Raw genomic sequence first — 57,671 nt, forward strand, 5'->3', positions numbered from 1 at the left:
ACGCCCACACCGCCGCCAAGCCCACCATCACCGCGAAGCTGGCGGGCTGCACCACATCCACCCGCTCCAGGAATGCGGGTTCCACATCACCCCGGAGCACATCAACCAACGACCAGTCGACCCACCGATCCAACGCAGCAGCGCACTCCGCGATCCGCTCGGCAAAGACCGGCGAGGAGTCCAGCAACTCCCGGCCCATCCCCACCCACTGCGAACCCTGCCCCGGGAACACCCACACCACCTTGCCCGGGGCACCCGAGCCGAACGCGCTACCAGCCACCACACCAGACGCGGTCTCACCACGCGCCAGCGCCCGCAACCCAGCCAGCGCCTCCTCACGCGAGCCGACCACGACAACAGCGCGCTCGCTCAACACCGCACGCTTCGACACCAACGCCCCTGCAACGCCCGCCAACGGCACTTCACCGGCGCCCTCGACGAATGCCGCAAGCCGACCGGCCTGACCCGCCAGTGAACCGGCACTCCGCGCCGACACCACCAACGGCACCACCCCACCCGGCACCGGCGACTGCCGCACCACTTCCAGATCGACGGCGGGCGCTTCCTCCAGGATCAGATGAGCGTTCGTCCCACTCACCCCGAACGACGACACCCCGGCCCGACGGGGACGGCCGTTGCGCGGCCACTCCCGCGCCTCGGTCAACAACTCCACCGCACCCGCCGACCAGTCCACCTGAGTCGTAGGCGCGTCCACATGCAGGGTCGACGGCAGCACACCGTGCCGCAGCGCCTGCACCATCTTGATCACGCCCGCCACACCCGCAGCCGCCTGCGTATGACCGACATTCGACTTCAACGACCCCAACCACAACGGGCGCTCCGGGTCCCGGTCCCGCCCGTAGGTGGCCAACAGCGCCTGCGCCTCGATCGGATCGCCCAGAGCCGTCCCGGTCCCGTGCCCCTCCACCACATCCACTTCGGACGAGGAGAGTCCCGCATTCGCCAGCGCCTTGCGGATCACCCGCTGCTGCGACAGACCGTTCGGCGCCGTCAAGCCGTTCGAGGCACCGTCCTGGTTGATCGCACTGCCCCGCAGCACCGCCAGCACCCGGTGCCCACGCTCCCGCGCCACCGACAACCGCTCCAGCACCACCACACCCACACCCTCGGCCCAACCGGTACCGTCGGCCGCCGAGGCGAACGCCTTGCAGCGCCCGTCGGGGGCCAGTGCCCGTTTGCGCGAGAACTCCACGAACGTGCCGGGCGTCGCCATCACCGTCGCGCCGCCGGCCAACGCCATCGAGCACTCACCCTGCCGCAGCGCCTGCGCGGCCAGATGCATCGCCACCAACGACGACGAACACGCCGTGTCCACCGACACCGCCGGCCCCTCGAGACCGAGCACATACGAGACCCGGCCCGACGCCACGCTTCCCGCGGACCCCGTGCTCGCGAAGCCCTCCACCTCCGGCGCGACGGCACCGGCACCGGCCCCGTAGCCCTGGCCGAACACCCCGGAGAACACCCCGACATCGGTGCCCTTCAACGACAACGGGTCGACACCGGCACCCTCCAACGCCTCCCAGGAGGTCTCCAACAGCAACCGCTGCTGCGGATCCATCGCCAACGCCTCACGCGGCGAAATCCCGAAGAACCCCGCATCGAAAAGCCCCGCCCCGCGCAGGAAGCCACCCTGACTGGTGTACGAAGTACCCGCACGATCGGGATCCGGGTCGAACAAACCCTCCAGATCCCAACCTCGATCGTCCGGAAACGACGACACCGCATCCCGACCCTCAACCACCAACCGCCACAGATCCGCCGGCCCTGCCACCCCACCCGGCAGCCGACACGCCATACCGACGATCGCGAGCGGTTCACCGAGGTCAGCCGCCATGACCGGCTCGATCACCGGGCCGGTGATTCCCAGAACCTCGTCCCGTAGGTGGGCGGCCAGCGCTGCCGGGGTGGGGTGGTCGAAGACGACGGTGGTGGGCAGCCGCAGGCCGGTCGCCTCCGTCAGCCGATCGCGCAGCTCGACGATGGCCATCGAGGTGAAGCCCAGGTCTCGGAAGGCCCGGTCGGCCGGGATCGGCTCCGATCCCGGCTGTTGCAGCACGGCGGCGGCCCGCTCACGGACCAGGTCTTCGAGCAGCGCCAGTTGCTCGCGCTCCTCCAGGCCGGACAGCCCGTCACGCAGGGCCGCGGTGACGGCCTCGTCGGGCCGGGACTGCCGGGTCTGCTTCTCCTCCGTCAAAGCTCGCAGCATCGGGGGGACCCGGGTGCCCTCGGCCGGTGTGCCCGGCCTCAGGGCCAGCAGCGACGCAGGGTTCGTCGTGATAGCGAGGTCGAACGCGGAGAGGAGCAGGTTGCGCAGTCGGCCGGTGTCCTCGTCCGCCGCCGAGCCGTGGTCGCGCGGCCGTCCGCCCCACGCGAGGAAGGAGCCGGGCAGGTTCCGCAGCCGACGGTTGCGTACCACCGCGTCGGACAGGACCCCGTTGACGGCCCTGTCCGGGTTGTCGGGCGCGCCCAGCAGCCCCGCGCTGTCGGACACCACGAGGAAGGCCGAGAGATCGTCCTCGGCGGTCATGTCGTCCAGTCGCAGGGCCAGTTCGGGATCATCGGCGGCGTGCACCACCGCGGTCACCGGGCGCCGCAGGTCGGTCAGCGCGGCCCGCAGTGGCTCCGGATCAGCTCCGTCAGCGGTCACCCGGATGATGCTTGTCCCGGCGCAGGCCAGTTCCTCATCGGCTGCGGTGCCGGTGCCGCCCGGGGCACTGACGAGCAGCAGGTTCTCCGCCTTGTGGACGGTGGCCAGGCGGCGTGTCATCGCCGCGCCGTGCGCCGTGTCCGCTCCGGTGACGACCACTGTGCCGGTCGCTCCGGGCCAGGGCGCCGCCTGCGGGCCGGCGACGACGGGGAGGCGGGTCAGCCGGGGAACCAACAGCGCGCCCGACCGCACCGCGACCTGCGGCTCCTCGGACGCGATCGCGGACAGCAGGCTACTCACGCACATGCCTGAGCCTGCGCTTGCGCCTGGGTCCGTGTCTGCTTCTGTGTCCGTGTCTGCTTCTGTGTCCGTGTCTGCTTCTGTGTCCGTGTCGAGATCAAGGACGGTGAGTGCTGCCGGGCGGTCCTCCTGGAGGGACCGGGCGACGGCCCAGATCGGCGATTCGGCCAGGTTCTGGGCGCTGTCCTGCGCGGTGGCCGCGACCGCGCCGCGAGTGAGGATCACCAACCGTGAAGCCGCCGACTCCTGTGGCGCCGACCAGGCCCGCACGTGTTCCGCCAGGAGCCGGGCGTTGTCGCGTCCCGCGGTGATCGGATCCCGCGCGTCCGTGGGCCCCACCGGTGGGACGAGGACCGTCACATCGGGAACCGTCTCGCCGTCGGCCACCGCGGTACGTGCCGCTGCCAGGTCCGGATAGCGCCGTACCTCGGTGCCGACCGCTTCCAGGGCGGCGGCAAGTCCTGTCGCGGCAGGGCCCACCACCGCCCAACTTCCCTTTGAAGAAGATGAGTTGGCCGGTGCTGTCACAGGAACCCAGTTCACGGTCAGCAGCGCGTCATGGTGTCCGCTTGCCGCGTACCGCAGCCGGCTCGGCCGGTCGGCCAGGAGGCGCCGCTTGGTCTTGCCGGACGCGGTCCGGGGGATGCAGGCGACTTCGTGGACCTGTTCCGGCACCTTGTAGGCGGAGAGCCGCTCGCGGCACCGGTCGAGCAGCGTCGCGGTGTCGAACCCGGAGGGGCCGGGGACCACGTAGGCGACCGGTATCTCCCCGAGCGTGTCGTGTGGTGCGCCGGCGACCGCCACGTCGGCGACGCCCTCGACGGTGCGCAGGACCGCCTCGACCTCCTCGGGGTGGATGTTCTCCCCTCCCCGGATGACGAGTTCCTTGATCCGGCCGCAGATGGTGAAGTAGCCGGCGTCGTCACGCCGGGCCAGGTCACCGGTCCGGTACCAGCCGTCCCGCATCGCCTCGGCGGTCGTCTCCGGGCTGTTGTGGTAGCCGACCATGACGTTCGGTCCGCTGACCCACACCTCCCCCTCCTGTCCGACGGGTACGTCGAGCCCGGTGGTGGGATGGACGACGCGGACTCCGACGCCGGGCACGGGCAGGCCGCAGGATCCGTCGACCCGGGGGCCGTCCGGCGGGTTCATGGTGATGGCCCCGCAGGTCTCGGTGCTGCCGTAGGCATCGACCAACGGGACCCCGAAGATCTCCTCGAAGTCCCGGCGCAGCCCGGACCCGGTGACCGCTCCACCGACCAGACCGATCCGCAGGGCGGGCGCGGAGAATCCGTTCTGCCGAGCGGCCGTCACCAGGTGGTGGTATGTGGTGGGAACACCTGCCAGAAAGGTCGAACCCTCCTCGCGGAGTGTCCTGATCACGTCCTCCGCGGAACTGCCGTCCATGATCCGGGCGGTGGCGCCGACCACGGTGACGGAGAGCACACACGCGATGTGCGAGAGGCTGTGGAACAGCGGGAGCGGCCAGAGCACCCGGTCCTGGTCCGTCAGTCCCGGAATCGGCACGTAGGAGGAGGCGACGGACCAGAGGCAGTTGCGCTGTGTCGACAGGACACCCTTGGGCCGACCGGTCGTCCCCGACGTGTAGAACATCCAGGCGACATCGTCGAGACCGAGGTCGTCCCTGGCGGGACCGGCCGGCTCGGTCACGGCGAGCTCGTCGTACGAGTGGGCTCCCGCAGGCACGGGGAGGTCGCCCGTCACCAGCAGTGTGGTGTCGGGCGCCATGGCCGATGAGCGCCGGAGCCGCTCCGCCTGCGCGGGGTCGGTGATGACGACCGCGGCGCCGCTGTCGGCCAGCAGGTACCGCAACTCAGCGGGCGACGAGGCGAGGTTGAGCGGCACGCCGATGGCTGCCGCGCGGACGATCGCCAGGTAACTCTCCACCGTCGACACCGTGTTGCCGAGGCAGATGGCCACTCGGTCGCCGCGCCGAACGCCGAGGTCCGCCAGCTGTCCGGCCAGCCTGCGCGTCCGTGCCGCCAGGTCTCCGTAGGTGACCGCCCGCCGGTCGTCCTCGAAAGCCACCTTGTCGGGAAAGCGGTTGGCGTTCTCCAGGAGTGCGACGGGAAGTGGCTTGATGAGGTCGGTGCGCACGGTGCCGCAAATCCTTTCGGGGAGGGGGAATCTCACCAGGAGACGGGCAGGCTTTTCACCGCGAAGACGGACCCTTTGAGCCGCAGCGGTACCTCGTCGGTCGGGACGGCCAGCCGAAGGTCGGGAAAGGCCCGGAGGAGAGCCGAGAGGCCGGCCCGCAGTTCGACGCGCGCCAGGTTTTGGCCCAGGCACTGATGGATACCGAAACCGAATGCCACATGACCCGAGGTGTCGCGATCGATGTTCAGCTCCGCCGGACATTCGAATTTCGCCGGGTCGCGATTGGCCGCGGGCAGGGACACGGTGACGGTGTCCCCCTTCTTCACCGTCTCACCGTGCAGTTCGATGTCCTCCGACGCGGTGCGGTACGTGTGGTACTGGTTGACGGTGAGATAGCGGAGGAGTTCCTCGACCGCGCTGTCGATTTTCGACGGGTCCGCGCGGATCGCCGCCCATTGATCCGCATGGTGCAGCAGCGCGAAAACACCGACGGACAAGGCGCTCTCCGTGGTCTCGTAACCCGCGAACAGCAGAAGAGTGACGATGTTGCACAGCTCTTCGGTGGTCAGCTCTCCATCGGCGACGAGGCGACCGAGAAGGTCGTCTCCGGGATCCTTCCGCTTTCTTTCGACGACCTCGACGAAGAAGGAACTCGCCCGTTCGTAGGCGGCCGCGACCTCGTCCGGCTTCGCGTCCGGGTCGTGCAGGAGGGTCGGCGCGTGGGCGTACTCGTCACGTTCCTCGTAGGGCAGACCGACCAGCTCGGACAGCATCCTCAGGACCAACGGTCCGGCGAAGTGCCGCACCAGATCCGCAGGTGCCCCGTGCTCACGCATGACGTCGATCTGCTCGGCGGCGACGACCTCGACACGCGAGGCCAGCCGGCTCGCCCGGCGGGCGGTGAACTCGGCCATCAGCCGACGCCGGTACCGGGTGTGATCGGGCGGGTCCATATGAATGAACATCCCCGGTATCTGCGGATGGTTCGGTACGAGTTCCCCTTGATGCGTCACGGGAAAGTGACCGATTTCCGTGCTGTGGCTGAATCTCGGGTCGCCGAGGACCTTACGCACCATCTCGTGGCTGGTGGCGATCCAGCCGACATGTCCGTCCGGGTAAGTCATTTTCGCGAGCGGGCGTTCCTCGCGCAGAGAATCGAATATCGCAGGAGGATCGAATTGATGGGTCCGCGCCCATGGCACCTCGAAAGGAATTGCGTCACTCATGAAATCCTCCCACTCTCTGGAGTCAGGCTAGACGAGCCATGACGGCACGGAATCCCTCAACCTGGTAGGCCTGGCCACAACGTGAGCCAGCGAAGCGACGTTGCCCCTGACCACGGCCCCGGACCGGCAACTCCGCTTACGGATCCGGCCCTACCAGGCCGAGGGATGTCGCATGGTTGTGGCTCGTCCTAGCCTGACGGGACCTCGCACACACACGGGGAGGGCGATTCATGACAACAGCCGGAATGTGGCGCGCGCTGACACCCACCGAGAAAATCTACGCCGACAAGGAGATCTACGCGGGGTACATGGTGCACGCCGCCGGCCGACTGGATCCTGATGCCCTGAGGACTGCCTATGAGGCGGTGTGCCGCGCCTACCCCCAGCTCGCGGGCCGACTGGAAACCGGCGACGAGGGACTTCTCGTCGTGGAATCCGACACCCGACCCGAAGTCCGATTCTGCGACGGTGACCTGGAACACCCGTTGACCGGCGTGGAGTTAGACCAGCGTCAGGCACTGAGCATGCTCAACGTGGTGCGTGACGGCGACGTGGCGAGCGTGACACTGCTGACCCATCACAGCATCGCCGACGGCCACCACTCCATGAGCGTGCTCGCGGCACTGTGGTCCTGCTACACCGACGTGGTCCAGGGCGTGCCCGTCGACCTGCCCCGGCAGCCGTTCCCCAGGTCGCTGGAGGACCTGTTGGCCGAGCGCGGCTTCCGGAGCGTCGGCCCCGCCGAGGCGGGGGCATCGGGGACGCCGGCTGTGACGGACATCCCCGCGCCCGGGTTGGTCCCACTCGTCCGGCACGTGGCCCAATGCCGCTTCGCCCCGGCCGAGACAACCGCGCTGACGGAACTCTGCCGCCGCGAACACGTCACGGTGAGCGGCTTGTTGTCGGGTGCTCTCCTGCTCGTCGAGGCCGAGTTCCGCGACGTACCGGTGACCGACCTGGTGCTGAGGTTCCCGGTGGACCTCCGCCAACGCCTCACTCCTCAGATCAGGCCGACCGAGGGTGCGAACGTGGTGGGCGAGGTGCGGTTCCGGGTCACCGACGGCATCGAACCCCATGCCGTCGCGATCGGTCGCGCGTTCGGTGAGCAGCTGCGGGCGGGGCTGGCCGACGGATCCATCCAGCGGAGCCTCCCGGACATCGTGGACATGATCAACCGGCACACGATCGGCGCCACGCCACAGGAGACGCGGCAGAAGACCCGGCAGGAAGCGCCGCGGGATGCGGGCCCTGCCGTGATCAGCATGACGAACTTGGGGCTGGTGCCACCCATGCGGACGCCGGACGATCTGCGGCTGACGAACTTCAACATGGTTTCCCGCATCAGGGAAGCGCCGGCACAGTTCGTGGCCGCCCGGGGCTATGTGGTGAGCACCTTCGCCGGACAGCTGAGCATCGCTCTGGCCTGGCCCGAGAAGGATGCGGAGCAGTCGAAGCGCCTGGACTGCCTGCGTGAACTGCTGAGCCGCATGACGCTGGAGCCGTGATCGCCGGTGCTGGTGGGGTGAGCTCCTGCTCGGCGCGTGGCCGCGGCCACGCGCCGACTTTGTTCACGGCCCCCCGGACCCCCCGTCGACGCCCCGGACTCCCTGTCGATGTCGACTCCTCGTGCGCGACGAAGCCGGCGCCGGACGCGACCATGAACGGCCGTGTCTCGACGTCGGCTTCGCCGTGGCGCGGGTCGTCCGGGTTGTCGGCTATGGGGTGGCGTCCCAGGCCACGGGCAAGCTGTGCACGCCGTAGATGACCATCATGTCGCGCAGCGGGACCTGGTCGGCCGGGATCGTGAGGCGCAGCCCGGGCAGCCGCCGCAGCAGTTCGGTGAACCCGATGGTCAACTCGGCCCGGACCAACTGGGAGCCGATGCACTGGTGGATGCCCTGCCCGAAGGCGAGATGGGTCTGCCGGGAGCGGCTGACGTCGAACGCGGCCGGGGTGTCGTAGTGGCGCGGGTCCCGGTTCGCCTCGGACACCGAGATGATGACCAGCGCTCCTGCCGGGATGACCTGCCCCGCGATCTCGACGTCTTCGGTCGTGTGGCGCAGCAGGCCATGCTGCACGATGGACAGATAGCGCATCAGTTCGTCGATCGCCCCGTCGATCAGCTCGGGGTGTTCGCGCAGCTTGGCGAGCTGGTCGGGGTGTTCCAGCAGGGCGAAGGTGCCCAGTGACAGCATGTTCGCGGTGGTGTCGTGCCCGCCGACGAGCAGCGGGACCGCCATGCCGACGATCTCGTCGTCAGTGAACGCCGGCTCGATGTCGGCCTGGACGAGCCCGGACAGCAGGTCGTCGGCGGGAGCCTCGCGTTTCCGCCCCACCTGCCTGCGGATGTACTCCCGCAGCTCGTCGAGATCGGACAGCTGTTCCTCGTAGGAGACTTCCAGGTCGAGCATTTTGTTGGCCCGTTTCTGGAACTCTTCGCGCTCGTCGTAGGCGATCCCGAGGAGCTCACAGATCACCAGGGACGGCACCGACAGGGCGAATGCGGGCACGAGGTCGGCGCTGGTGCCGTTGGCGAGCATCGCGTCGAGGCGCCCGGTGACGATCTCGAGGATCCGCGGTTCCAGCTGCCGTATCCGCCGCGGGGTGAACTCTTTGTTCAGGTACTGGCGGTAGCGCGTGTGCTCGGGGGCGTCCATGGCGATGAAATTGCCCGCGCGGGCTTTTTCGTTCAGGAGTTTCTCGCGCAGTTCCGGCGGCAGTGTCGCGATCCGTGGGTTGCGCATCCGGTTCGCGCTGAGCCGGGGGTCGTTGAGCAGGCTGCGCGCCTCGTCGTATCCGGTGACGAGCCAGCCGATTTCGCCGTCGGTCAGTTCGAGCGGCTGGACCTCGGCCCGCTCGCGGTACTCGGCGAGCATGGTGGGCGGATCGAACGGGCAGCTGCCGCGGTCGGTGAAGCCCGGTGGGTAGGGCAGCAGGTATACCGAACGGGTCTTGCCGGCCGGTGGGGTGGGCTCCGTGCCGGGCACTGCGGACGAGCTGCTCATCGATGGTCCTGTTCTCGGCGGGACTCGGGTCCCGGCCGCCGTCAGTGGGTGTGTCCCGAGGATGTGGGGCGCGGAGGGTCGGTACCGGCCGCGACTACGCGGTGGTGTCCCAGGCCACGGGCAGGCTGTGCAGGCCGTAGTGGGCGGCCTGGTCGCGCAGCGGGACCTGGTCGGCCGGGATCGTGAGGCGCAGGCCGGGCAGCCTCCGCAGCAGTTCAGTGAACCCAACGGTCATCTCGGCCCGGGACAGCTGCTGGCCGACGCACTGGTGGATACCGTGCCCGAAGGCCAGGTGCGTCTGCCGCGGCCGGCTCACGTCGAACGCGGCCGGGCCGTCGTAGCGGCGCGGGTCCCGGTTGGCCGCGGGCACCGAGATGATGACCGTCGACCGCGCCGGGATGATCCGGCCCGCGATCTCCACCTCCTCGATCGTGAAGCGCAGCAGGCCGAGGGGCACGATGGACAGATAGCGCAGCAGTTCCTCGACCGCTCCGTCGATCAGCTCGGGGTGCTCGCGCAGCTTGGCGAGCTGGTCGGGGTGCTCCAGGAGGGCGAAGGTGCCCAGTGACAGCATGTTCGCGGTCGTCTCGTGCCCGCCGACGAGCAGCAGAAGTGCCATGCCTACGATCTCGTTCTCGGTGAACGCCGGTTCGATGTCGGCGTGGACGAGCCCGGACAGCAGGTCGTCGGCGGGTGCGGTGCGCTTTTGCCGTACGAGTTCGTGCATGCTCTGCCGCAGTGCGTCGAGGCCGGCCATCTGCTCCTCGAAGGAGACGTCCGACTCGAGCAGTTTGTTGGTGCGCGCCTGGAAGTCCTCGCGGTCCTCCTGGGCGACCCCGAGCAGTTCACAGATGACCAGGGACGGCACCGGCAGGGCGAAATCCCGTACGAGGTCGGCGCTGTTGCCCTTGGCGAGCATCCCGTCGAGCCGAGCGGTGACGATCTCGAAGATCCGCGGTTCCAGCTGCTGCATCCGCCGCGGGGTGAACTGCCTGTTCAGCAGCTGGCGGTAGCGGGTGTGCTCGGGCGCGTCCATGGCGAGGAAGTCGCCGGCGCGTGTCGTGTCGTCCATGAGCTTCGCGCGCAGTGTCGGCGGCAGTTTCGCGACCCGCGGGTTGCGCTGCCGGTCGGTGCTGAGCCGGGGGTCGTTGAGCAGGCTGCGGCAGTCGTCGTACCCGGTGACCAGCCAGCCGGTCTCGCCGTCCGCCAGATCGATCCGCTGTACGTCGGCCCGCTCGCGGTACTCGTCCAGCAGGGCGGGCAGATCGAACGGGCAGCTGCCGCGATCGGTGAACCCCGTGGGGAAGTACAGCCGGAACATCGACGGGGTTCTGCCGGCCGGCGGCGTGGGCTCCGTGGCGGGCACCGCGGACGAACTGCTCATCAATGGTCCTGTTCCCGGCGGGGCTCACGCCCCGGCCGCCGTTGACGGGGTTGCCCTCGAGGACCCGGGTTCTCGCCCTACCGGTCCGTCGCGGGGGTGCTGAGCGCGCGGCGATCAGCTGTGTGTCGCGTCCAGCAACCAGATCGGCACCAGTGTGGCGCCGGTGTCGTCGGTGTCGAGTTTGCCGCCCTGGTAGTCCTGGCGGAGCGGCTCCGACAGGACGGTCGTCGTGAGGTGGTCGGCGCGCAGTGTGTTGATCGTCCAGCCCGGTCCACTGAAGGCGGCACGGATGGTCTCCTCGGTGATGGGCTCCGGGCCGGCCGCGTTGCCACGGGAACACCACTGGAGCAGCCGCGCTCCGGGCCGCATCACTCGCGCCAGGGCGTCCGCGTACTCGCGGCGCTGCGTCAGGCCGAAGCAGTGGAACACCAGGCTGCTGATCACCGTGTCGAACTGGTTCCGGTAGCCGTCCAGCTTTGTCGCGTTGCCGACGGCGAACGTCACCGCGGCGTCCTGTTCGGCGGCCCTGGCCCGTGCCTTCTCCACGGCGGTGGGGGCGATGTCCAGACCGGTCACGCGATAGCCGCACGTGGCCAGATGAATCGCGTTGTCACCGAGGCCGGAACCGATGTCGAGAACATCGCCGGAAACCAGGCCCGCCTTTTCCAGTTCCACCAGCACCGGCTGCGCTCGGCCGATGTCCCATGGCATACGCTCCAGCACCACCCCTTCGAACAGGGCGCCGGTCTGATATGCGCGTTCGTAGTCCGCGGTCGTCGCGTCGAAGTTCTGGTATGCGTCGATTTCAGCCATCGAATCCGTCCCTGTCGCCGACGATTGCCTGTTCGCGTCTCCCAGGATGGAGCAGACATGGTCGACTGAGCATCCCTCGACCTGGTAGCTCTTCATCCTCGACACGTTTCGAAAGGCAGAACAAAAGCCTTCGGTAACTCTCCGTTTTCCCGTATTTCCGGCGAATTCCAGCGTGCCGGAATTCGGCCGCGACAGAATTCCGCAGCTCGGGCGAATGGGCCGACGACAGGCTACGGACTACGGGGTGGCGTCCCAGGTCACGGGCAGGCTGTGCACGCCGTAGATGGCCATGTTGTCGCGCAGCGGGACCTGGTCGGCCGGGATCGTGAGGCGCAGCCCGGGCAGCCGCCGCAGCAGTTCGGTGAACCCGATGGTCATCTCGGCCCGGGACAGCTGCGAGCCGATGCACTGGTGGATGCCGTGCCCAAAGGCGAGATGCGCCCGTCGCGGGCGGCCCACGTCGAATTCGGCCGGCCTGTCGTAGCGGCGCGGATCCCGGTTGGCCGCGGACACCGAGACGAGGACCATCGCCCCGGCCGGGATGACCTGCTCCACGATCTCCACTTCCTCGGTCGTGGTGCGCAGGATGCCGAGGTGATGGATGGTCAGGTAGCGCAGCAGTTCCTCGACGGCGCCGTCGATCAGTTCGGGGTGCTCGCGCAGCTTCGCGAGCTGGTCGGGGTGTTCCAGCAGGGCGAAGGTGCCCAGCGCCAGCATGTTCACGGTCGTCTCGTGCCCGCCGACGAGTAGCGGGATCGCCATGCCGACGACCTCGTCGTCGGTGAGTGCCGGTTCGGTGTCGGCATGGACGAGCCCGGACAGAATGTCGTCGGCGGGAGCGATGCGTTTCCGCCGCACCTGGCCGCGCATGTACGCGCGCAGATCGTCGAGGTCGGCCAGTTGCTCCTCGAAGGAGACGTCCAGGTCGAGTGTTTTGTTCGCCCGCGCCTGGAGCTCTTCGCGGTCCTCGGGGGCGACTCCGAGCAGTTCACAGATCACCAGGGACGTCACCGGCAGGGCGAAGTCCCGCACGAGATCGGCGCCGGTGCCGTCGGCCGGCATGTCGTCGAGGCGGGCGGTGACGATGTCGAGGATCCGCGGTTCCAGCCGCCGTATCCGCCGCAGGGTGAACTCTCTGTTCAGCAACTGGCGGTAGCGCGTGTGCTCGGGCTCGTCCATGGCGACGAAATTGCCCGCGACCGCTCTTTCGTTCATGAGCTTGTCGCGCAGTGCCGGCAGCAGTTTCGCGATCCGCGGGTTGCGCAGCCGGTCGGTGCTGAGCCGGGGGTCGCCGAGCAGCCTGCGGGCCTCGTCGTACCCGGTGACCAGCCAGCCGGTGTCGCCGTCCGCCAGATCGATCCGCTGTACGTCGGCCCGCTCGCGGTACTCGGCGAGCACGGCGGGCGGATCGAACGGGCAGCTGCCGCGGTCGGTGAACCCCGGTGGGAAGGGACGCCGGTACACCGGCCCGGTCTCGTCGGCGGGTGGGGTGGACTCCGTGGTGGGCACCGCGGACGAACTACTCATCGATGATCCTGTTCCGTGGTGGGCTGCGGGACGGCGTTTCTTCGGGCGTGGAGTGGGGTTCAGGCCTGGCGAAGGGGTGCGAGCGCGTTGGTCAGGGCGATCACTTCGGTGAGCATCCGCTGGAGCACGGCGTCGTGGCCTTCGGCCGGCGTGAAGGTGGTGAAGTTCTCGCAGTCGGTCCAGAGCGACAGGTTGACCTGGGTGTACACGGTCGCCAGCTGGACCGCTCCGGCGATCTGCCGCAGGTGTTCGACGGCGCGGGCACCGCCGACATTGCTGCCGTACCCGATGAATCCGGCGGCTTTGTTGTTCCACTCGTTGTAGATGAAGTCGATGGCGTTCTTGAGCGCGGCCGGAATCGACCAGTTGTATTCGGGGGTGACGAACACGAACCCGTCGAGCCCGGCGATCCTGGCGCTCCATGCGCGGGTGTGGGCGTGTTCGTAGACGCCCAGCCGCGGGACTCGCGGCTCGTCGAACAGGGGGAGGTCGTAGTCGGCGAGGTCGACAATTTCGAAGTCCGCTTCCGTACGTGTTTTCGCCGACGTCTCGACCCACTGCGCGATCTGGGGTCCCAGACGGCCTGGGCGGGTGGTGCCGACGATGATCCCGATTCTGGTCATGCGCGTCTCCATGTCGAGCGTGACGGGTGGGGGTGCATGGGCACGCACAACCTATGCGGTCGGGACCGGGGGCACCCCGCGGGGCTCCGTCAGGGTCACGTGAGCGGCGGCACCGCCATGTCGACGGGCCGGCCGGTGGCCACCGATTCGTAGGCCGCCCGGATGATCCGCAGCGTGCGCACCCCGGTGGCACCGTCCGGGCCGGCGCCGTGCCCGTTGCCGACCGCGGCGATGAACTCGCCGAGCATGACCGCGTCCGCGTCGGCTCCGCCCGCTTCCCACCGTTCACCGGCCGTGGCGGCGGCGAATCCGCCGAGCAGTCGCGGGGCGGTGTTCAGCTCCACACTCCCCCGGCCGCCGACGAAGGTCATGGTCGGTCCACCCGCCGCCGGCCGGTTCGCGGACAGGCTCCGGCTGCAGTCGAGGGCCGCGACCGTCCCGCTCGCATAGCGCACGGTGACGAGCGCCGCGCTCTCGACGCCCGGTTCTCCACCGAGGACGCTGTTCGCCTGTGCGTACACCTGCCGCGCGGGCTCCCCGCCGAGGACCGCGTCCACCATGTCGAGCAGGACGGCCGCGTTGGCCGCCAACGCTCCGCCGTCCGCCGGTTCCCGAGTCGTCCGCCGAGGATGCGGCAGGTGTGGTCGAGGGCTGTTGTAGGCGCCCTGAATGGTCATCAGCGTGCCGATGGCCTCGCCGTCAGCGAGTTTGCGGCGCACGGCGCCGAACGCAGGACCGAAGCAGGCCGGGGACGCGAAAGTCAGCCGGACGCCCGCGTCCTCGCAGACGCGCACCATCTCCCGGGCGTCCGCTTCCTCGGTCGCCGGCGGATGCTCGCACAGCACATGGGCCCCGGCCTCGGCCGCGCGCTCGACCAGTTCGCGACGGCGGGCGATCTCGCTCGTGACCACCACGGCCCGGGGGCGCAGCGCGAACACCTCGTCCCAGCCGCCCGCGTACGGTACGCCGAGCTGCCGGGCCATGGCCTGTCCCCGAGCCGGGTCTTCCGGTGCGTCGGGGTCCGCGGTCACCAGGTCGACGCCCGGCATGTGACGCAGCAGCCGAGCGTAGACCGCGGCCTTCTCGTGGGCGAACGACAGCACAGCGATCTTCACGCGGCCCCCTCCACGGACAGTTCCACGGCACGACCCGTCCATGCGGACTCCGCCGCGGCTTGGGTGATGCGGACGGCGGCCAGTGCGTCCCGGGATCCCAGGCGCGGCTCCGGACCGCCCAGGAACGCCTGGGCGAACTCACGGATCTCGGAGGCGAACGGTGTCTCCCCGAAGTACCCGCGGCCCCCGGCCTCGCCACCGTATGTCTGGATCTCCTGGGGCCACTCGGAGTCGTGGAGGACCGTTCCGCAGGTGCCCGAGACCTGGAAGGCGACGCGAATGGGTGGGTGGGGCGTCGCCGTCCACCGACTCACGATCTGGCTGAGCGCGCCACTGGCGTGGGTGAGAACGGCGGTTCCGACCGCGACAGCCCCTTGCGGGGCCGGTGCCGCGATCTCGCCCTGGTAGCAGGCGTGGACCCGCACGACATCCCCGAAGATCCAGTAGGCGATGTCGACGGCGTGCAGCATCTGATCGGTCAGGATCCCGCCCGACCGCGCGGACGCGTGACCGGTCCAGGGCCGCGGATGGTAGCCGGCCACCGCGAACCGGGCGACCGCGCCCGTGCCCAGGTCACCTGCCGCCACCAGCTCGTGGAGCCGGGCGAACGCCGGGGCGAAACGTATGTCGTGGGCGGGAATGAGCCGCACTCCGGCCTGCTCCGCCGCGGCTACGATCTCCTCGGCCTCCGCGACGTCGGCCGACAGCGGCTTCTCGCACACCACCCCCACGCCCGCGGCGATCGCGGCCATGGCTATTTCGTGGTGCGTACCGGTCGGGGAACAGATGTCCACGGCGTCCACGCCGTTCAGCGCGTCGTCCAGGGAGCCGACCGCCTTGGCGCCGAATTCGCGTGCCAGGTCCTCGGCTCGGCCGTCCTTGGAATAGACGCGGACGGACGCCCCGGCACTGATCCAGGCGTCCAGGTGCAGACGTGCTATCAGTCCCGCGCCGATCAGTGCTACCTCGAGCCGCCGCATGGCATCCCCCGTCCTTCCGCGTCCGAACAGTCTCGTCCGCGCGGCTGGTCGGGGCCATCCCCAACGTGGGTAGTCAGCAGGCGGCGGCGCGGGCGGCCATCCGGTCTCGGGTCCAGCTCGTGCGCGGACGGTCCTCTTCTCTATGTGATTTCGGCCGGGGCGTCTCACGGCACCGCGCGCCCGGCGTGTGCCAGCCTCCGAGGGCTTCAGCAGACCGACCGTGGCCAGCAGCAAGAGCCCGTCCACGGACAGCGGCCACAACGAAGCACTGACCTCATCCGCCCCACCCTGCAGCGCGAACTCCCGCTGGTGAACATACGAGGCATACGCGGCGACCCCGGCCACGACCAGAGCGCACAGAGACCGAATCCACGCGTCGAGGTCGACGCCCCGGCTGCCGCCAGCCCCCTCCGGCGACTCGGTGATTTCACTCATCGAACCCACCGCCCGGCACCGTGCCCCAGTGCACAACGCGTGCACACTTGCGCGGGAACTCCCGGGAACTCGCAGGTAGAAGCGGGATGTGCCCAGACACGACAAAGGGCCCCGACCAGGCCATAAGACCAGGTCAGAGCCCTAATGGCAGACGAGTCGGGCTGTACGCCGGGTTCTGTGCACAGACGGACGCCGACGTTGTGCTTGCCGGAATCCTCATCCATGCAGGTGAGGGTCTGTCTGGAGGGCAGGGTACTCGCGCGGCTGGTGGTCGCCCCGGCATGATGGCCGGTCGTGCTGCTTCGACTTGCCTATCTGGTGTGGCGAACGTGTTCGTCCTGCTGCGGCTGCTGCCGGTGAGCAACCAGGACAAGGACGCGGAGATCCTCGCGCTGCGTCATCAGATCACGGTGCTGGAACGCCAGCCCGGCCGGGATCGGGTGCGGTTCGCCCCGAGTGACCGGGTGTTCCTGGCCGCGCTGCTGCACCGGCTCCCGCGCGGTGTGCTGCGCCGGGCACGGCTGCTGGTGCGCCCGGACACTGTGCTGCACTGGCACCGTGACCTCATCGCGCGCCGCCACGCGGCCCGTTCCCGGCCTGGGCGTGCGGGGCGGCCGCGTACCGTGCGCTCGACCCGCGTACTCGTGCTGCGTCTGGCGCGGGAGAATCCCGGCTGGGGCTACCGGCGCATCCACGGCGAGCTGCTGGTTGTGGGCGTGCAGGTGGCCGCCTCCACGGTGTGGGAGATCCTGAAGGAGGCGGGGATCGACCCGGCACCCGAGCGGGGTTTCAGCACCTGGACCGACTTTCTGCGCTCCCAGGCCGATGCCCTGTCGGCATGTGACTTCTTCGAAGCGGTCACCCTGTCCGGGGCGCGGCTGTACGTGTTCGCGGTGCTCGAGCACGGCAGCCGGCGCATCCGCGTCCTGGGCGCGACCGCGCACCCGAACGCCTCCTGAGTGGTGCAGGCCGCCAGAAACCTCGTCATGGACCTCGAGGACGCCGGCTGCCGGGCCCGGTTCATGATCCGCGACCGCGACGGGAAGTACCCCGCCCTGTTCGACACCGTCCTCAAGGACGCGGGCATCGAGATCGTGCTCAGCGGCATCCGCATACCGCGCATGAACGCCCTCATGGAACGGTGGGTACAGACCTGCCGCCGCGAACTGCTGGACCGCACCCTGATCTGGAACCAGCACCATCTGCTCCACACCCTGCGCGAGTTCGAACAGCACTACAACTCCCACCGGCCCCACCAAGGCATCGCAGACGCCCGCCCGCTGAACCCCCTGCCACCGCCGATCACCGACCCGGACGCCATCGCCCACCTCGACATACGACGACGCGACCGCCTCGGCGGCACCCTCCACGAGTACCAGCATACGGCCTGACCTGCACGGACGAGATTCTCGACAGGGACAAGGTCCGTGCGGCGGGCGCCGAACTCCTCAGGATTCCGGCGAATTACTGCGACGACCTGGCGGCACCGTACGAATGCCCCGACGGGGAGCTGGAGACGTACCGCGAACTTGGCATTCTCTGCGACCGCGACGAGCAGGCGGGAAGGACGAACAGGGCGGGGAGTTCCGCCGCTGCTACACGGATACGGTCGGGTACGTCTTCTTCGAGATCGTCCAACGGACCGGCGGCTACCGCGGATACGGCGCCGCCAACGCCTTCGTACGCTTCGCCGCCCAACGACGGTAGACCCGTTGGGCGGCGAGGACCAGTGCCTCAGCGGGACACAGGGCGCAACCGCTGTTCCAGGAAGGAGACGACGGTCGGCCACGTCGGAGTCACGGGGCGGGCCGGCATGCTGTGCCCATTGCGTGTGGTCTCCTCGTAGGCACCCTGGCGGGTCTCGTCGTCGGTGAGCATGTCCTCCAGCGGCCCGTGCCCGGCTCGTGGGAAGGAGATCAGACGTGCCTCCTCACCCGCGGACGCGAGGGCGTCGTAGAGCAGGCGGCTCTGGTGGTACGGCACAAAGGGGTCCTGCTCGCCGTGGAAGATCAGGAACGGCGGGGTATGCCGCTCGCCGATGTAGGTGAGCGGGTTCGCCGCGACGACCTTGCCAGGGCAGGCCGTGATGGTGCAGCCGAGCAGGAGCGACTCGGGTGAGCGGGCGTCGGAGTGGCAGTCCGTCAGCCCGAACGCCGAGTTGAACACCCTGCAGTCGTCCGGCATGTGCGCGTCCATCTGCAGGAAGTCGGTCGGCGGGTAGAACGGCACAGCCGCCTGGACAGCGCTGGACGGCCCGCGCGGGCCGACGTCGCCCTCCAGCTCCGGACGGTCGCCGGTGACCGCGGCCATCGCGGTCGTCCAGCCGCCCGATGAGTCGCCCATGATCGCGACGCGGTGCGGGTCCAGGTTGTACGTTTTGGCGTTCGCGCGCAGCCAGCGGATAGCGCCCTTGATGTCGTGCAGCTGGGCCGGGAACTGCGCCTGCCCGCTGGAGCCGATCGCCACGCCCGCGACGGCGAATCCCCGCGGGTTGAGCTGTGCGGCCACCCTGTCGGCGCCGCGGCGTCCGCTGTCCGCCAGCCAACCCGAGCCGCTGGAGAAGATCACCAGCGGGACCGGCCGCGCGGACCTGGGGACATAGAGGTCCAGCAAGTGGCCTTGAGTGCCGGGCGGTTGGGCGGGTGCGTAGGCGAGGTCCTTGGTGACTTTCACATCGGTCTCCGCCCGGGCGGGGGCTGCGGCCCCCGCAGCCGTGATGAGAACCACGGCTGCGGCGGCCGCCGCCAGTGCCCGAGGGATGCGCCCCAAGCGCAACTGACTCAGGTGTATCCCTGTGCGTAGCTGCATCGTGCCGACTCCTCTTCGAGGGGTTCGTGTGAGCTGAAGCCGAATGGAGCGATGGAACGAACGAGACCGGTAGACCGAACGCCGGCTGTCCGATGCGCCCGCGCCGACAGTGGCCGTGACGGGTGCCGGCGCCGTGGTGTCACTCCGGCTGATCCGCCGGGCGAGCGACACGAGGGAGATCGTGAGCACGCAATTCGTTCGCCTGGTGAAATGTGGTTCACTCTGAGCAGGCATGAGTCTCAGGTCGCGGTGGGCGAGTGTCAATGGTGTTGCGCGAGGCGATTGCCGATCCCGACCCTTGCCCGTACCGGCTGCGACGCGGCGTTCTGTGAGGAGTCATCCATGACCGAAAGCGAGTTTCCGGAGGCTGTGACGGCGGCCGGTGCGGTCCGCGGCCGCCGTGAGGGCGGCCTGGCGGTCTTTCGCGGCATCCCGTACGCGCAGCCACCGGTGGGCGAGGCACGCTTCGCGGCGCCGCGACCGGCGGACCGTTGGGACGGGGTACGGGAGGCCTTCACGTTCGGTCCGCCTCCCCCGCAGGAGCCGTTCGGGCCTGAGGCGGCTGTTGCCGGACCCCCTCCGGCAGGTGACGACTGGCTGACGGTCAACATCTGGACGCCGGACGCCGACCCGGCGGCGCGCCGACCGGTGATGGTGTGGATCTACGGGGGCGCCTACAAGTTCGGCTCCGCCGACGACCCCGCCTACGACGGCAGCCGCCTGGCGCGGGACGGCGACATGATCGTGGTCACTCTCAACTACCGTGTCGGCATCGAGGGGTTCGCCTCGATCGAGGGCGCTCCCGCGAACCGGGCTCTGCTCGACCAGGTCGCGGCTCTGGAGTGGGTGCGCGAGAACATCACCTCTTTCGGCGGCGACCCCGACCGGGTCACCGTCTTCGGTGAATCGGCCGGCGCCGGCTCCATCGCCGCGCTGTTGGCCATGCCCCGGGCGCGGGGACTGTTCCGGCGGGCCATCGCGCAGAGCGTGCCGGGTACCTTCTTCTCGGAGGCGCTGGCCGCGGACATCGCCGAGACCTTGGCCGGTGAGCTCGGCCTGCGCCCGACGGTGGCCGACCTGTCCGGTGTGGACCCGCGCAAGCTGCCCCAGGCGGGTGCCGCGCTGAGTGGTCGGATGCGCGAGTACGTGCACCGCTGGGGTCCGGTCGCCCTCACCCCGACCCCGTTCTCGCCCGTCGTCGACGGCGACGTTCTGCCCACCACGCCGTGGGAGGCCCTGGCGAGCGGTGTCGCACGCGACGTGGAGCTGATCGCCGGGCACAACCGGGACGAGTACCGTCTCTTCCTCATGCTGGGCGGGATGCTCGGGCGGGTGGACGAGGGTCTGGCTTCGATGGCGCTGGGCCTGTTCGGACCGACGCCGGACGCCGGACACGCCTACCGCGCCGCGTTCCCGGACGCCTCGGCGGAGTACCTGTTCGAACTTGTCCAGTCCGACTGGCTGTTCCGCATGCCATCGCTGCACTTGGTGGAGGCACAGGTGGCCGGTGGCGGCCGGGCGCACATGTACGACCTCACCTGGTCCGCTCCGGCGAACGGAGGCGCTCTCGGTGCCTGCCATGGCCTGGACGTACCGCTGACCTTCGGTGTGTACGGCGGGCTCGGCGGCATGCTGACCGGACCGGCGCCCTCGCCCGAGACCGAGGCGCTCTCCGCCCGCTTCCGCTCCGCGTGGACCGCGTTCGCGGCCACGGGCGACCCAGGCTGGGCGGCCTACGACAGCGAGCAGCGCCTCGTCCAGGTCCTCGACTCGGAACCGACGGTCGCCGCCTACCCGGAGGAAGCCTCCCGCCGCCTCTGGGAGCGGCACACCTTCGCCGCGTTGCCCCTGACGACGGCGTAGCGGTCTCCGCTCCCCACCATCAGGCTCGCGGTCGGCCAGGTCACCGCCTGGCCGACCGCGGTTCTTCGACACCGGTCGAGGACGGGCAACAACCACGGCCCCGGCACTCGTTGTGCACACGGCCGGTCACAGGCCGATGAGCCGCCGGTCCCCAGCCGGTGGACGCCGCGTGGCGGGCCGGCTCGGTCAGCAGGATCATCGGGGGCTCTCGCCACCACGATGGCGGAGCCGCCGGCGGTCACGGCGTCACCCGTGCCGGTGGCGACGGCGCGGGTGACGCCCTCGTAGCTGTACGCGCCCTGCCCGGAGGGGTAGGCGCCGCGCAGATCGAGGTGGCAGGAGCCGCTCGCGACGGTGGCCCTGGTCGTGAAGCCCACACTCGAAGGCAGCCCGTCGAGGGCGGTGCCGACGCCCAGCGTGGTGCCGATCGTCCCGTCGGGGGCGGGGACGGCTTCGTGGACGATCACCTTGTCGGCGCGGGAGACGAGCGCGCGGCGTCGGGGACGCGTGGCCGAGGTCCGGGGTAAACCGGTCGAAGACCCCCCGGCAGTCGGCGACGTGTGCGGTGCGCAGCGCCTGACCCGCGAGGGCGCACGGCTGACGGTCCCGGGCAACCTGAACGACAACCAGATGCGCTTCGAGTCCCAGCTCCACATGACCGCCGAGAGCGGCTCGGTCGGGGGCACGAACACCAAGGTGCGGGTCGACAACTCCGACGCCGTGACGATCGTCCTCGGCGCGGGCACTGACCACGCCGACACGCACCCGGCCTACCGGGGCGAGGACCCCCACGAGCGGGTGACCAAGGTGGTCGACCGCGGCGTGCAGTAGGACTCCTGGGTCTTCGCTGAACACGTCCGCACCTCAGGCTTGCTGCTGCCGGGGTGCACCCGTCGGAACATGTCTGGATCTGGAGAAGGCGGCAGGGCGCGGTTCCGGGAGGAGCCTCGGCGCAGCCTATTGACGCGATTCGGGCAGGGACATAATCTCCGCTTGCTTGTTCGGCACACGGACAAATGTTCGCAGTGCGCACACACTCGTTCCTGTTCAGGAGTCCCCATGCAAAGGCGCGTTCTCGGGCTTGCCATAGCGGTAGTGACGGTCGCAGCCGCGGCCGGATGCGGATCTTCTTCCGGGACCGGCGGTTCGTCCTCCTCGGCCGGGGACAAGACCACCCAGGTCAAAGTAGGGATCATCCCGATTGTCGATGTGGCCCCCCTGTATCTGGGACAGAAGAAGGGGTTCTTCAGCAGCCGTGGCATCGAACTGGAGATGGTGACCGCCCAGGGCGGCGCCGCGATCATCCCCGGCGTGGTGAGCGGCCAGTTCCAGTTCGGGTTCAGCAACACCACGTCGCTGATGATCGCCCAGACCAAGGGTGTGCCGATCAAGTCTGTGGTGAACGGAACCGCCTCCACCGGTGACACCGGCAAGGACATCAGCGGAGTGGCCGTCAAGAAGGACAGCCCGATCAAGTCGGCCAAAGAACTTGCCGGCAAGACGGTGGCGGTGAACACCCTGCAGAACATCGGGGACACCACGGTCCGTGAGGTGGTGCGCAAGGACGGCGGCGACCCCTCGAAGGTCAAGTTCGTCGAGATGCCGTTCGACCAGATGCCGGCCGCGCTGGACGGCGGGCAGGTGGACGCCGCCTGGGTGGGCGAGCCCGCGCTGACCATCGCCAAGGGCCAGGGCGCCCGCGTCGTGGCGTCGCCGTTCGCCGAGACCGACCCGAACCTCACGATCGCGACGTACTTCGCCTCCACCAAACTGACCCAGGAGAACCCCGACCTGGTGAAGAAGTTCACCGAGGCGATGACAGAGTCGCTGAAGTACGCCTCCGAGCACCCGGACGAGGCACGCCAGACGCTCACCACCTACACCAAGATCGACGGCGAGGTGCTGAAGAACCTGACGCTGCCGACCTGGCCGGCCGAGTACGACATGGCCTCCCTGGAGAAGCTGGCCTCGCTCGGCGAGCAGGACGGCATCTTCGGCGGTAAGAAGCCCGACCTGGATGCCCTGTTCTCATGAGCGCGTCCGGGAGCACTCCTGTACTGACGAAGCCCGCCGGGACCGCGACAGGTCCCGGCGGGGTGGGCGGTGGCCGCGTGCGGCGCACTCTGGACAGAGCGCGCACCCCGTTGCGCGGACTGGCAGGCCTGGCCGGGCTGGTGGTGTTGCTCGAGGTGCTGCCGCACACCGGTGTCGTCTCCGCCGACTACCTCCCGCCCGCCTCCGACATGGGCCGGGCCCTGTGGCAGATGCTCGACGAAGACGCGTTCTGGACCGCGCTCGGTGACACCCTCACCGGTTGGGGCCTGGGCCTGGCCATCGCCGTGGTGGCCGGGGTGGTGGCCGGGGTGGTGATCGGATCGGTGCCGGTGCTGCGGGCGGTGACCGCCTCCACCATCGAGTTCCTGCGCCCCATCCCGTCGGTGGCCCTGATCCCGGTGGCGGTCCTGCTCTACGGCACTGACCTGGAGTCGAAGCTGCTGCTGGTCGTGTACGCCTCCTTCTGGCAGGTGCTCGTCCAGGTCCTGGCCGGTACACAGGACGTCGACCCGGTCGCCGAGGACACCGCCCGCAGCTACCAGATGGGCGGTTGGGGGCGGGTGCGGTACGTCCTTTGGCCCACCGCGCTGCCGTACGTGATGACCGGCGTGAGGCTGGCCGCGACCGTGGCACTCGTCCTGACGATCACCGCCGAACTCGTCATCGGCTCGCCCGGCCTGGGCAACCAGCTCGCGGTCGCGCAGACCTCCGGCGCCGTACCGCGGGTCTACGCCCTGGTCCTGGTCACCGGATTCCTTGGCGTTGCGGTCAACCTGGTGGCCCGGGCGGTCGAGCGGCGGGCACTGCACTGGCACCCATCGATGCGCAGGGAGGGACAGCGATGACCGTCCTCACACTGGCCCGGCGGACCGGTCTGGTCCTGGGCCTGCCCGCGGTCCTGTTCGCCGTGTGGTGGTTCGCCACCGCGGGCAGCACCGACTTCTACGTTCCCCCGCTGTCCACCATCCTGGGCAAGTTCGGGGAGGTATGGACGGGCGAACGACTGCTGTCGGACGTCGTACCCAGCCTGGTCCGCCTGCTCGCCGGCTATCTCCTCGCCGTCGCCGTCGGTGTCGGACTCGGCCTGGTGGTCGGCATGCACCGTGGCGTGCGCGACGTACTGGAGCCGGTCCTGGAACTCTTCCGGGCCATCCCGCCCCCGGTGCTCGTACCCGTCATCATGCTGTTCGCGGGCATCGGCGACACCATGAAGGTCATCGTCATCGTCAGCGGCTGCATGTGGCCGATCCTGCTCAACACCGTCGAGGGCGTCCGAGCCGTCGACGAAGTGCTCAGCGACACCTGCCGCTCCTACGGCATCACCGGCCCCTCCCGGCTGTGGCACCTGGTGCTGCGCTCGGCCAGCCCGCAGATCGTCACCGGCATGCGCCAGGCCCTCTCCATCGCGATCATTCTCATGGTCATCAGCGAGATGTTCGCCGCCAGCAACGGACTCGGCTTCACCATCGTGCAGTTCCAGCGTTCCTTCGCCATCCCCGAGATGTGGAGCGGTGTCCTGCTGCTCGGCCTGCTCGGATTCGCCCTCTCCCTGCTCTTCCGCATCGCCGAGAACCGGGTCCTGGCCTGGTACCACGGCCTGCGCCGGGCCCAGCGCAACCCCTGACAAGGAGACGTCGATGCTCGACGTACGCAACCTGCAGAAGACCTACACCGGACGCAATCGCAGCGTCGAAGCACTTCGGAATCTCACATTCCATATCGGTGCCGGCGAACTCGTATGCCTGGTCGGCCCGTCCGGCTGCGGCAAGACCACCCTGCTGAAGTGCATGGCCGGCCTGCTCGACCCGACCAGCGGCGAAGTACGCCTGGACGGCCGCCCGGTCGACGGACCCCCGCCCGGCATGGCGGTCGTCTTCCAGGAATACGGCCGCTCCCTGTTCGCCTGGATGAACGTACGCGACAACGTCGCCCTGCCCCTGCGCCGCAAGAAGCTCGGCAAGGCCCGCGAGAAGGAACTGGTCGACCACGCGCTGGAGGTGGTCGGGCTCGCCGACGCCCACCAGGCCTACCCCTGGCAGCTGTCCGGAGGCATGCAACAGCGCGTCGCCATCGCCCGCGCCGTCGCCTTCGAGCCGAAGGTGCTGCTCATGGACGAGCCGTTCGCCGCCGTCGACGCGCAGACCCGCGCCGAACTGGAGGACCTCATCCGGCGGTTGTGGCGCGAACTGGGCGTCACCGTCCTGTTCGTCACCCACGACATCGACGAAGCCGTCTATCTCGGCCAGCGCACCATCATCCTGTCCACCTCACCGACCGTGGTGATGGAGGATCTGACGATCGATCTCCCCGACGAGCGCGACCAGTTGCACACCCGCTCCAGCACCCGCTTCGCCGAACTGCGCGCCCACGTCTACGAGCAGATCCAGCGCGCCAAGCACCACAACGGCGACACGGACACACCGGTGGCCGACCGCAGCGACGAGCTCGCCCTGCAGAAGTCCGAGTCCTGACACACCGTCCGACACGGGGGCCGAAGCACATGGACGACAACGAACCCGGGCGGTACTTCGTGCAGTCCCTCGAACGAGGGCTGGCCGTCATCCGTGCGTTCACCGCCGACACACCCGAGATGACCCTCTCGGAGGTCGCCAGGATCACCGGCATGAGCCGTGCCACCGCACGGCGCTTCCTGCTCACCTTCGCCGACCTGGGGTACATGGCCACCGACGGCCGCCACTTCCGCCTCACGCCCCGGGTCCTGGAACTGGGCTACGCCTACCTGTCCAGCATGTCCCTGGCGCAGATCGCCCAGCCCCACCTGGAGCAACTGGTCGCCGAGGTCCACGAGTCCTCGTCGGTGGCGGTGCTCGACGACGAGGACGTGGTGTACGTCAGCCGGGTACCCACCCGGCGGATCATGACGGTCTCCATCAGCATCGGGACCCGCTTCCCCGCCCATGCCACCTCCCTCGGCCGGGTCCTGCTCGCCCACCTCGACGAGCCCGGGCTGCGGCACTACCTGGACACCGCCCACTGGAAGCCGCTCACCCCCCGCACCATCACCTCAAAGGAGGCACTCGCCGCCGAACTGGAACACGTGCGGGCACAGGGCTGGTGCCTGGTGGACCAGGAACTGGAACAGGGCCTGATATCGATCGGCGTACCCATCCGGAACGAGGCACGACGGGTGGTGGCAGGCATCAACCTCTCCACCCACGTCAGCCGGCGAACGCTGGACTCGATACGCCACGACCTGCTGCCGCCGCTCCTGGCCACCGCCGCCGACATCGAGGCCGAGCTGAAGGTCCCCGGCTAGCAGGTCCGGATACCGTGCCCCCGCGACGGCAGCACGGAGCAGCACCGGCCTTGGCGACTGGCCGGAACACACCGCCCCGCGCGACGGGCGTTCCCGTGGGCTCGTCACGGCCACCCAGACCTGTCGGCTCTCTGCCCCCACCAGGCATCATTCACTGCAGTGCTGAGACAGTCGCCGCGGAGAGCCCATGACATCGCCCCACGCCCTGACGCCTACCGACCCCATGGCGGCTCCCGCGCCCCCCGAGGAAGCCGTGGCCCCTCTCATCCGGGGTATCGCCTTGCTGCGCGAGCTCACCGACGCTGGAGGGACGGCCGGCCTCAGCGATCTGGGACGGGCCACCGGCCTGGCCCGCGCCACCATCGACCGGGTCACCGGAACACTCGCTCACATGGGGTACGTGCGGATGGACGGCAGCAACGCCGTCCTTGCCCCCCGCCTGATGGAGCTGGGGAACGCGTACCTGGCCGCCCTGCGTCTTCCCGCGCTGCTGAGTGCGCACGCCGATGCCCTCGCCGAGGAACTCGACGAGTCGGTGTCCCTCGCGGTGGCGGACGGTGACGGCATCCGCTTCGTCCACCAAGCGATCCGTCGCCGCGCCCTGTCGCTGAGCTTCCGCATCGGCGACCTGCTGCCCGCCGAACGCACCGCGCCAGGCCCGCTGCTGGCAACCGAGTGGAGGCCGGAGGACTGGGCGCGGTGGCACAAGCGGCAGGACGCCGACCCCGAGGACCTCGGCTTCCCGGCGATCCCCCCTCGATCGCACCGTACCGCCACGACAGACTTCGAAGAGCGGGTGGAACGGGCGCGCGCCCATGGCTGGGCGATGGACGACCAGTTGATCGAGCCGGGGCTCGTCGCCGCATCCGTTCCGGTTCGCGCCCCCGACGGCCGGATCGCCTGTGTGGCGAGCGTCGTGAGCCATACCAGTCGGCACAGCGCGGACTCGCTGCGCGACGCCCTTCTCCCCAGGCTCCGTACTGCCGTGACCGTCATGGAGCGGAAGTTGGCCGACGCTCCGCCTCCGGAGCCGCCGAGCAAAAGCACTCCCGTCGGGCTCGCCACCTGGACGAGCGCGTCCAAACAGGAACTGGGCGGGGAGTTCATCGAATCCCTGGCCCGCGGCCTGACCGTGGTCACCGCGTTCGGTGAGGGCCGTGCGGAGCTGACCCTCACCGAGGTCGCCGAAGCCACGGGCCTGTCCCGCGCCACGGCTCGCCGTGCCCTGATAACCCTGACACACCTCGGTCACGTCACGCTGCACGGGCGGGTCTTCCGGCTCACTCCACGCGTCCTCGCCCTCGGTTTCCCGCCACTGTCCAAGACGACACTCACCCGGATCGCTCACCCCCACCTCGCCGCCCTCACCCGCAAGGTGGCGGACTCGACGTCCCTGGCAGTGCTCGCCGGTGACGATGTCCAGTGCGCGGCCTCGGTCGCCGCGGGACGCATCATGGACGCTGATATCGCAGTGGGCGCACGCGTGCCCGCCTATGTGACCTCCACGGGCCGGGTGCTGTTGGCGGGGCTGCCGGCCGAGGAGCGCACTGCCCGGCTGGCGCGCGTGCGGATGGGGGCGCTGACCGCTCGCACCGTCACCCGGCCCACCGACCTCGAGGTGATTCTCGACCGAGTCCGCGAGGACGGTTATGCCCTGGTCGATGAGGAACTGGAAGAAGGGCTTCGCTCGATCGCCGTACCGGTACGCGACCGCGACGGCGGCCTCCTGGCGGCGATCAACGTCACCATGCACAGCGGTCGCCGCCCCGCCGCGGAGTGCGTCACGACCATCTTGCCGGAACTGCGGGCCACGGCTGCTCACATCGAGGCCGACTTTCACATAACGGGGCGATTCGTGCGAGTTCCGACACGGCAGCTGTAGTTGGTGAGGAGTGAGGTTCCCGTCAAGTGACGGCTGCTGCCGTGACGTTGTTCCAGCGGCGGTGGTAGTCGGCTGCGCGTTGCTGGTGTTGGCGGCGCCAGCACGGTCGATCATGCTGCCGCGCCCACCGGCAACCGCGCCAGAGCACCACCTCGAGCGAGCACCACGTACACCAGCTCCCACCAGGACGGATGAGTTTTCGGCAGGGGCAACGCTCGAACGCCCTGTTGCTCGTCCTGGGCGCGGCGGCGTACGCGTCGCGCGCGGCCTGCTGCAGCTCGTCCCGCCTCTCTCGGCCCTCCGCGTTGGAGACGGTGCCGGACATCAGGTCGGCGATGAGGGAGATGTACGACTCCCGGACGTCCCACAGCCGAGAGGCGATGCCACGGTGGGCCTCGGACTCCTCCTCGAACTTGAAGGTCTTCGTCCCAAGGCTCATCCAGCTGACCCAAGAGGGCCCCGTGCCCACGTCGGTGTTCCGGGGCGAGCGCCAGGTCGACCAGCGTCCGCACCGGCCCGTCCGTGCACAGCAGGGCATCGCATAACTCGAACAGCGCGTCGCTCCGGGCGGTCAGACACGCGTACAACTCCGTCCGGAAGCGTGACACTTCCGCGAACGCATCCCGCAGGACGCCTTGATGCTCCAGACTCACGACCACGGCCTTCGTGCTGGTTCCTCTGCCTCTGTGACGGAGCACAGGATCAGACGGAGGCCGTCCTCACGTCCGCTGAACTGCGAAAACGCCGACCAAGTTCGAGCCGCGTTCGACGCCGGACCTTAAATGACAAGCTCATTGGCGGCAGCCGAACTGGAGGCGACCGGGCTGCACACCGACGCCACGGCGGCCGCGTACGCGCAGATGCTGTGCACCCTGGTCTACACCGCAGCCCGGGGCGGACAGCGCACCGAGGCCCTGGCGATGACCGAGGAGGCCCGCCTCGCCGCCTGCCCCAGGCAGTCCCACCGGGCCGCCTGTTCAACCTCAGCCCGGCCGCCGTTGACCTGTACGCGGTCGGTGTGCACTGGGCACTCGGCGACGCGGACGCTGGCCTGGAGGCCGGGAAGAACCTGCGGCCCGAGCAGTTCCGGACCGCGGAGCGCAAGGCCCGTATGAGCACCGACATGGCGCGGGCCTGGTGGGCGTGGCAGCGGCCAGAGCAGACCGCCCGCGCCCTGCTCGCCGCCTACCGGGCCAGCCCCGGTGAAGTCCGCGACCGGCCCGCGATCCGCGGCATCGTCAACGAACTGGCTGAGCGGCACCCGCGCACGGGCGGCGTGCGCGAGCTGCACGCCGCCGTGACGAGGGCGTAGCAAGGATCAACAACCGGTGGAGAGAAAGGCCTGAGGGCAGGTGGGCCGTCATCCCGGCCGTGACTCCGCCTCCGCGAGCTGCTTCCACCCCGCGTCCAAGCCCGCACGAGTCCGCCCGCTGCTGGCGCACGCCCGGCACGCCACGCGCACGGGCGACCCGTCAGATCGGCCGTGCCGCGCGCGCCACGTTCCACATCACGCGCTCGGCCGCCTCCGCCTCGTCCGGGTTCACGCAGACGCTCTCCCAGCCCAAGTCCTCGGCGTACCGCAGCACCCCGGACAGGGTCTCGTGGTCGTCGGCACCATGCGGGCCCTCGAACGGCGAGATCAGGATCGGTGACAGTGCTCGCCGCACCCAGCCGGCGATGGTGGCCTCGTCTCCCTCGGGCATCCACGGGTAGTAGGGCACCCGCCCGAGTTCGCCAAGCGCCTCTGTGAGGGCCTCGAACTCCGGGCCGGGACGCGGGCCGGCCGCGCGGTCGAGGGCGTCGGCGAACGCGGCGAGCAGGGCGAGGTCCGCTTCGGCCACCTCAACGGCGGCCAGGTGCCCCGTGTCCCCACCGTCGGGGCCCACCAACAGCAGCATGTTGGGCGGGTACTCCTCTGTCCCGTCCACCAGCTCCTTCGTCCCCTCGGGCAGCGCGCCGCGTACCTGCCAGTACGCCTCGAAGACGTCCTCGATCGGCGCGCCGGGGATCGGCACCCCGCCGCTGTCCCGAAAACCCATCAGCACCCCCTCATGGTCCAGGACCATCTCCTTTCGGAGCCTCAGGAGCAGCCAGTCCAGTTCGTACAGGTCGGCCAGGGCTTCCTGGACGAGCGGCAACAGCAGCGTGCGGGTGGGGGTTAGGCGCGGCGGCAACTGTTGGCCGCCGGCTCGGGTGCGGTCGTTCGCCCGCATCGCCTCTGTGTAGTGCGTGCCGGTGGCCCGGCTCTGCTCTCGGATCTCCCGGGTGCGCTTTCGCGACTTCCTGGGCTTGCTCGTAGGCATGTCTGACTCCGTGCAGCAGCGTGCCCCACGCACACGCCGCTCTGAAGGCAGGCAGTTTCAGGTGCACGATGCGTCGAAGGACGGCTTGGCCTACCAACGAGGACTCCGGCGTGAGCGGAGGGCCCCTTCAGCGGTCGGCGGTCGTGGCCGCCTGCCCGGCAGCATACCGGGCCCGGCGCCAGCGGCACGACAGGGCAGGGGCTTCACCGGGCCGCAGCTGGGAAGAGAGTGGTGAAGCGTGCAACGCGCAGGTGTTGAGGCCCCACAGCCTCACCGCGGACAGGTTCCCCACGTATGTGCGACAACCCAAGGGTTCCCGTGGCCCTCGCTGACGCTCTTTGGGGCCTGGCCAGCTCGCTTCCCCGGTTGCGGAAGGCTCACAGTCTTAGGACGAATCTTCGGCATTGCCGAAGCCCGCCACCGCGGCCACCTCCCGACCGCCGAACCGCCTCGCTCCCGCCAGCCGAGCACGCCTGCACCCGAACCCGCTGGAAAACATGACGAGTTCACCCCACCGAGCGAAGATCACCAACGGCATCCGAAATGTTGATCAGAGCCGCCTTTCACGACCGCCGTCACCGCGCCTGCTCGTCGGCCGTGGCCAGGTGCACCCGCCGGGTGCCGTCGGCAAGCCGCTCCACCCGTACGACGGCCAGGCCGTCCAGGTCCAGCAGCAGCGTCGCATCGGTATCGTTGTCCAAGCCCGTGGTTCCGTGGTGATCGTTCTGCGTCGAGAACAGAAATGACCATTCACGACCACGGGCGTCCTGCTACCGGGGCCACCTCTGGCCTTCACCCAACATGACAGACAGTCAGCCGCTCAGGACGACGCACCGCTCAGGTTCGAAGACCCTGGTTGGCGACCTCGCCGGCTACGCAACGCAGGCGACGGGGTCGAACGACCGCCCGTGACTGTGAGTCGGAGCGATTCGGTGATCGAGGCTGCGGGCCGCAGCGTCACGCGCTGTGTGAGGGGCTGCGTAGCCATCCATGGCGTTCCGCGCATCGCCGGGCGGTGGCAAGGACGCTCGCAATGGCGGGCGACGGATCGTTCGTGGGCCACAGCACCGAGAGTTCTGCCCGGATCGACGGATCGACGACATCGCGGCAAACGATGCCGGTGCCGGCGTTCGCGGCGTGCTCAGCAAACGATGCAGGGGCCAAGCCGACCTCGCGTCCGCTGGCGAGCCGGGCGAGCATGGCGTTCACCGGCGGATCCTCGAACGCGCGAATCTGGGGTGAGAAGCCTGCTTCGTGGCAGGCGGCGACGATGCCGTCGTAGTACGCCGGGGCAAGACGGCGAGGGAACAACTGCAGCGTCACGCCGCGGAGGTCCTTCACCGGGATCGTCCGTGCGGCAGCGAGGCGGTGGCGAGTGCTGAGGACCGCGGAAACGGGCTCTTCACGGAGAATCTCGCCATTTACCCCGTCGAGCGGTGGCGGGGAGAGGGCGAGACCGATGTCCAGGTCGCCAGCACAGAGCCGTTCGGGAATTTCGGCGCTGAAGATCTCTCGGGGGTCGATCGTGAAGTCGGGGTGGTCTTCCTGGAGAGCATCCAGAAGCACCGTGAGCGTGTCGAAGCTCGTGATCGGCGTATAGCCCAACCGAATCGTCGTCGCGATGCCTGACCCGGCCCGCCGGGTGAGCTGCACGGCTTGTTCCAGCGCGGCCAGCGCGATCGGTGCCTCGTGAGCGAGCGTCCGGCCCGCGGCGGTGAGCTGCACCCGACGGCTCGAACGCACGAAGAGCGGGGTTTCGAGGGTCTCCTCAAGCTTGCGGATCTGATGGCTCAGGGACGGCTGGGAGATGTAGAGACGCATGGCTGCGCGGCCGAAGTGGAGTTCCTCGGCCACGGCCATGAAGTAGCGGAGGACGCGGGGGCTGACATCCATAGACGAATCCTATTGCCCAGCGTCCGGACAAGTCTTGGACTCCCGGCGGATGGCCGCCGTAGCGTCGTTTCACGCCACGGGAGACGTCCAACTGCCCCGTCGAGTCTGGCTCAGCCTGGTCGGATCGGCCTCGGTTGACGTGACCGGCCTCCATCGCACATCAGTCTGGCAAGGAGAGAAGCGTGAACATCGCCGTGATCGGACGAGCCAACATCGGCGGCGGGCCGGCCGACCTGTGGGAACGTGCCGGGCACCAGGTGACGCGGCTGGGGCGTGCAGGCGGCGACGGCGGCGTCTCGGAGACGGCCGGGGCAACCTGTGGTGACGACGAAGCCCAGCGCACTGAGCGTTTTCAGTTCGGCCACCGATCGGGTGACGCCGACAGGGTGCGCGACGCACGAGGCTCCCGATCCTCGCCGACCGCGCCTACATCGGAGCCGGCCCATGGGTGACAACACCAGGCAGACGCCCACCAGGGCGCAACCTCACACCAACCCAGCAAACCGTCAACCGCGCGCTGTCAGCAGCACGCGCCCCGGCCGAACACAGCGTCGCACGACTGAAGTCCTGGCGAATCTTCCGCAGAGCCCGCCGCAGTCCCAACCGCATGTCGTCAATCGCAGCCGCCATCCTCACCCTGGAGCGGCACCGCTGAAAGGCTCAGTCTCTCCTGCGGGGGACGGCCGTACACATCCGCAGGAGCACCACCGGGGTCGAACCAGCCGATCAGCAACCCGGGTCGGCGGTGCTCCACGATCCCGCGCCTTGTGTACATGCGTGATCTACACCAGCCTCATCACTTGATACATCAACTAGATGTCGATCCGTGGGCTCACGTAGCAACTGGCATCAGGAACAGGCCCCGTCGGCATGGAGCCGATGAGTCACTTCGAGTGAACGGAGCAGTCGTGGTGGACGTTTTCACCCTCGGCATCACGGCGGCGCCGGCGGTCTGTTGACGCAATGCTCAATCGCGTCTGCCTTGGCAGAGCGAGGAACGGATGTCACCCTCAGCTAAGGCGGGAGGCCTTGACGCGCGAGCTTTGGTCGCAGGACATAACCGTCAACCTGGCCAGAACGGCCCGGTCGATGCCGATCTGAATCCTGTGGAAAGTTGCGCAGGTGATCTCGACCGTCGCTCAATTCCCTATTCGACCCCCAGTGATTTGCATTTTTTCCTAGCGTGTTCCATAAGTTTCAATTGAATGAGGACAAATGGCTGGAATTATGCCCAACACCCAAGCGCAATCGACGCAGAATCCCTCCGGTGCGGATTTGATCGTAATCAATGCAAAAATCTTCACCAATAACCGCGGACAGACCGAAGCATCCGCTCTCGCCGTGAAGGGCGGCCGCATCTACTCGGTTGGTCCCGATGCAGACATTTTGAGTTTGAAAAATTCAGAAACGAAGATCATCGACGCGCGTGGCCGCAGACTCATTCCGGGCATTATCGATGCGCACACTCACGTGCTCAACGAAAGTGGCTACACTCACAATATAAGGTGGGACGGCGTACCTACGCTACGTCGCGCGCTGAGCATGCTGCGCGAGCAGGCGGAGCGAACGCCTGAGGGACACTGGGTCAAAGTGATCGGCGGCTGGTCCCCCTACCAGTTCGAGGAGAACCGGTTCCCTACGATGGACGAGCTGCACGAAGCCGTGCATAACCGTCCGTTGATCGTGCAATACGCCTATAACCACGCCTTCCTGAATAAGCAGGCGATGGAATTGTTGGGCGTGGGCACAGATCGGTTTCCCGAATTGCCAGGAACCGAATTCGAGAAGGACGGTCAGGGACATTACACCGGTGTGATCTACGGATACACATTCACCTTCGTCGCCCTGGAGGCCATGGTCCCGCAACTTTCGTTCGACGAAGAAGTCAGCTCGCTGATCCATACCGTCCACGCCCTGAACCGTTTCGGTGTCACCTCGATCGTGGATGCCGGCGGCAGGAAGGGCTACCCCAAACCCCAAGCCACCGTAGACGTCCTGGCCCGCGACAACCGCCTCAACATCCGCATGCCCTTCGTCGACATACAACTCGGCGACGGCAGCCCAATCAATATGGTGGACGCACACATTGAAGCGATCACCAAAACCGCTCCCATCGGCCCAGGTCAAAACCTGCACCCGACCCTGGAACATGGCCACGAATATCGTGGCGCCGGCGAAGTGTTGCAGGCGGAAGTGCACGATCACGAGAATTTCGACCGTCCGGCGGTCATCATCGACCCCGACCAGATGCGGCGACACGTCGAGGAAAATGTCACTAAGTTGGTCCGGCGGCGCATCCCTTTTCGCATGCACATCAGCTACAACGAAAATATCACGCCGTTCCTTGACGCCTTGGAGAAGATGAACGAAACAACGCCGCTAGACGGTTTGCGATGGAGCATCGAACACGCCGAAACAATCACTCCGGAGAACATTGACCGGGTCAAAAGGCTTGGCGGCGGAATTGCCTTGGACGCCAAAATGGCGCTGCATGGAGATGGGTTCATCAAAACGCACGGCCGCGAAAAGGCTCTGATAACTCCGCGGCTGCGCCAGCTGGTCGATAGCGAAATCCCTCTCGCCATGACCACCGATGCTTTCCGGGCAGCCACCTTCAACCCGTGGGTAGGCGTCAGCTGGATGGTGTCTGGAAAGTCGGCCTCCGGGTCTGAAGTGCTTTCTAAGGCTAATCGCCTGTCCCGCGTCGAGGCACTCAAGCTGTTTACCAGTGGTCCAACATGGTTCATGAATACAGAATCCGAAATGGGCATGATCGCTCCAGGACACCTGGCGGATTTTGCACTGTTGGACAGGGACTATTTCACTGTTCCTGAAAATCAGATCAAACATGTTTGCTCCGTCTTGACAGTCCTGGATGGAAGGGTGGTGTTCGGGGCGCAGGACTACAGCACCCTCACGCCGCGTCTGCCCGATATCCTGCCCGCTTGGTCACCCGTCAAATATTTCGGGGGCTACTACTCCAGCCGTAGTTCGTGATCTTCGTGTTTGCTGTGGTTGGTGGTGGGGGGGATGCGTGTCATGCGCACGGAAAGTGGGGAAGGCCGTGGTTTGTGATCGCACGACGAAACTGGGTGTCCCAGCCGTGCCACATGCCCAGCGTCAGCACTCCCGCCACCTGGAGGCCCGAGGGTTCGACCGAAGCCCACAGGTGCAGGTCACGGTCCTCGTCCAGTGAAAACCACCGGGCAACGTCGGAGGAGAAGGGCTGCCAGCCAGGCAGGTCCTGATAGATCCGTTGCAGTACGTCCCAGTTCGCGGGGGTGAACCGCTGCCAGTCCAGGCAATAGACCCGCTCCACCGCCATCCAGTGCATCGCGACGTCCGCCGCCAGAACTCCAGGCCCCAAATCGAGGGACAGTTCCTCGCCGTTGTCGTAGTACCAGTCGCGTTCCTGCACGGGGGCAGCCTGCCAGACCAGGGATGACTCGCTGCCGGGCCGGCGGTGACGAGCTCGCCGCCCAGCGGGAGCTGTCCGTCGGTGGCGGCAGGCGTTCGGAACTGCCGGTGCAGTTCGGTGACCTGCAGCAGCAGGTCCCGCCGGGTCAGATCGGCGGCGAGTGTGTCGAGGGCGCCGATCCGGATCAGCCGCTGCGCGATGGGCGGGGAGGGCCTCGCCCGCTGCCACAGATCCTGCAGCGAGGTGTAGGGCTGGCCCGCCGCCAGGCGGCCGATCTCGCGCTCGCTGATGCCCTTGACGGTGGCCAGGGCCAGCCGTACGCCCCAGCCCTGCGGTGTCTGCTCGACACTGTGCTGCGCCCGGGAGTGGTTGACGTCGACGTTCAGTACCGGCACGCCGTGGCGGCGGGCGTCGGCGACGATGACCCGGCGCGGTTGTTCACGCTTAACTGTCGTCTCCCGTAAGGCGGATAGAGCGACCCGTCGAACGCACTTGCCGGGTGTTCTGCGCTGTGTCCCGTCCGTACGGTCGGGGGCATGGAGGTGGCGTTCTACTCGAGTGAGGGCTGGGAGTCCTGGGGGCTGTCGGCGAAGCCGGTGATCCCCGAGGGGATGGCCTTTCTTGTCGATGACGACCTGCTCTTCGAGGACGAGCGCGGGCGGCGGGCGACCCGGGCTGCGAACGAGTGGCTTCGGCTGCGGCCGACGGAGAATTGCCCGGCACCCTCGTCCTGGGGTACGTATGCGCGCATTCTGCGGGACTGGTTTGTGTCCGCCCAGCTGCACGGAGTGGAGATCTTCGACACCAGGGACCGGCTGAAGGCCTTGCTCAGCACGTACGCGGTGGACCGCGCCAGTGGAGATCTCAAGCAGCGGCTCGGGGCGGTGACCTGGAACCAGCACATGAGCGTGCTGGGCATGTTCTACCGGTGGGCGGTCGACGAGTCGTACGCCTCGTCGGTGCCCTTCACCTACCAGCAGGCGGCGGTGGTCTACGCGGAGACCGTCCGCCAGATCATGGTGAACCAGGCGAGGCGGCGGGTCCCGCATGCCCACGTGACGGTCAAGTACCTGGAGGACGGCTTCGCCTCCATGTTCGTGAACGCGCTGGCCGGGCTGCGGCCGGACGGCAGCGAGGACGAGGACCCGCAGCGGTTTCGCGGGCGGCACCTGGCCCGCAACTCTGCGGTGGCCGACATGGTGCTGTCCTCGGGCACCCGCCTGCAGGAGTTCACCTACCTGCTGGCCTGCGAAGTCCCGCCGCTGCCAGCGGCTCTCCGGCTCATGCCGATCCCGTTTCCCCTCCCGGAGGAGATCACCAAGGGCAGTAAGTTCCGCGTGTCGTGGGTGAGCTACACCTCGCTGGCCCGCGTTCACGCCTACATCGCCCTGGAGCGGATGCTGGCCTGCGAGAGGTCGAAGTGGCGGCCGCCGAGGCGATGGGGCGAGCCGCTGTTCGTGACCGAGATGGACAGTCAGGGCGGTCGGGTCAACGGCCGGTGGACCAAGTGGAGTTCACTGGAGCCGGGCCAGCGGCGGCGCCTGGTGGCGCCAGCCGGCGGGTCGATGTTGCTGGCCGTGCGGTCCGACGGCGGTCCGTTCACCGCCTGGTCGAGTCTGTTCGAGCGGACCAGCCGCCGGATCGCCGAGCGCTACGAGCCGCGCTTCCCTCACGTCCATCCGCACCGCTGCCGCCACACGATGGCAATGGCCACCATGGAACGGCTGGTGGCCGGCTACTACGAGCAGGCCGCACGGCTCTCGGCGGCGGGCGGAGACGCGGATGCGGCCCTGGCCCACTACCTGATCACGACAGAGCCGCTGCTGGTCCTGCGCGATTTACTCGGGCACTCCTCGTCGCTGACCACGGAAAAGTACCTCCGGCGCCTGGACATGATGCGGATCTTCCGCGAGATCTACGAGGACACCGGACGCCGCTGGGGTCTGCTGGACCACGAGGCGGCCGAGCGCGAGGCGGATGCCGAGTTCGAGGACGACGACGCCGGAGCCGGGGTGCTGGTCTGATGCCGGGCAGCGTGATTGACGAGCCGCTCGGGGTTTCCTGCGTGTTCATGGACGGTCGGCGGGCCGAGTGCTTCTTGAACGAGGACCGCCGGCTGCCCGATCTGGCAGCTGAGCTGGTGCGGGCCCTGGCGGACCTGGTGAAGCCGCACGGCGACCTGGACTCGGCGAACTCGGTGCGGGGCTACCTGGTCAGCATCCGGTATTTCCTGCGGGATCTGGACGAGCACGGCTTCGCCGGGACGGCGAAGGATCTGTCCCGGCCGGTGCTGGCCAGGGCCTTGCTGGCCCTGAAGCAAGGACGGCACGAGTCGCCGGTCCGCATCCTGCTGCGACGGCTGGACGACCTGGAGCGTGTGTTTGCGGCGGATGTCCGCCGGTTCGTGGACGGCCGCAACTTCCATGCCCGCCCCTCGGAGGACCGGCAGCCCTTGGTGCCCTACAGCGAACGGGAGTGGGCGAACCTGATCTCGGTCTGCGACGGGATCACGGGCACGGCCTACACGGCGTTCAAGGCAGCCCTGCGGGAGGCCGAGCGGGGCCAGGACGTGGCAGTCGGAGGCTGGAGTCGGCCAAACGTCCAGTGGGTGCTGCGGCACCGCGGGCCCGAGGGCACCCTGCCCAAGCGGGTCCGCGGCCAGTACGCCGCGGTCCGCACCCTCACGCAGGTCTATCCCGGCGCCGGCAACGAGGCGGTGGCCGCACTCTTCCCCGGGCCGGGCGTCGTCTTCGCCTACCGCATCCTGTTCGGCACCCGCACAGGCATCGTCGCTGATGGCATCGCCGGTCTTGGACTGGGTGACATCGACTGGGCAGGCGACAGGACGGCCCTGGTCGACTACATCAAGGGCCGCACCGCCAAGGAGAGCCTGACACTGTCACGTTCGGCGGTCCGCCTCTTGGAGCGGTGGCTTGAGCACTCCGCGGTGCTGCGGGAGTTCGCCCCCGCTGGCTTGCGGGAACGGCTCTGGCTGCGGTTCAACCCGACCGGCACCTACAAGTGGTCGGCGGGCCGGTTCCCGAAGCCTCATGAGCGGAATTGGTACGAGCGCAATGGCCTGGTCGACGCCGACGGCAAGCCGTTCTTGATCCACGGCCCGCGCATCCGCACCACTTTCGAGGCGTCGAAGGACCGGCGCATCTGGCAGAGCACCTCCCGCGCGAGGATCGACCCGAACCACACTCCGGCGGTCGAGGGCGCCCACTACGTTGCCCACCAGACGCCCACGCAGAAGGCGGCCACCGAGGCGATCATCGAGTCCGCGCAGAGCGACCTGATCCGACGAAGCCAGAACCCGCTGGTGATCAAAGGCGATGACGGTCTGGCCGCCTTCCTCGAGGGATTCCCGGCCGAAGCGGCCCGGCTCGGCCTCGACGACGCCGCCCTGACCGAGCTGATCGGCGGCGAGCGCGACGTGTTCGCGGCCGCCTGCGGCGACCAGTTGTCAGGGCTGCACGGGCCGGCGGGAAAGCCCTGCCCGGCCAGGCCATGGGTCTGTCTTCTTTGCCCCCTGGCTCTGTTCGCCCCACGCCACCTGCCCAACCTCATGCGGCTGAGAGCGTTCTTCGCCCGGCAGTGGCAGCAGACGCCCGCTGCGGCCTTCATGGCGATCTTCGGCCCCTATGCCCAACGGCTGGACGACCTCCTCAGCCCTCAGTCCAACTACTTCACCACGACGGCACTGCAGGAGGCCGCAGGCCAGGTCGCCGACACCGACAGTGAACTCCCGCTTCGTCCGGAGGAGTTGACCCAGTGACCATTCTCGCTGAAGAAGCCGGGAAGGCCGGTCGGCCCGGCGGATCGGTGTTCGCCGGCGCGGCCGTCTGTGAGGTGGTCCGTCTCCCGGTCCGGATCGGCTGCCGCAGCCCTCTGTTCGAGCAGAACGTCTGGGACCTGACCGTGGTCGACGGGATTCCCCGGTTCTTCAGCCCGGCCCGGCGGACCTTCGACTTCACCAAGATCAGCAACCCGCGGTGGCGGTCGCGAAGGAGTACCTGCTGGCGCTGATGGCGCCGGAACACGAACAGGTCCGGATCCTCCCGGACGCCTACCGCCTGCCGAAGACCCTGATCACCTGCCAGCAGCGGCTGGAATGGCTGATCAGCTGGATGAACTGGCTCACCGAGCAGGGTGTTCAGTTGCTGAGTCAGGTGGTCCAGGACCACTGCGACCGGTTCCTGCAGCACCGCTCAACGATCTACGACCGTGACGGTGGCCGGCTCCGGGACGCGAGTGACGACACCCGCATGATGGCCGAGCTCGTCCCGCGCGAACTGGCCTACTACGGCGAGGTGTTCAGCACCGACCGCTACCGCGAGGGCTTCACTCCCCGCGCGGCGACGGCGGTCCGGACCCAGGGGAAAACGGAGAACAAGACCCAGCCGGCCCGGACCGAACTGCAGCAGCCGCTGCTGGCCGCCGCCTTGTTCCTGGTCCAGAAGGTGGGCCCGCATGTGATCGCCCTCCAGCAGGAGATCGAGCGTCACCGGGCCGCCCCCAGGGTCGAGCCGATGCCGCTGGCTGAGCGGGCAGAGGCCGTGGCCCGCACGTTGCGGCAGCACGCGAGGACCGGAGAGCCGCTGGTCCAGACGTCTCTGGAGGGCTTGGAATACAAGATCGGCAAGGGGTGGGACCCAGCCGATCCGCTGATCCACGTCAGCCTCAAGCGGCTGGTCAGGGAGAGCGGGACGGGCGGATCGGACCCCCGCCAGCGCTGGGTGAGACCCGGCGGCCGCTGGGAATCCATCCTGCCCTTGCTCGAGCAGACCCTTGCCCAGGTCGGGGTGGCCCCGTTCTGGGGGCGTCATGCCGCCGTCATCGACCGCGCGGACGGCGACGGGCAGGTCCCTTGGACGCTGCCGCTGTTCCCCGCGGACGTCAGGGCGCTGATCGGGGTCGTTCGCACGGCCTGCATCATCGCTGTTTCGGCGCTGAGCGGCATGCGGCACAGCGAGCTCTGCGAACTGCCCGCGGACTGCCGGCAGCCGCCCGAAGAGATCGGTCCCGGCCGGGTCCGGCACCGCCTCAAGAGCAAGCTGATCAAGGGAAAGAAGCACGGCGGCGTCTGGGACGAATGGGTCGTCGTCGCCGAGGCATACGAGGTAGCCGGCATCGCCCGAGACCTCGCCGGCCGCGGCGCGGCCCACCTGTTTCCCCAGGTTCTCAACTTCGGTGGCCCGGACGGCCGTTACGCACGGTTCCGGGAGTGGGTCAACGGCGAGGAAGGGGCCCGTCTCGGTCTCGCTCCGATCCCGCCTGATCCGCTCAACCTGCGGGTTCTCCGCCGCACCCTGGCCATCGAGATCGCGCATCGTCCCGGCGGACTGCTGGCCGCGAAAGTCCAGCTCAAGCACCTGTCCGTGGTCACCACCGAGGGCTATGCGAACCGGCCCGGCGGAGCACAGGCCAAGTTCCTCGCCGAGGTCGGCGAGTCAGAACACAACCGCAACCTCGCCCTGACCCTGCAGGCCTTCCGCGACTTCCAAGAAGGCCGTCAGCCGGCCGGTCCGGGCGCCCGTGACCTCGTGAACTTCTTTAAGTCCGTCGAGAGCGAACTCCACCAGGACGCCGTGGCCCCGCAGATCAAGCATGGTGATCAAGAGGTTATCAACCTGCTCTCCCAGCGGGCCGGCACCCTGCACCTGGGCATTGCGAACTACTGCTGGTTCATCGACCCGGACAAGGCCCTCTGCCTCAAACTCGCCCAGGCCAAGGACCGCAGCCGTCCCATGGCGGGGATGTGTGACTCCGCCCGCTGCCCGCAGGCCACCCACCACCCCTGCCACCGGCCCGTCTGGGCATCGGCCGCGGCCAGCAGCAGGATCTTCATCGGCAAGATCGGCCGGTCCCAGAAAGCAGAGAAGTCGCGACTGGCGGCCGAGGCCGAGCGGGCCGACCACGTCGTCGCCGCTATCGACGCGGCCCTGGCCACCGCCACTGGAGGAGTGCATGGGAAGGATCAGTGACACCGACCGGACCCGCAACGAGGAAGCGATCCGGGCCGCCATGCACCGGCTCCTTCGCGGCGAACTCCCGCCCGGCGGCCGATGCGACCTCAAGACCCTCGCAGCAGAGGCCGGAGTGACCCGCACGGGCTTCTACCCGAAGAAGGACCGTGACGGCACCGTCCGCGAAGGGCCCTACCAGCACCTCGGCGACGAGTTCGTACGCCGTCTGGCGGCCCTCCGGGCGGCCGGGGAGATGCCAGAACCCCCGAGACGCCCAGATCGAGCGCCTGAAGGCCCAGAACTCAGCGCTGAGGGACCGCGTTGCCGACCGGGACAAGACCATCGAAGAGCTGACCGCGTTCAAGAAGCTCGCGTTGTCCCGGCTCGCCGCCCAGCACGACGAGATCCTCCACTTGCGCAGTCCGGAGCCTGCCCCGGAGCCGACTCCGCCCGCCAAACTGGCCACCGTTCCTCGCGCCAGGCCGGCCGTCATCGGCAGCTGCATCTGACCCGCCCCAATCCGGCGGGCCCTGATGCCGAGGTCTGCCGCTGGCTGGCGGGGCCGTTCAGACCTGGACCGGAGTCTTCTCGGCGGGAGCGAGACGGGGCACGAGACGGACATAGACGACCATGCCGAGGACTTCGACGAGGGTCTGGGTGACCACGACGGCCGCGGCGACGGCCAGTTGGTCGGGCAGAGCCAGGGCGAGGGGCAGCACGACCAGGGAGTTGCGGGTCGCGCCGGTGAAGATGACCGCCCGGGAGGCGGGGGCATCGAGGCGGAACAGGCGAGCGACAGCCCGACCGGCGAACGCCATCACGAGCAGGAACAGGGCATAGAACGGGACCACGGCGGCCACGTAGGTGAGGTTCCCGCCGAGCTTGGGGACCTGGGAGGCGACCACGACCAGCAGGGTCGCCGCCATCAGCGGCACCATCGTTGTCGTCGCGGCATCGGACACCTGCTGCCCGGCCGGCTTGCGGCCCGCCCACGCCTGCAGGGCCCAGGCGAGGGCGAGGGGAATGACGATCAGGACGAGGAAGGCCTCGAGGAACGGGCCCGCCTCGACGATGTCGGCGAGGCCGGAGCCCATGAACAGGAACAAGAACAGCGGCAGCAGCAGCATTTGCGCGACGAGCAGGAGCGGGGTCGCGGCCAGCAGACGACGGCTGGAGCCGCCGGCCAGACCGCTGCGAGGTCGGAATCCCAATCGCCGCCGCCCGCGGCGCCGCCATCCGACAGCAACTCCTCGAACTGCCCGCACCTGTCGTCGCGGACGCTCTCGGCTACCACGACAAGACCACCAGTCGCCTCCGCAACGAGACCGGCGGCACCTGGAGCCGATACGCCGCCGGAGACCACGGGAGGTCACCGGTCGGCTGGGCACCCAAAACAACCGGCGAGAGTTGATTTCGCGAGCCCATTTGTCATCGGTGTGATGCGAGAACTCGGCCTTCAGGTGATCCGAACCGGATCACAGGACACTAGCCCTGCCGTTCCAGCCATTCCGAAATCACCTGGTTGGTTTCTTCTGGCATTTCCTCCTGGACCCAGTGACCGCAGTCCAGGCCGACCACTTCCACGTTGGGCACGAATTCTGCCAGTCTTTCGAACCTCGGGATCGCGAAGTCCTGGTCGCCGTAGATCATGAGGGCGGGCTGCTTGATGATCGGGTCCGCGTCCGCCAGCTGGTGCCAGTTGCGGTCGAGGTTCCTGTACCAGTTGATGCCGCCCGTGAATCCCGACGTCTCGAACGCGGAGACGTAGACGGCCAGGTCGCTGTCGCTCATGATGGGCTCACCGAGTGGTGTTTCCGCCTTGGCGAGGTTGATAAATGCCATGCCCGGCTCAGGGGGTGCGGTGGGCACGTTCTTCCGGTAGAGGTTGCGGAGGAACTGGGAGGTGTTGGCATCGAATGCGGCGTCCGCGACGCCCGGCTGCCGGTTGAAGTGGACGAAGTAGAAGTCGCCGCCGAGGAAGGTTTCCATGACCTCGATCCACGGCGTTTCTCCGCGCTCCTGGTAAGGCAGGCTCAGGTTGATCAGCTTGTTCACCCGGTCGGGGTGCAACAGGGTCAGTCCCCAGACGACGAACGCACCCCAGTCATGGCCGACGAAGGTGGCGTCCTCGTAGCCATAGTGGTCCAGGAGCGCGACGAGGTCACCCGTCAGGTGTTCGATGTCGTAGTCCGTCACCTCGGTCGGGCGGGATGAGTTGCCATAACCCCGCTGGTTCGGTGCGATGACGTGGTAGCCAGCCGCTGCGAGGACGGGCATCTGGTGACGCCAGGAGAAGGCGTGCTCCGGCCAGCCGTGGCAGAGCACGATGGGCTTGCCCTTGTTTTCCCGGCCTGCCTCGAAGACTTCGAGCTCCACACCGTTGACCTGGATGAGGGTGGGCTCGGGAAATTCTGCTTGATTGAACACGGCATTTCCTCTCTGGGGGCGTTCGCTGGCGGTTGACCTCCTCGATGAGGTCATGCTGCGACCTTGCAACCCAAACCGGTCATCCCATGACCGGTTTTTATGAGAGTTTTGTCAGTATGCGATCCAATCGGCTGGTGGCCATACTGCTCTTGCTCCAACGGCACGAGCAGGTGACAGCCGCAGAGGTCTCCCGAGAGCTGGACGTCTCCGAGCGCACCGCCCGCCGTGACCTCGACGCCCTGGCCATGGCCGGGGTGCCCGTGTACTCCGTGCAGGGCCGAGGCGGCGGCTGGCGCCTCGTGGGCGGCGCTCGTACCGACCTGTCCGGGTTGACCGCCGGTGAGGCACGCGCCCTGTTCCTGGCTGTCGGTCCGGCCTCGGATGCGACGCCGCCGATGAAAGCAGCTCTGCGCAAGCTCGTCCATGCTCTACCGAAGCCCTTCCAGGTGCAGGCCGAGGCAGCGGCGGCGTCGCTGGTCGTAGACCCGCAGCGATGGGGGGCGAGCCGGATCGAGCACCGGCCGCCTCGCTTCCTCGACGAACTCCAGGACGCGGTGATCAGCGGCGTCCAGGTGTCGCTCGGCTACGTCGACAGCAAAGGCGTCGAAACCCGGAGAACCGTCCATCCACTGGGCATCGTCGCCAAAGGTCCTGTGTGGTATCTCGTCTCCAACACCGAGACCGGCCGACGGATCTTCCGGATCGACCGCGTGTCGTCCGCCGACCCGACCGGCGGCCCTGTGCACCGACCCGGGGACTTCGACCTTGCCGAGAGCTGGAATGAGATCGCCAAAGAGGTCGATCGCAAACGAACGCCGCTGGAGGTCCAGGCGGTATGCACACCCGACGGGATAGGCATACTCCGGATGGCGCTCGGCGACCGGCTCGACGTGGGAGGTTCCACGACCGATGGCCGCATCGAGGTCGTGATCCGCGGCCCCAATGAGTACATCCTCGCCGGCGAGCTCTCCGGGCTGGTCGAATGGGTCGAGGTGACCGGCCCTCCGGGGGTCCGAGACCACCTGGCCTCGATCGGCAACGCCCTCGTCGAACGATACGGCCAGCCGCGCACCAGCGGAGACCTTCACCCGTCTTGAAGCGGACGAGGCAGGGCTTCGAGAACAGTTCCGCTCAATAGGCTGGGTTTGTCCGTTCCGGCAGGAGCCCGGTCACGACGCCGGCGGGTCCGCTGGCCTGGCTCTCTGCGGGTGGATCGTCTCGTGCCGGACCAGCATCGCCACGCACTCGGCGATCTTCCGGGTTCGCGTCTCGGCCCGCTTGACGGCATTGACCCGGCTGATGAGGGCGAAGCGGTTGGTCTTGGTGAGTACCTCGAACATCGCCTGCGCCGCTGGGTCGGCGGCGATCGCGACGCGCAGGTCGGCCGGCACCTCCGCTTCCGATGACGGCGCATAGGCGGCCGTCCACCGCCCGTCGGCCTTCGCGGCGTCGACCGCGGCGCGGCCGGCGGGCTGCATCAGGCCGGCCGCCTCCAACCGGGCCACGTTGGCGACGTTGCGCCGGGACCAGACGCTGCGGGGCCGGCGCGGGGTGTACCGCCGCCAGGAGCTCTCCTCGTCGCGCTTGCGGGCCTGCCCGTCGATCCAGCCGAAGCACAGTGCCTCGTCGACCGCCTGCTGCCAGGTCAGCGTGGTAACGGTGCCGCCCTTCCTGGCCAGGGCGAGCCACACGCCAGGAGAGGCGGTGTGGTTGTCCAGCAGCCACGCGCGCAGCGCCGCGCCGTCAGCAACGATCAACTCATCCAGCTCGGTTCCGGTCACCACCGCAGGTTAGTGCCGCAACCAGGTGTCGCGACCTGTCGGGGTGACTCGTTGAGCCCGCGGCGTCGATGTCGGCCTGGCTCGCCCTCGCCGACGCCACCGTGAAGAACGGCTGCCCTCTCCGGTCAGCTCAACGACCTCGGCGTCCCCACAGCCGCCGCCCGGACCGGAGCGATCCGCCACAGTGGGTCCTGGAGATGCCCGCCCCGTCGTCGTCGACGCCCTCGGCTACCACGACGTCATCGCGACCCGCCTCGCATCCGAAGTCGGAGAAGACTGGAGTTGCTACGCCGACGACCACGTACGGTCACCAGCAGGCTGGGCCCCAGGCGGAACTGGCGACAGTTGAATCGGCGAGCCCACCAGTATCAACCCCCGTTCCCCACCTGCCGGAGGGGCGGGAAGGGCTGGAAGCAGGAGGGGGGCTGTTCACGCGGGCACTCCGAACAGGTCGGCCAGTATCACGGAGGCGCTTTCGGGCGCCCGGCCGCTGAGGATCAGGGCAGAAGGGGTCATCCGCAGGGTGAAGTCGAAGAAGGCGCAGCAGTCCTGTTCGGCCGCTGCCAGTGCGGCGATCTGTCCGGCGAGGTCGGCGCTGGCGGGGAAGGTCAGCTGCAGCCCGTCCTCGATGTCCTCACGACCCGTTGCCCGGGCCACCAGGGCCTGCCACTGGCCGGTCCGCTCACCGAGCTCGGCGCCACCCAGAGTGCAGGCCACTGGGGCGGTCTTCCATGCCTGCCCGGCGGGCTCGACGGGGTCCGGCCGGGTCGGGGACAGGGTCACCGGCACCGGTCCCGGAGCCTGCGTGCTCATGCAGCCGCAGTCCGGCCCGCAGGCGCCTTCCGGCGCCGGCCCGGACAGCTGTTCGTGGACCTGGGCCAGGCGGGCGGAGAACGCGGCGAGCTCGGCCTGGCGCCGGTCGGCATCCGCGATCCGCTCGGCGACCAGCGGCACCATCCGCTGGCGCACCGCCGCACACACCCCTTGCTCCCACACAGCGAGCAGGTCACGGATCTCTTCGAGCGGCAGGCCCAGAGCTTTGCCCGAGGAGATGAACGCGAGACGTTCGACGGCGTCCTGGTCATAGACCCGATAGCCCGCCGCGGTCCGCTCCGCGGGCAGCAGCCCGGCGGTCTCATAGAAGCGCAGGGTCGTGGCCGGGATGCCGGAGAGCTCGGCCAGCTGCGAGATGCGATACGTGGTCACACCGTCGACGCTAAACCTTCAACCCGACTCGAAGGTCAAGCGATGTCCCGACAAGGCTGGCAGCGATCACACCGGTCGCGCCCGCAGAACGACATTCCCCCGAGAACCAGACCGACACGGCCCACCAGAGACAGCCCGCCAAAAGAGACACGACCTGCACGGGACACAGCGAGTGCGGAAACAACTTGGGCCACATCCCCGGATCGTGCTCCAACAACCCCGCGTACAGGGCGGCGGGGTGATGGGCTTTCAAAAAGGCGGACTGGAGGGCGGGGACGGCGAAGGCGACCGCGTGTGCGCGGCAGAAGCCGTAGGCGCCGAAGCTGGAGACGGTCTCCCACACTTCGTCCAGTACGGCTGGGCTGTAGCCGCGCTCCCCGGCGGTGCGGCGGAACCAGGCCTCGACTCTCGGCAGCCGGTCGACATCGGCGAGGGCGCGACGGGCGACGTCGCCGGCGGCGCGGTCGCAGCCGGTCATCCGCGTCAGGATCGCGATGATCTGCTCGTGCCAGATCACCACCCCGTAGGTGTCATTGAGGATCGGCTCCAGGTCCGGGTGCGGGTAGTGGGGCGCGGCGCCGTGCCGGGCGGCGATGAACAACGCGGGCATGCCGCCGGCGACCGGGCCGGGCCGGAAAAGCGAGATGTCGGCGATGACGTCCTGCATGTGCCGCGGCTGCAGCCTCCCCACCAAATCCTGCTGACCAGGCGACTCGAGCTGGAACAGGCCCACAGTGTCGGAGCGCTGGATGAGTTCGAAGGCGAGCCGGTCGTTCAGGTCGACGTGGTCGGGGTTGTCGAGATCGAGCTGACGGCCGGTGGTGCGGCGGATTTCGGCGACCGCGTGCGCCATCGCCGACTGCATCCGCACCCCCAGCACATCGAGCTTGAGCAGCCCGAAGCCTCCGAGTTCGACGTCCTCCTTGTCGGCCTGCACCATCGGATAGCCGCCGGGGGTCGGCTGCACCGGCACCCGGTCCAACAGCGACGCGTTCGACAGGATCACCCCGCACGGGTGCATGGCATAGCCGCGCGGCAGCGCGTCAAGGCCTTCGGCCAGCTCCCACATCGGCCCGAACTCCCCCGCCCGGGCGGCCGACACGCCTGGGATGCCTGGCATGTTTCGCGGACGCAGAACACCCAACTCGGCCTGGTGTTGAGGAATCACACTACTGACGAACATTCACAACTGGTGCGTCCCACCCTCCGCCTCGTACGACACGACCTGCAACGCCGGCTGCTCACCCATCCTGATGCCCTGGAAGGGCGTTGTCTGCCACGAAACCGGGCATACCGTCGGTCTCACCCACGGCGAGCAGGCTTCCCCGGAGCAAAGCCGGGGGCTTCGGCGTAGGCCAGGGCGGTGAGCAGGGCTACGGCAGGGACGCCGTCGGTGCGGGGCAGCAGGGGGTTGTCAGGCCGTTCGTCGCCGTGGAGCTATCGCGTTACTCGAAGCCCTCCTGAGCGCGAGCCCTGCCTTCCTGCCGGGCAGGTCGCGGTCGAGCACGACGACGTCGTACGCATTGACGTCCAGCTGTGCAGGAAGTTTCGATCGGCCGCGAAGCCTGCACCGCGCGCTCCGGCATGGTCTCCGTCAACTCGGTACTCAGCTTCGCCATCGTGCCCGCTCTCCCCTTCGGGGGCTCCCAAGACTCCGGATTCGGACGCATCCACGGCGAGGACGGCCTGCGCGCCTTCACCGCACCCCAGTCCGTCACAGTGCAGCGCTTCGCCCCGCCGGTCAATCTGACCTCCTTCACGGCGCCCGCCGCGGCCAAGGCCCGTGTCGTCTCCCTCGTCCGCCAACTCCATGAGCGCCGCTGACGTATCCGATCCCCGCCGGAGTACCGAAACCGACCGTGGCGTTGCGTGAGATCGCCCACTGGAGGACGCAGCCCGTACTCACATCGGTCCGATGCGATCACATGCGAGAATCCTCGATCGTAAGTGATCTGGACGTCTGCGCTATCCGCGCGACAGCGAACCGAGGGGGCCTGCATGAGTGGCGGCGGAGCCGGCTGGATAGCGGCCCAATTACAGGAGGCACGAGACCGCGCCTTCGCGGGCCGTGCGGCCGAGCTGGCCCTCTTTCGTTCCGCATTGTCCGGCGATGCGAAAAGCCTTGCGGTGCTTTACCTGCACGGACCCGGCGGCATCGGCAAGTCGATGCTGTTGCGCCGCTTCGCCGCCGAGGCACGGGCGGCGGGACGCGAGGTGCTCGAGGTCGACGGGCGGATCACCGAGCCCACACCCCAGGCCTTCGAAGAGGAGGCCGGGCCGGTACTCACCGGCGAGCGGGTCGTCCTGCTCATCGACACCTTCGAGCGCTGCCAGGGCCTTGAGGGCTGGCTGCGGGACAGGTTCCTGACCCGTCTGCCGGCCGGAGCACTCGTCGTCATCGCGGGACGCCAGGCACCGGAGGCCGGGTGGACCTCTGATCCCGGCTGGGCAACACTGATGCGGACCGTGGCGCTGCGCAATCTCACCCCGGACGAGGCCGCTGCCTTCCTGAACAACCGCGGAGTACCGCGGCGGACACATGACGCACTGCTGGCCTTCACCGGTGGCCACCCCCTCGGCCTCGCGCTCGCGGCCGCGGTGGCGATGCAGGACGAGGAGAGCACCGGGGACTGGGAGCCGAGCCGGGATGTGATCGAGACGCTGCTGCCGCAGCTGATCGGCGAGGTGCCCTCACCGATTCACCGGCGGGCGCTGGAAGTGTGCGCCCACGCGTACGTGACCACGGAGACACTGCTGCGCGCCGTACTCGGTGACGCGGCGGTGTCGACGTTCGCCTGGCTGCGCGATCTTCCCTTCGTCGAGTCCTCTCGACACGGCCTGTTTCCGCACGATGTGGTGCGTGCGGCGCTGGAGGCGGACCTGCGCTGGCGTGATCCCGATGGGTTCGCGGAGCTGCACAGCCGGCTCCGCCGCCACCTGTTCGATCGGATACGGACGGTTCCGGAGAGCGGGATGCTGTCTGCCGTGGGCGAGTTCTTCTATCTGTACCGCACCGATCGCTACATATCCGACTTCAACAGCTGGCGCGGTGACGGCGAGGTGGTGTTGCAGCCCTGCGATCCGGCGGAACACACCTCGGTGATCGACCTGACGACCAAGGTGGAAGGGCCGGAGTCGGCTGAACTGGCCCGATTCTGGCTGGACCGGCAGCCGGACACCTTCCGCGTGTACCGGTCCACGCGGAGCGGCGAGATCGTGGGCTTCTCCACCTGGCTGCGACAGACCGAACCGTATGGCGAGGACGTCGACCCCGTGGTCTCGGCGGCCTGGAAACACGCCCGCAGCACCGCCGCGCTGCGGGACGGTGAGCACCTGGCAGTGTCCCGGTTCCATGTGCCCGGGCTGGCGGGGGGAAGCCAGCCAAAGATATCGCCGGTCGAGGACCTCCACCAATGGCGATTCGTGGCCGAAGTCGTCCGCGCCGGCCCGCGACTGGGCTGGTCGTACCTAGCCATACGGGCCGTGGATTTCTGGCATCCCTATGCGACGAGCCTCGGCCTCGTCCCGATCGACGACCGGCCTCAGATCGGCGACGTCACGTACGTGCTGTTCGCCTTGGACTGGCGGACGCAGCCGCTCTGGACGTGGGCGGAGCAGAAGACCCGTCTGATGCTGTCGAACGTGCCCAGCGTGGCCGGCGCTCCCGATGAGGCGCCGTCCTCCGGCGGGCCTGCCGAACTCACCGTACTGTCCCGGCCCGAATTCGAGGCCGCCGTACGCGACGCGCTGCGCAAGCTGCGCAATCCGGAGGAACTCACGGCGAACCCATTGGCCCGCAGCAGGCTGACCGTCGAACAAGGGGCGGCACTGCGGGACGTGCTGATCCAGGCCGTGGAGGCGCTGGCAGAGGAACTTGGCGGTGAGAAGTACCACCGGGCGGTGGCGACAACCTATCTGCGGGGCGCAACCACCCAGGAAGGGGCCGCAGCACGGCTGGGCCTGCCGTTCGGTACATATCGCAGACATCTGGTCGGCGGCGTCGAGCGGCTCTGTGACGCCCTGTGGCGCCAGGAGATCCACGGAACCGCTCCTGGCGGGCACCGGTCGTCGTAGCCGTCGGATGTCCCTGACCGCGAGGCCGGTCGGGGACCTGCAAGGGCACGTTCGGGACACCGAGAGTACGAGCGATACCGGACGTCGCCGTTGGCGAGCCGGTCTGTCAGACGGTGGCGTCCAGGACCCCACGGGTCATCAGGGCGGCCTTGAGAGCCCTGATGGCGTAGTAGGAACGGGACTTCACCGTGCCCGGAGGTACGCCCAGGTGTTTCGCGGCGTCGGCCACGCTGTATCTGGAGTAGTGCATGAGCCTGATGACTTCCTCGTGCTGCGCGCTCAGCTCCCGTAAGGCGTTCGTGACCACCTGTGAGGTGAGCATCCGGTCTATCTGATCGGCAGTCGGAGTCTCCGGTCGTTCCGCCGCCGGCACCTCCGCCGGGCGTATCTGCCGTGCCCGGTGGTGGTCGATGACCAGGTTGCGTACGACGGTGAACAGCCAGGGACGGGCCGCGTCCGTGTTCCGCAGGAAGTTCAGATGGTTCAACGCCCTCGCGGCCGCCTCCTGGACGGCATCCTCCGCCTGGTGCCAGTCGCCTCCCAGGAGCCGGGCCGCGTACCGCAGCAGATCCGCGCCGTGCTGTTCGTACAGTCCCCTGACGAATGCCTCGCGGTCGGCGCTCTCGCCTCCCGGCTGCGCAAGTGGTGTGGGGTGCTCGGTGGAAGCGCCGACGGTATCGGTGGTGCGCCTCATGGCTTGGAGTCCTCGTGCTCGAAAATGTGCAAGTCGCCTGTCAACGCCCTGCGTTGACGTACCTACGCTCGTGCACGGGACTTGGCCGGAGCTTGTCGTCGGATTGCTGAGGGGCACGGCGGGCACCGCCCGCGAGAAGTCAGCCGCACCGAACGACATGGCCTGACGCGTGGTGAACCGATGCTCCCCGCTCCTCGTTGAGCCACTTCGAGAGCGTCCGCGGCGGACCGACGGGCTCGCCGCCCGCTTTACGAGGTCCCGGCCGGGCCGTGTCCGTTCCCGACCGACCGGCATATGGCCGTGGCTCCCGGGCGCGCGGCGATCACGAGCACGACGCGCCGCATCCATCCATCCGTTTCCACAGGAATTCAGAGGCGTTGTGGCACATCTCAGAATGACGCATTCCCACATCAGGCTGTCCCGCCGGCACCGCTCGGCCGCAGGAGTCGCGGCCGCCTCGGCCGCTCTGCTCTCGCTGTGCGCGCCGACCGCGACGGCCCAGAGCTTGGCGGTCACCGCCGGCGACGGGCCCAACTATGTGGCGCTAGGTGACTCCTACGCCTCGGGTGCCGGGCTGCCCGACGTGAAGGACAAGGACTGCGACCGCACCAAGTACGGCTACGCCCACATGATCTCCACGAGTTCCGCGGTGGCGGGGCTGAACCGCGCCTTCAAGGATGTCACCTGCAGCGGTGCCACCACCCGCGAGTTCTGGAACAGCAAGGGCACCACGCCTCCGCAGGCCAATGCCCTCACTCCCAACACGAAGCTCGTCACGCTGACCATGGGCGGCAACGACGTCGGCTTCGCCAAGGTGCTCGAAAAGTGCGCGACGGAAGCTATTCGCACTGGCCTGAAGGGCAGCCCCTGCAAGACGGAGTTCACGAAGGGCGGCAAGGACGAACTGGGCGAGCGCATCAACACCATGGAAGGCCGCATCCGCGATGTGCTCGCCGACGTCAGGCGACGCAGCCCGGACGCCAAAGTGATCGTCGTCGGTTACCCCGCGCTCTTCCCGGACAACGGAGTCGGCTGTCCGAGCTACACGGGAGTCCCTATCGCCGAGGGTGACTTCGCCTTCCTGCGGGACACGACGAAGAAGCTCAACCGGGCGCTGCAGCGCCAAGCGGCAGCCGGCGGCGTCGGTATGTACTTCGCGGACACCTACGCGTTGACGGCTGGTCACGACATGTGCCAGCCCAGCGACAAGCGGTGGATCGAGCCCCTGGTGAACCCTGCTAAGGACACCCAGATCGCCCATCCCAACCAGTACGGCCAACACGCCATGGCCTTGTCCGCCATGGTGCAGATCAACAAGCAGTAGTAACGCGCCGACGCGTCGGCGCTGATCCGGCGCCGACGCGTTGACCACCCGGTAGCGCGGCGGGACGGCGGTGCGACCGGCCGGGCCGCCGCGTTCCGGGTTCGCCTGCGTCGTCAGAGAGCTGTCAGCATGCGGCCGCGGGGCGTCGGGGGCACCGAGCCGCCGAAGCCTGTTTTGGACGAGTGCCGCACCCGCGTGCTGGAGCCGTTCGAGGATGCCCAGGGCGTCGGCGCACGCGGTGCGGGCCGCGTCCGGGCGGTCGGCACTCAGTTGGCTGTCCCCGAGATGCAATCGAAGGCCCACCGCTCGTCGGTGAACTCCTCGGGGCGTACCCCCACGGTCATCGGGGTGAGCCGATCGTGCGGCTTAGGGGTCGTCGGGCTGTACCGGGCCGGTTCGCTCTGCCGCCCCCACCCGTTGTGGTCCCTCGGCGGCTTCGGCGGCCTTCCTTGGGGACGCTCGCCGCTACCCTCCGCAGCCCTCTGTATTACGCACTGCGGAGTCGAAAAGCCGCCAGACGGGTCCCGGTCGCCGACACGGCGGAGCCGCCGCAGTGCGTTTCCTGATGTTGTGGTGCCGGGCCGGCGTTCGGCAGGGCGGTCGCAGCACATCCTCGACGTACGGTTCCCGGCTCGCCCGTCACCTCAATGCTGATCCGCAACAGGCCGTCGTCGTGGGTCTGTTGGAAAGGCACACCCAACTCCTGAAGGCTGCGGCTCAGCGACTGGTTCCCACGGCGGACATAACCGTGCATGGAAGCGTATCCGGCATCTGCCGCCGCGCCGACCAGTGCCCCCAGCAGCCGTCGGCCCACTCCTCGCCGTTGGTGCGCGTCCTCCACCAGGAGGGCGGCCTCGCAACTGCCGTCCCCGTCCGGAAGCAGGTGGGCCAGACCGATCATGCGGGCATCTGCCGTCACCGCGGCGAAGGAACGGCCGCCGCGAGTACCGAGCAACTTACGCACATAGGGTCCGCTGCGGGGCACTGGCTGCAGATAGCGGTTCAGAATCGTCTGTGGGGAACAACGTTCGTGCATCGCGACAGCCGCATCGACCTGGCGTAGATCCAGGGCATGGATCTCTAACTCGTGCATGACAGACTGTTGCATCGGAGACCTTTCGAGAAGTGGTCACTGCAGGTGGTGGCGAAGCGCATCCGCCCGGCATTCCGCGTGAGCGAAGGCGTGTTCCGGCGGTACCCGCCGACGTACTCTCCATCTCGGCGGCTCGCCCGCCCCCGGAAACCGGCCTGCCGTTCTACTCAACGGACAGAACCGGCAACAGGTTCGATTCGGCCGCTCATCGTGCTCACTGGTTGCGATGGTCGGTCACCCGGTTGGGATCGGTCTGCTCCGAAGCGAGCGCTGATCCCTTTCAGAACGCTTTCGGCCGCTGTCCCAAGGACGGGTCCTGCCAGCCGGGTAGCGAAAGTGGAGCCGCCGGAACCGCCGGATACGACCGAGGTGTTGGAGACCAGCTCGGTTCCGCCAGCGCCGTCCACAGCGAACCAGCCGCTGCCGGACGAGCACGCGGCCGTGGGGCAGCCACGCGGTGCACGGCCGACCGGGGCGGGGCCTCGGCCCCTCGCCGGGACAGGCCCGTACAGAACTCGTGGCGTCCGCCCCCTCCGGGTAACCCCAGATGTCCAGCTCCCCCACAGTTCCAGGGCGAGATGCGAAGGCGACCGGGACGGCTGCCCCCACTGCCTCCTCCAGCGACCTGCCCGGGGCGCCCGAGGGCGGCGTGACACCGATGTGCGGTGACGGAGAAGCGTCGGAGGCCGGGCGCTCAGGCACGCCGCACCGGCAGGTGGACCACGTTCGTCCGTCCGGTAGCAGTGCTGCCCGGCCCCGCCCCGAGGGCCACTCCCGGCATCGCTCCGCTCCCCCGCTCCCGTTCCGCGCCCGCGTGACCCTCGAGAGCACGGTCCGGCACTCACCCGCCTTGTCCACGTCGTTCCGCTGGAGGCACGCGTATCCGGCCCTCAAGGCAACGTGGGACAGCTCATGTTCATCGACCAGTGTGCCCGCAGCGACGGCATGTTCAGCGACCGATTCGACACTGCTGCCGGGCCGGGCAGCCAGTTCCTGGTACGCCGCCGCGTGCAGCTCACAGCTGCGCGCTCGGCTCAGGCCCGCCCTCAGCACCTCACGGACCAGCCCGCAGGAGAAGCGGTACGCCCCAGGTGCCCGTGGCGTCCTGCTCGCTGACCACACCACAAGACCGGACTCCGCGGCCACGTCCAGGCCGGAGAGTACGGCCTGCCTCGAAAGCGAGCCCATCACCGCCAGTACCGGCACATCCAGCTCGTCCCCGGCGACGGCAGCGGCCTCCAGCACCTGCCGCACCTGTGGAGCAAGGGCCCTCAGCCGGGCCCGGATGACGGACGCCACGGCGCCCGGGATCGTCAGATGCGGACCCGTCCGACGGCCGGCGGGCAGGCGCAGAAGTTCGGCGACGAAGAACGCGTTGCCACCAGTCAGCCGATGCAGCGCGGCCGCTTCCGACTGCGGACCATCTACGGCCGCACCGGCACCGGCGGCACTTGCACCGGAATCTCCGTCCGACCGAAGGAGGCCGGCGATGTCCTCAAGGGTCAGTGGTTGGAGTTCGAAGCGTTCCGCGCCGCACCGTGCGAGAGCCGCGAGCAGTTCCTCGGTGCCGGGTTCGTCGCCGGGATTCGCGGCGCACACGACCAGCAACGGCCTATCCCGAACCAGCGCCGCACAGGTGGCCAGTTCGTTCATCACCACCGGGGTGGCACCCTGGACATCGTCGATCAGGCAGAGCACAGGGCGGTTGTCCTCGAGTCCGCTCGCGTGCGGCCTGCCGTGTTCGCTCCCGAGCAGGTTCCCGCGCTCGCCCTCGTGCGCGCCAGTGCCCCCCAGGAACCGCGTGCCCACGGTTCCCCCGGCCGGGCGGACGGCCTGGGCCTCCTTCGGGTGGCGGAACCAGCGCACGGTGAAGCCGCGCTGTTCCGCCTCGGCTCCGAGCACCTCCAGCAGACGGGTCTTGCCGGTACCCACTCCGCCCGACACCACCGCCCACCGGGTACTGCCGGCACGTGCCACGGACAGCAGCTCGCTCAGCCGGGACAGTTCGGCCTCGCGTCCTGCCAGCCGTACCCGCCCAGGGGAGGGAGCCCGGCGGCTCACGTCGGGGGCAGGGGCGACGCGGACGCTCGTCCGCACAGCGGGATGCAACGCAGCGGTGTCATGCCGGAGGATCGACATGTGAACCCGTTGCAGCGCGGGCCCCGGATCCGTGCCCAGATCCTCTGCCAGAAGGCGGCGGACGGCATCGAAACGACGCAGCGCCTCACCCGCACGCCCCGCCAGATACAGGCCACGGAGCAGTACCGCCCAGGAAGCCTCACGCAGCGGATTCCTGCCCACGATCTCCTCGGCGACCGCGATGGACCGCATCACGTCCCCGTCTTCCAGCAGCAGACCGGCCTGAAGCTCCCGGGCGGACCATCGAAGCTCCGAGAGGCGGTTCGTCTCACGCTGCGCGAAGAGCTTTCCGGCCGCGTCCGCATAGGGCCTGCCGCGCCACAGAGACAGGGCCCTCTCCGCCTCCGCACGTGCCTGAGCCCACTGCTTCTCCCTCGCAAGCCCATGGGCGTTCTGCACGGCGTCCTCGAACAGCCCTGCGTCTCGCTGCTCACGCGCGACGCGCAGCGCATAGCCCCCCGAGGTGTAGGTCAGCAGGCCGGTCCCTGATTCCCGGGAATCCCCGAGCGCGGAACGGAGCCTGCTGACGTGGGCACGCAAGGAGGACACTGCCGCGCGCGGCGGCCGGCCGTCCCACAGATCTTCGCAGAGCCGCTCGACCGATACCGGCCGGCCGTCCGCAGCGAGCAGGCGCAGAAGAAGAACCCGCCGCTGCGGCGGCCCGAGCTCCACCGGGCCCGCTGTTCCGCTGACCTCCAACGCGCCCAGCACACCGAAGGACCAAGTGCCGGACGATCGGGTGTGCGCGGATGTCCCCTGCTCGGACGTCTGTCGGCCAACTACCCGCTGCTGGGGACCGCTTGCCGCGGTACTTCCCTGCCTCCCCGGACAGATCGTGGTCATCTGCGGTGCTCCTGTCTCACGTGACGCCTGCCGCTCACGCTGCCGCAGAAGACTGCCCACTCTGAAGACCGCTCGTCTGCCCACTACTGCTCGGTGTCCCTGGAACCGCTCCGCGGCCGGCACCGCGGTCCCATGCCCGGGGTCCGGATGACTTTCCGCAGAGCCCCGCCGGAAAACCCGGTCGGCCAACCCGCCGCCGGCGAGGCACAGCGCCAAACCCCGCGCGGAATGCGGCCGTTACCGGCACGACCGGCGGTGTGGGCGAACGGGGGCACCGTATTCCGGCCGGCGGCCGCAGGCCGCCGCCCCAGCCCCCCGGGCCCGCCCCGGCCGGTGACTTCAGCACAGCAGCAGAAACCGTCCGCACGGGAATCCGCCATTTCCGGGCACGGAGAACCCGCCCGGATGCAACGCTGCTGCGCTGC

41 protein-coding genes and 10 pseudogenes are annotated in these 57,671 nt (G+C 68.6%); 24 read left to right on the forward strand and 27 right to left on the reverse strand.

All coding sequences use genetic code 11. From position 1 onward, the window contains the following. Window positions 1-5,089, reverse strand: a 5,089-nt coding sequence (locus tag ACTWQR_RS33085) for a beta-ketoacyl synthase N-terminal-like domain-containing protein (RefSeq protein ID WP_443230892.1), incomplete at its 3' end; no start/stop codon positions are given. Between the two features lie 32 nt (window positions 5,090-5,121). Beyond that, window positions 5,122-6,213 (reverse strand): cytochrome P450, encoded by a 1,092-nt coding sequence (locus tag ACTWQR_RS33090; protein WP_443230893.1) that lies wholly within the window; start codon window positions 6,211-6,213, stop codon window positions 5,122-5,124. A gap of 332 nt (window positions 6,214-6,545) precedes the next feature. Here ACTWQR_RS33090 and ACTWQR_RS33095 point away from each other — a divergent pair, with 332 nt between their 5' ends. Then, window positions 6,546-7,820 (forward strand): phthiocerol/phthiodiolone dimycocerosyl transferase family protein, encoded by a 1,275-nt coding sequence (locus ACTWQR_RS33095; RefSeq protein ID WP_443230894.1) that lies wholly within the window; start codon window positions 6,546-6,548, stop codon window positions 7,818-7,820. 210 nt (window positions 7,821-8,030) lie between these two features. On the opposite strand, the gene ACTWQR_RS33100 is transcribed toward ACTWQR_RS33095, so the two are convergent. The 8 genes and pseudogenes from ACTWQR_RS33100 to ACTWQR_RS33135 all read right to left on the reverse strand — a co-directional run. Further along, entirely contained in the window at window positions 8,031-9,320 is a 1,290-nt protein-coding gene (locus ACTWQR_RS33100; RefSeq protein ID WP_443230895.1) for a cytochrome P450, read from the reverse strand. A 94-nt stretch (window positions 9,321-9,414) separates the two neighbouring features. Beyond that, window positions 9,415-10,704 (reverse strand): cytochrome P450, encoded by a 1,290-nt coding sequence (locus ACTWQR_RS33105; protein WP_443230896.1) that lies wholly within the window; start codon window positions 10,702-10,704, stop codon window positions 9,415-9,417. A gap of 114 nt (window positions 10,705-10,818) precedes the next feature. After that, entirely contained in the window at window positions 10,819-11,517 is a 699-nt protein-coding gene (locus tag ACTWQR_RS33110) for a class I SAM-dependent methyltransferase (RefSeq protein WP_443230897.1), read from the reverse strand. A 237-nt stretch (window positions 11,518-11,754) separates the two neighbouring features. Next, window positions 11,755-13,044, reverse strand: a complete 1,290-nt coding sequence (locus tag ACTWQR_RS33115; protein WP_443230898.1) for a cytochrome P450 — start codon at window positions 13,042-13,044, stop codon at window positions 11,755-11,757. Between the two features lie 59 nt (window positions 13,045-13,103). Further along, window positions 13,104-13,667: an NADPH-dependent FMN reductase gene (locus tag ACTWQR_RS33120; RefSeq protein WP_443230899.1), complete on the reverse strand. Its 564-nt coding sequence runs from the start codon at window positions 13,665-13,667 to the stop codon at window positions 13,104-13,106. A 95-nt stretch (window positions 13,668-13,762) separates the two neighbouring features. Next, entirely contained in the window at window positions 13,763-14,782 is a 1,020-nt protein-coding gene (locus tag ACTWQR_RS33125; protein WP_443230900.1) for a Gfo/Idh/MocA family protein, read from the reverse strand. Continuing rightward, window positions 14,779-15,762, reverse strand: coding sequence for a Gfo/Idh/MocA family protein (locus ACTWQR_RS33130; protein WP_443230947.1), 984 nt, complete (start codon window positions 15,760-15,762; stop codon window positions 14,779-14,781). Before ACTWQR_RS33130 ends, ACTWQR_RS33125 begins: the two co-directional genes overlap by 4 nt. 255 nt (window positions 15,763-16,017) lie before the next feature. Beyond that, window positions 16,018-16,197: pseudogene (locus ACTWQR_RS33135) on the reverse strand (DUF2637 domain-containing protein); the annotation flags it as partial. Window positions 16,198-16,491: 294 nt separating this feature from the next. On the opposite strand from ACTWQR_RS33135, the pseudogene ACTWQR_RS33140 reads away from it, so the two are divergent. Together ACTWQR_RS33140 and ACTWQR_RS33145 are read left to right on the forward strand one after the other, a co-directional pair. Continuing rightward, window positions 16,492-17,588: pseudogene (locus tag ACTWQR_RS33140) on the forward strand (integrase core domain-containing protein). 35 nt (window positions 17,589-17,623) lie between these two features. Beyond that, window positions 17,624-17,904: pseudogene (locus ACTWQR_RS33145) on the forward strand (sugar phosphate isomerase/epimerase and 4-hydroxyphenylpyruvate domain-containing protein); the annotation flags it as partial. A 27-nt stretch (window positions 17,905-17,931) separates the two neighbouring features. On the opposite strand, the gene ACTWQR_RS33150 reads toward ACTWQR_RS33145, so the two are convergent. Then, window positions 17,932-19,005 carry a prolyl oligopeptidase family serine peptidase gene (locus ACTWQR_RS33150; RefSeq protein WP_443230901.1) on the reverse strand — a complete coding sequence of 358 codons (1,074 nt, stop codon included), beginning with the start codon at window positions 19,003-19,005 and terminating at the stop codon, window positions 17,932-17,934. 342 nt (window positions 19,006-19,347) lie between these two features. On the opposite strand from ACTWQR_RS33150, the gene ACTWQR_RS33155 reads away from it, so the two are divergent. Further along, entirely contained in the window at window positions 19,348-20,868 is a 1,521-nt protein-coding gene (locus ACTWQR_RS33155) for a carboxylesterase/lipase family protein (protein WP_443230902.1), read from the forward strand. Here ACTWQR_RS33155 and ACTWQR_RS33160 read toward each other — a convergent pair. Next, the gene (locus ACTWQR_RS33160) at window positions 20,796-21,335 is read right to left on the reverse strand and encodes a hypothetical protein (protein ID WP_443230903.1); all 540 of its coding nucleotides are present in this window, start codon (window positions 21,333-21,335) and stop codon (window positions 20,796-20,798) included. The genes ACTWQR_RS33155 and ACTWQR_RS33160 overlap by 73 nt on opposite strands. 40 nt (window positions 21,336-21,375) lie before the next feature. On the opposite strand from ACTWQR_RS33160, the gene ACTWQR_RS33165 reads away from it, so the two are divergent. The 7 genes from ACTWQR_RS33165 to ACTWQR_RS33195 all read left to right on the forward strand — a co-directional run bounded on the left by ACTWQR_RS33165 (window position 21,376) and on the right by ACTWQR_RS33195 (window position 28,082). After that, window positions 21,376-21,699, forward strand: a complete 324-nt coding sequence (locus ACTWQR_RS33165; protein WP_443230904.1) for a glycoside hydrolase N-terminal domain-containing protein — start codon at window positions 21,376-21,378, stop codon at window positions 21,697-21,699. A 228-nt stretch (window positions 21,700-21,927) separates the two neighbouring features. Further along, a complete protein-coding gene (locus ACTWQR_RS33170; RefSeq protein WP_443230905.1) occupies window positions 21,928-22,902 on the forward strand; it encodes an ABC transporter substrate-binding protein in 975 nt (324 codons plus the stop codon). Then, a complete protein-coding gene (locus tag ACTWQR_RS33175) occupies window positions 22,899-23,768 on the forward strand; it encodes an ABC transporter permease (RefSeq protein WP_443230906.1) in 870 nt (289 codons plus the stop codon). Before ACTWQR_RS33170 ends, ACTWQR_RS33175 begins: the two co-directional genes overlap by 4 nt. Beyond that, window positions 23,765-24,547, forward strand: coding sequence for an ABC transporter permease (locus ACTWQR_RS33180; RefSeq protein WP_443230907.1), 783 nt, complete (start codon window positions 23,765-23,767; stop codon window positions 24,545-24,547). The genes ACTWQR_RS33175 and ACTWQR_RS33180 overlap by 4 nt, the downstream gene beginning before the upstream one ends. Before the next feature lie 13 nt (window positions 24,548-24,560). Next, on the forward strand, window positions 24,561-25,394 hold the full coding sequence (locus tag ACTWQR_RS33185; RefSeq protein ID WP_443230908.1) for an ABC transporter ATP-binding protein: 834 nt from the start codon (window positions 24,561-24,563) through the stop codon (window positions 25,392-25,394). Window positions 25,395-25,423: 29 nt separating this feature from the next. Further along, window positions 25,424-26,200, forward strand: coding sequence for an IclR family transcriptional regulator (locus ACTWQR_RS33190; RefSeq protein ID WP_443230909.1), 777 nt, complete (start codon window positions 25,424-25,426; stop codon window positions 26,198-26,200). A 187-nt stretch (window positions 26,201-26,387) separates the two neighbouring features. Further along, window positions 26,388-28,082 (forward strand): IclR family transcriptional regulator domain-containing protein, encoded by a 1,695-nt coding sequence (locus ACTWQR_RS33195; protein WP_443230910.1) that lies wholly within the window; start codon window positions 26,388-26,390, stop codon window positions 28,080-28,082. Between the two features lie 22 nt (window positions 28,083-28,104). Here ACTWQR_RS33195 and ACTWQR_RS33200 read toward each other — a convergent pair whose 3' ends face one another. Together ACTWQR_RS33200 and ACTWQR_RS33205 are read right to left on the reverse strand one after the other, a co-directional pair. Further along, window positions 28,105-28,521 carry an SLATT domain-containing protein gene (locus ACTWQR_RS33200; RefSeq protein ID WP_443230911.1) on the reverse strand — a complete coding sequence of 139 codons (417 nt, stop codon included), beginning with the start codon at window positions 28,519-28,521 and terminating at the stop codon, window positions 28,105-28,107. After that, window positions 28,520-28,711 (reverse strand): annotated as a pseudogene (locus tag ACTWQR_RS33205) (transposase); the annotation flags it as partial. The pseudogene ACTWQR_RS33205 and the gene ACTWQR_RS33200, both read right to left, overlap by 2 nt. Window positions 28,712-28,879: 168 nt before the next feature. Between ACTWQR_RS33205 and ACTWQR_RS33210 the strand changes: the two are divergent. Continuing rightward, a pseudogene (locus tag ACTWQR_RS33210) lies at window positions 28,880-29,394 on the forward strand (transcriptional regulator); the annotation flags it as partial. A 160-nt stretch (window positions 29,395-29,554) separates the two neighbouring features. On the opposite strand, the gene ACTWQR_RS33215 reads toward ACTWQR_RS33210, so the two are convergent. The 3 genes from ACTWQR_RS33215 to ACTWQR_RS33225 form a co-directional block, all read right to left on the reverse strand. Beyond that, the gene (locus tag ACTWQR_RS33215; protein WP_443230912.1) at window positions 29,555-30,385 is read right to left on the reverse strand and encodes a hypothetical protein; all 831 of its coding nucleotides are present in this window, start codon (window positions 30,383-30,385) and stop codon (window positions 29,555-29,557) included. Between the two features lie 575 nt (window positions 30,386-30,960). Beyond that, window positions 30,961-31,086: a hypothetical protein gene (locus tag ACTWQR_RS33220; RefSeq protein WP_443230913.1), complete on the reverse strand. Its 126-nt coding sequence runs from the start codon at window positions 31,084-31,086 to the stop codon at window positions 30,961-30,963. A gap of 256 nt (window positions 31,087-31,342) precedes the next feature. Next, on the reverse strand, window positions 31,343-32,278 hold the full coding sequence (locus ACTWQR_RS33225) for a LysR family transcriptional regulator (RefSeq protein WP_443230914.1): 936 nt from the start codon (window positions 32,276-32,278) through the stop codon (window positions 31,343-31,345). 182 nt (window positions 32,279-32,460) lie between these two features. Here ACTWQR_RS33225 and ACTWQR_RS33230 point away from each other — a divergent pair, with 182 nt between their 5' ends. From ACTWQR_RS33230 to ACTWQR_RS33240, 3 genes and pseudogenes are all read left to right on the forward strand, one after another. Beyond that, window positions 32,461-32,730, forward strand: a complete 270-nt coding sequence (locus tag ACTWQR_RS33230; protein ID WP_443230915.1) for a hypothetical protein — start codon at window positions 32,461-32,463, stop codon at window positions 32,728-32,730. Beyond that, a pseudogene (locus ACTWQR_RS33235) lies at window positions 32,673-32,933 on the forward strand (transposase family protein); the annotation flags it as partial. The gene ACTWQR_RS33230 and the pseudogene ACTWQR_RS33235, both read left to right, overlap by 58 nt. Window positions 32,934-33,493: 560 nt before the next feature. Then, a complete protein-coding gene (locus ACTWQR_RS33240; RefSeq protein ID WP_443230916.1) occupies window positions 33,494-35,275 on the forward strand; it encodes an amidohydrolase in 1,782 nt (593 codons plus the stop codon). 40 nt (window positions 35,276-35,315) lie between these two features. Here ACTWQR_RS33240 and ACTWQR_RS33245 read toward each other — a convergent pair whose 3' ends face one another. Next, window positions 35,316-35,696 carry a hypothetical protein gene (locus tag ACTWQR_RS33245; RefSeq protein ID WP_443230917.1) on the reverse strand — a complete coding sequence of 127 codons (381 nt, stop codon included), beginning with the start codon at window positions 35,694-35,696 and terminating at the stop codon, window positions 35,316-35,318. A gap of 8 nt (window positions 35,697-35,704) precedes the next feature. Beyond that, a pseudogene (locus ACTWQR_RS33250) lies at window positions 35,705-36,127 on the reverse strand (helix-hairpin-helix domain-containing protein); the annotation flags it as partial. Window positions 36,128-36,232: 105 nt separating this feature from the next. Here ACTWQR_RS33250 and ACTWQR_RS33255 point away from each other — a divergent pair. The 5 genes from ACTWQR_RS33255 (at window position 36,233) to ACTWQR_RS33275 (ending at window position 42,174) form a co-directional block, all read left to right on the forward strand. Beyond that, entirely contained in the window at window positions 36,233-37,720 is a 1,488-nt protein-coding gene (locus tag ACTWQR_RS33255; RefSeq protein ID WP_443230918.1) for a site-specific integrase, read from the forward strand. Then, window positions 37,720-39,474 (forward strand): hypothetical protein, encoded by a 1,755-nt coding sequence (locus tag ACTWQR_RS33260; RefSeq protein WP_443230919.1) that lies wholly within the window; start codon window positions 37,720-37,722, stop codon window positions 39,472-39,474. The genes ACTWQR_RS33255 and ACTWQR_RS33260 overlap by 1 nt, the downstream gene beginning before the upstream one ends. Further along, window positions 39,471-39,725: a hypothetical protein gene (locus ACTWQR_RS33265; RefSeq protein WP_443230920.1), complete on the forward strand. Its 255-nt coding sequence runs from the start codon at window positions 39,471-39,473 to the stop codon at window positions 39,723-39,725. The genes ACTWQR_RS33260 and ACTWQR_RS33265 overlap by 4 nt, the downstream gene beginning before the upstream one ends. Continuing rightward, complete coding sequence (locus tag ACTWQR_RS33270) at window positions 39,692-41,683, forward strand: site-specific integrase (protein WP_443230921.1); 1,992 nt, start codon at window positions 39,692-39,694, stop codon at window positions 41,681-41,683. The genes ACTWQR_RS33265 and ACTWQR_RS33270 overlap by 34 nt, the downstream gene beginning before the upstream one ends. A gap of 149 nt (window positions 41,684-41,832) precedes the next feature. Then, on the forward strand, window positions 41,833-42,174 hold the full coding sequence (locus ACTWQR_RS33275; protein ID WP_443230922.1) for a hypothetical protein: 342 nt from the start codon (window positions 41,833-41,835) through the stop codon (window positions 42,172-42,174). A 57-nt stretch (window positions 42,175-42,231) separates the two neighbouring features. Here the strand turns inward: ACTWQR_RS33275 and ACTWQR_RS33280 are convergent. Next, a pseudogene (locus ACTWQR_RS33280) lies at window positions 42,232-42,858 on the reverse strand (arsenic resistance protein); the annotation flags it as partial. 292 nt (window positions 42,859-43,150) lie between these two features. Further along, window positions 43,151-44,092, reverse strand: coding sequence for an alpha/beta fold hydrolase (locus ACTWQR_RS33285; RefSeq protein WP_443230948.1), 942 nt, complete (start codon window positions 44,090-44,092; stop codon window positions 43,151-43,153). Between the two features lie 116 nt (window positions 44,093-44,208). Here ACTWQR_RS33285 and ACTWQR_RS33290 point away from each other — a divergent pair, with 116 nt between their 5' ends. After that, a complete protein-coding gene (locus tag ACTWQR_RS33290) occupies window positions 44,209-45,189 on the forward strand; it encodes a helix-turn-helix transcriptional regulator (RefSeq protein WP_443230923.1) in 981 nt (326 codons plus the stop codon). Window positions 45,190-45,261: 72 nt separating this feature from the next. On the opposite strand, the gene ACTWQR_RS33295 is transcribed toward ACTWQR_RS33290, so the two are convergent. From ACTWQR_RS33295 to ACTWQR_RS33305, 3 genes and pseudogenes are all read right to left on the reverse strand, one after another. Continuing rightward, on the reverse strand, window positions 45,262-45,873 hold the full coding sequence (locus tag ACTWQR_RS33295) for a YdeI/OmpD-associated family protein (RefSeq protein WP_443230924.1): 612 nt from the start codon (window positions 45,871-45,873) through the stop codon (window positions 45,262-45,264). A gap of 429 nt (window positions 45,874-46,302) precedes the next feature. Continuing rightward, complete coding sequence (locus tag ACTWQR_RS33300; protein WP_443230925.1) at window positions 46,303-47,079, reverse strand: MerR family transcriptional regulator; 777 nt, start codon at window positions 47,077-47,079, stop codon at window positions 46,303-46,305. 187 nt (window positions 47,080-47,266) lie between these two features. Beyond that, window positions 47,267-48,175: pseudogene (locus ACTWQR_RS33305) on the reverse strand (DNA polymerase III subunit alpha); the annotation flags it as partial. Between the two features lie 479 nt (window positions 48,176-48,654). Between ACTWQR_RS33305 and ACTWQR_RS33310 the strand changes: the two are divergent. Continuing rightward, window positions 48,655-48,903: pseudogene (locus ACTWQR_RS33310) on the forward strand (aldehyde dehydrogenase family protein); the annotation flags it as partial. A gap of 174 nt (window positions 48,904-49,077) precedes the next feature. Next, window positions 49,078-51,153, forward strand: a complete 2,076-nt coding sequence (locus ACTWQR_RS33315; protein ID WP_443230926.1) for an ATP-binding protein — start codon at window positions 49,078-49,080, stop codon at window positions 51,151-51,153. A 106-nt stretch (window positions 51,154-51,259) separates the two neighbouring features. Here ACTWQR_RS33315 and ACTWQR_RS33320 read toward each other — a convergent pair whose 3' ends face one another. After that, window positions 51,260-51,847 carry a sigma-70 family RNA polymerase sigma factor gene (locus tag ACTWQR_RS33320; RefSeq protein WP_443230927.1) on the reverse strand — a complete coding sequence of 196 codons (588 nt, stop codon included), beginning with the start codon at window positions 51,845-51,847 and terminating at the stop codon, window positions 51,260-51,262. Between the two features lie 394 nt (window positions 51,848-52,241). Between ACTWQR_RS33320 and ACTWQR_RS33325 the strand changes: the two genes are divergently transcribed. Next, window positions 52,242-53,171 carry an SGNH/GDSL hydrolase family protein gene (locus ACTWQR_RS33325; RefSeq protein ID WP_443230928.1) on the forward strand — a complete coding sequence of 310 codons (930 nt, stop codon included), beginning with the start codon at window positions 52,242-52,244 and terminating at the stop codon, window positions 53,169-53,171. A gap of 487 nt (window positions 53,172-53,658) precedes the next feature. Here ACTWQR_RS33325 and ACTWQR_RS33330 read toward each other — a convergent pair whose 3' ends face one another. Then, window positions 53,659-54,264: a GNAT family N-acetyltransferase gene (locus ACTWQR_RS33330; RefSeq protein WP_443230929.1), complete on the reverse strand. Its 606-nt coding sequence runs from the start codon at window positions 54,262-54,264 to the stop codon at window positions 53,659-53,661. Between the two features lie 234 nt (window positions 54,265-54,498). Continuing rightward, entirely contained in the window at window positions 54,499-57,246 is a 2,748-nt protein-coding gene (locus ACTWQR_RS33335; RefSeq protein WP_443230930.1) for a BTAD domain-containing putative transcriptional regulator, read from the reverse strand. Window positions 57,247-57,671 lie beyond the last annotated feature (425 nt).

The organism is Streptomyces sp. 2A115 (assembly GCF_052245575.1).
Lineage (GTDB): Bacteria > Actinomycetota > Actinomycetes > Streptomycetales > Streptomycetaceae > Streptomyces.

Coding starts and splice junctions, on each gene's coding strand:
- ACTWQR_RS33195 (WP_443230910.1), top strand. CDS start 26,388: ATGACATCGCCCCACGCCCTGACGCCTACCGACCCCATGGCGGCTCCC.
- ACTWQR_RS33100 (WP_443230895.1), bottom strand. CDS start 9,320: ATGAGCAGCTCGTCCGCAGTGCCCGGCACGGAGCCCACCCCACCGGCC.
- ACTWQR_RS33200 (WP_443230911.1), bottom strand. CDS start 28,521: ATGAGCCTTGGGACGAAGACCTTCAAGTTCGAGGAGGAGTCCGAGGCC.
- ACTWQR_RS33120 (WP_443230899.1), bottom strand. CDS start 13,667: ATGACCAGAATCGGGATCATCGTCGGCACCACCCGCCCAGGCCGTCTG.
- ACTWQR_RS33320 (WP_443230927.1), bottom strand. CDS start 51,847: ATGAGGCGCACCACCGATACCGTCGGCGCTTCCACCGAGCACCCCACA.
- ACTWQR_RS33150 (WP_443230901.1), bottom strand. CDS start 19,005: ATGCAGCTACGCACAGGGATACACCTGAGTCAGTTGCGCTTGGGGCGC.
- ACTWQR_RS33335 (WP_443230930.1), bottom strand. CDS start 57,246: ATGACCACGATCTGTCCGGGGAGGCAGGGAAGTACCGCGGCAAGCGGT.
- ACTWQR_RS33240 (WP_443230916.1), top strand. CDS start 33,494: ATGGCTGGAATTATGCCCAACACCCAAGCGCAATCGACGCAGAATCCC.
- ACTWQR_RS33090 (WP_443230893.1), bottom strand. CDS start 6,213: ATGACTTACCCGGACGGACATGTCGGCTGGATCGCCACCAGCCACGAG.
- ACTWQR_RS33225 (WP_443230914.1), bottom strand. CDS start 32,278: ATGGATGTCAGCCCCCGCGTCCTCCGCTACTTCATGGCCGTGGCCGAG.
- ACTWQR_RS33130 (WP_443230947.1), bottom strand. CDS start 15,762: ATGCGGCGGCTCGAGGTAGCACTGATCGGCGCGGGACTGATAGCACGT.
- ACTWQR_RS33110 (WP_443230897.1), bottom strand. CDS start 11,517: ATGGCTGAAATCGACGCATACCAGAACTTCGACGCGACGACCGCGGAC.
- ACTWQR_RS33290 (WP_443230923.1), top strand. CDS start 44,209: ATGCGATCCAATCGGCTGGTGGCCATACTGCTCTTGCTCCAACGGCAC.
- ACTWQR_RS33190 (WP_443230909.1), top strand. CDS start 25,424: ATGGACGACAACGAACCCGGGCGGTACTTCGTGCAGTCCCTCGAACGA.
- ACTWQR_RS33115 (WP_443230898.1), bottom strand. CDS start 13,044: ATGAGTAGTTCGTCCGCGGTGCCCACCACGGAGTCCACCCCACCCGCC.
- ACTWQR_RS33170 (WP_443230905.1), top strand. CDS start 21,928: ATGCAAAGGCGCGTTCTCGGGCTTGCCATAGCGGTAGTGACGGTCGCA.
- ACTWQR_RS33255 (WP_443230918.1), top strand. CDS start 36,233: ATGGAGGTGGCGTTCTACTCGAGTGAGGGCTGGGAGTCCTGGGGGCTG.
- ACTWQR_RS33260 (WP_443230919.1), top strand. CDS start 37,720: ATGCCGGGCAGCGTGATTGACGAGCCGCTCGGGGTTTCCTGCGTGTTC.
- ACTWQR_RS33155 (WP_443230902.1), top strand. CDS start 19,348: ATGACCGAAAGCGAGTTTCCGGAGGCTGTGACGGCGGCCGGTGCGGTC.
- ACTWQR_RS33325 (WP_443230928.1), top strand. CDS start 52,242: ATGACGCATTCCCACATCAGGCTGTCCCGCCGGCACCGCTCGGCCGCA.
- ACTWQR_RS33315 (WP_443230926.1), top strand. CDS start 49,078: ATGAGTGGCGGCGGAGCCGGCTGGATAGCGGCCCAATTACAGGAGGCA.
- ACTWQR_RS33185 (WP_443230908.1), top strand. CDS start 24,561: ATGCTCGACGTACGCAACCTGCAGAAGACCTACACCGGACGCAATCGC.
- ACTWQR_RS33215 (WP_443230912.1), bottom strand. CDS start 30,385: ATGCCTACGAGCAAGCCCAGGAAGTCGCGAAAGCGCACCCGGGAGATC.
- ACTWQR_RS33105 (WP_443230896.1), bottom strand. CDS start 10,704: ATGAGCAGTTCGTCCGCGGTGCCCGCCACGGAGCCCACGCCGCCGGCC.
- ACTWQR_RS33175 (WP_443230906.1), top strand. CDS start 22,899: ATGAGCGCGTCCGGGAGCACTCCTGTACTGACGAAGCCCGCCGGGACC.
- ACTWQR_RS33095 (WP_443230894.1), top strand. CDS start 6,546: ATGACAACAGCCGGAATGTGGCGCGCGCTGACACCCACCGAGAAAATC.
- ACTWQR_RS33330 (WP_443230929.1), bottom strand. CDS start 54,264: ATGCACGAGTTAGAGATCCATGCCCTGGATCTACGCCAGGTCGATGCG.
- ACTWQR_RS33180 (WP_443230907.1), top strand. CDS start 23,765: ATGACCGTCCTCACACTGGCCCGGCGGACCGGTCTGGTCCTGGGCCTG.